The organism is Mycobacterium sp. IS-1496, from assembly GCF_001499995.1.
Classification (GTDB): domain Bacteria; phylum Actinomycetota; class Actinomycetes; order Mycobacteriales; family Mycobacteriaceae; genus Mycobacterium.
In genome coordinates, this window is record NZ_LQIU01000004.1 from 56,898 (window position 1) to 113,553 (window position 56,656).

59 protein-coding genes and 1 pseudogene (2 of these 60 only partly in view) are annotated in these 56,656 nt (G+C 69.0%); 35 read left to right on the forward strand and 25 right to left on the reverse strand.

Features of this window, described 5'->3' with window-relative positions:
* From AU195_RS03495 to AU195_RS03510, 4 genes are all read left to right on the forward strand, one after another.
* Window positions 1–271: the 3' end of an SDR family oxidoreductase gene (locus AU195_RS03495; protein WP_059157673.1), read on the forward strand. 491 nt of this gene lie to the left of the window's left edge; 271 of the gene's 762 nt are visible here — the last part of the coding sequence; its start codon lies off the left edge, out of view; its stop codon occupies window positions 269–271.
* 63 nt (window positions 272–334) lie between these two features.
* On the forward strand, window positions 335–1,195 hold the full coding sequence (locus AU195_RS03500; RefSeq protein WP_059157674.1) for an NAD(P)-dependent oxidoreductase: 861 nt from the start codon (window positions 335–337) through the stop codon (window positions 1,193–1,195).
* A gap of 3 nt (window positions 1,196–1,198) precedes the next feature.
* Window positions 1,199–1,642 carry a carboxymuconolactone decarboxylase family protein gene (locus AU195_RS03505; protein ID WP_059157675.1) on the forward strand — a complete coding sequence of 148 codons (444 nt, stop codon included), beginning with the start codon at window positions 1,199–1,201 and terminating at the stop codon, window positions 1,640–1,642.
* Window positions 1,632–2,858, forward strand: coding sequence for a hypothetical protein (locus tag AU195_RS03510; RefSeq protein ID WP_059157676.1), 1,227 nt, complete (start codon window positions 1,632–1,634; stop codon window positions 2,856–2,858). The genes AU195_RS03505 and AU195_RS03510 overlap by 11 nt, the downstream gene beginning before the upstream one ends.
* A gap of 24 nt (window positions 2,859–2,882) precedes the next feature.
* Here AU195_RS03510 and AU195_RS03515 read toward each other — a convergent pair whose 3' ends face one another.
* On the reverse strand, window positions 2,883–3,476 hold the full coding sequence (locus tag AU195_RS03515) for a TetR/AcrR family transcriptional regulator (RefSeq protein WP_059157677.1): 594 nt from the start codon (window positions 3,474–3,476) through the stop codon (window positions 2,883–2,885).
* Between the two features lie 25 nt (window positions 3,477–3,501).
* Window positions 3,502–4,746: a cytochrome P450 gene (locus AU195_RS03520; protein ID WP_059157678.1), complete on the reverse strand. Its 1,245-nt coding sequence runs from the start codon at window positions 4,744–4,746 to the stop codon at window positions 3,502–3,504.
* Window positions 4,747–4,841: 95 nt separating this feature from the next.
* On the opposite strand from AU195_RS03520, the gene purD reads away from it, so the two are divergent.
* Window positions 4,842–6,110 (forward strand): phosphoribosylamine--glycine ligase, encoded by a 1,269-nt coding sequence (gene purD / locus AU195_RS03525; RefSeq protein WP_059157679.1) that lies wholly within the window; start codon window positions 4,842–4,844, stop codon window positions 6,108–6,110.
* On the opposite strand, the gene AU195_RS03530 is transcribed toward purD, so the two are convergent.
* Window positions 6,107–6,931 carry an alpha/beta hydrolase gene (locus AU195_RS03530; protein ID WP_059157680.1) on the reverse strand — a complete coding sequence of 275 codons (825 nt, stop codon included), beginning with the start codon at window positions 6,929–6,931 and terminating at the stop codon, window positions 6,107–6,109. The two genes, purD and AU195_RS03530, sit on opposite strands and share 4 nt — an antisense overlap.
* A 100-nt stretch (window positions 6,932–7,031) precedes the next feature.
* Here AU195_RS03530 and AU195_RS03535 point away from each other — a divergent pair, with 100 nt between their 5' ends.
* Together AU195_RS03535 and AU195_RS03540 are read left to right on the forward strand one after the other, a co-directional pair.
* Complete coding sequence (locus AU195_RS03535) at window positions 7,032–7,646, forward strand: TetR/AcrR family transcriptional regulator (protein WP_059157681.1); 615 nt, start codon at window positions 7,032–7,034, stop codon at window positions 7,644–7,646.
* A 91-nt stretch (window positions 7,647–7,737) separates the two neighbouring features.
* A complete protein-coding gene (locus AU195_RS03540; RefSeq protein WP_059157682.1) occupies window positions 7,738–9,162 on the forward strand; it encodes an APC family permease in 1,425 nt (474 codons plus the stop codon).
* Here AU195_RS03540 and AU195_RS03545 read toward each other — a convergent pair.
* On the reverse strand, window positions 9,125–9,853 hold the full coding sequence (locus AU195_RS03545) for a DUF429 domain-containing protein (protein WP_059157683.1): 729 nt from the start codon (window positions 9,851–9,853) through the stop codon (window positions 9,125–9,127). The two genes, AU195_RS03540 and AU195_RS03545, sit on opposite strands and share 38 nt — an antisense overlap.
* Before the next feature lie 40 nt (window positions 9,854–9,893).
* Between AU195_RS03545 and purB the strand changes: the two genes are divergently transcribed.
* The gene (gene purB / locus AU195_RS03550) at window positions 9,894–11,312 is read left to right on the forward strand and encodes an adenylosuccinate lyase (protein ID WP_059157684.1); all 1,419 of its coding nucleotides are present in this window, start codon (window positions 9,894–9,896) and stop codon (window positions 11,310–11,312) included.
* The gene (locus tag AU195_RS03555) at window positions 11,309–12,526 is read left to right on the forward strand and encodes a cytochrome P450 (RefSeq protein ID WP_059157685.1); all 1,218 of its coding nucleotides are present in this window, start codon (window positions 11,309–11,311) and stop codon (window positions 12,524–12,526) included. The genes purB and AU195_RS03555 overlap by 4 nt, the downstream gene beginning before the upstream one ends.
* A gap of 31 nt (window positions 12,527–12,557) precedes the next feature.
* On the opposite strand, the pseudogene AU195_RS03560 reads toward AU195_RS03555, so the two are convergent.
* Both AU195_RS03560 and AU195_RS03565 read right to left on the reverse strand, forming a co-directional pair.
* Window positions 12,558–13,417, reverse strand: a pseudogene (locus AU195_RS03560) (DUF559 domain-containing protein).
* A gap of 100 nt (window positions 13,418–13,517) precedes the next feature.
* Complete coding sequence (locus AU195_RS03565; protein WP_059157686.1) at window positions 13,518–14,135, reverse strand: hypothetical protein; 618 nt, start codon at window positions 14,133–14,135, stop codon at window positions 13,518–13,520.
* Between the two features lie 31 nt (window positions 14,136–14,166).
* Here AU195_RS03565 and AU195_RS03570 point away from each other — a divergent pair, with 31 nt between their 5' ends.
* From AU195_RS03570 to AU195_RS03590, 5 genes are read left to right on the forward strand one after another with little or no spacing between them, the layout of a single operon-like run.
* The gene (locus AU195_RS03570) at window positions 14,167–15,060 is read left to right on the forward strand and encodes a phosphoribosylaminoimidazolesuccinocarboxamide synthase (RefSeq protein WP_059157687.1); all 894 of its coding nucleotides are present in this window, start codon (window positions 14,167–14,169) and stop codon (window positions 15,058–15,060) included.
* On the forward strand, window positions 15,057–17,168 hold the full coding sequence (locus tag AU195_RS03575; protein WP_059157688.1) for a S9 family peptidase: 2,112 nt from the start codon (window positions 15,057–15,059) through the stop codon (window positions 17,166–17,168). Before AU195_RS03570 ends, AU195_RS03575 begins: the two co-directional genes overlap by 4 nt.
* A gap of 30 nt (window positions 17,169–17,198) precedes the next feature.
* Window positions 17,199–17,783, forward strand: a complete 585-nt coding sequence (locus tag AU195_RS03580; protein WP_059157689.1) for a TetR/AcrR family transcriptional regulator — start codon at window positions 17,199–17,201, stop codon at window positions 17,781–17,783.
* Complete coding sequence (locus tag AU195_RS03585; RefSeq protein ID WP_059157690.1) at window positions 17,776–18,273, forward strand: glutathione peroxidase; 498 nt, start codon at window positions 17,776–17,778, stop codon at window positions 18,271–18,273. Before AU195_RS03580 ends, AU195_RS03585 begins: the two co-directional genes overlap by 8 nt.
* A 59-nt stretch (window positions 18,274–18,332) precedes the next feature.
* On the forward strand, window positions 18,333–19,037 hold the full coding sequence (locus tag AU195_RS03590; RefSeq protein ID WP_059157691.1) for a DUF2334 domain-containing protein: 705 nt from the start codon (window positions 18,333–18,335) through the stop codon (window positions 19,035–19,037).
* An 11-nt stretch (window positions 19,038–19,048) separates the two neighbouring features.
* On the opposite strand, the gene AU195_RS03595 is transcribed toward AU195_RS03590, so the two are convergent.
* Complete coding sequence (locus AU195_RS03595) at window positions 19,049–19,702, reverse strand: MBL fold metallo-hydrolase (protein ID WP_059157692.1); 654 nt, start codon at window positions 19,700–19,702, stop codon at window positions 19,049–19,051.
* 45 nt (window positions 19,703–19,747) lie between these two features.
* Here AU195_RS03595 and AU195_RS03600 point away from each other — a divergent pair, with 45 nt between their 5' ends.
* The 12 genes from AU195_RS03600 (at window position 19,748) to purF (ending at window position 34,316) form a co-directional block, all read left to right on the forward strand.
* Window positions 19,748–20,416, forward strand: coding sequence for a hypothetical protein (locus AU195_RS03600; RefSeq protein ID WP_059157693.1), 669 nt, complete (start codon window positions 19,748–19,750; stop codon window positions 20,414–20,416).
* A gap of 36 nt (window positions 20,417–20,452) precedes the next feature.
* Entirely contained in the window at window positions 20,453–20,692 is a 240-nt protein-coding gene (gene purS, locus AU195_RS03605) for a phosphoribosylformylglycinamidine synthase subunit PurS (RefSeq protein WP_059157694.1), read from the forward strand.
* Window positions 20,689–21,363 (forward strand): phosphoribosylformylglycinamidine synthase subunit PurQ, encoded by a 675-nt coding sequence (purQ, locus tag AU195_RS03610; RefSeq protein ID WP_059157695.1) that lies wholly within the window; start codon window positions 20,689–20,691, stop codon window positions 21,361–21,363. Before purS ends, purQ begins: the two co-directional genes overlap by 4 nt.
* 87 nt (window positions 21,364–21,450) lie before the next feature.
* Complete coding sequence (locus AU195_RS03615) at window positions 21,451–22,710, forward strand: M18 family aminopeptidase (RefSeq protein ID WP_059157696.1); 1,260 nt, start codon at window positions 21,451–21,453, stop codon at window positions 22,708–22,710.
* A gap of 15 nt (window positions 22,711–22,725) precedes the next feature.
* Complete coding sequence (locus AU195_RS03620; RefSeq protein WP_059157697.1) at window positions 22,726–23,073, forward strand: VOC family protein; 348 nt, start codon at window positions 22,726–22,728, stop codon at window positions 23,071–23,073.
* A gap of 554 nt (window positions 23,074–23,627) precedes the next feature.
* Complete coding sequence (locus AU195_RS03625; RefSeq protein ID WP_286149116.1) at window positions 23,628–26,054, forward strand: alpha/beta hydrolase family protein; 2,427 nt, start codon at window positions 23,628–23,630, stop codon at window positions 26,052–26,054.
* 118 nt (window positions 26,055–26,172) lie between these two features.
* Window positions 26,173–27,405 carry a cation:proton antiporter domain-containing protein gene (locus AU195_RS03630; protein WP_059157699.1) on the forward strand — a complete coding sequence of 411 codons (1,233 nt, stop codon included), beginning with the start codon at window positions 26,173–26,175 and terminating at the stop codon, window positions 27,403–27,405.
* Window positions 27,406–27,438: 33 nt separating this feature from the next.
* Window positions 27,439–29,724: a phosphoribosylformylglycinamidine synthase subunit PurL gene (gene purL, locus AU195_RS03635; protein ID WP_172800462.1), complete on the forward strand. Its 2,286-nt coding sequence runs from the start codon at window positions 27,439–27,441 to the stop codon at window positions 29,722–29,724.
* Window positions 29,721–31,478, forward strand: coding sequence for an alpha/beta hydrolase (locus AU195_RS03640; RefSeq protein ID WP_059157701.1), 1,758 nt, complete (start codon window positions 29,721–29,723; stop codon window positions 31,476–31,478). Before purL ends, AU195_RS03640 begins: the two co-directional genes overlap by 4 nt.
* Window positions 31,478–32,122, forward strand: coding sequence for an Rv0804 family intramembrane glutamic endopeptidase (locus AU195_RS03645; RefSeq protein ID WP_059157702.1), 645 nt, complete (start codon window positions 31,478–31,480; stop codon window positions 32,120–32,122). The genes AU195_RS03640 and AU195_RS03645 overlap by 1 nt, the downstream gene beginning before the upstream one ends.
* Before the next feature lie 162 nt (window positions 32,123–32,284).
* Window positions 32,285–32,677: a sterol carrier family protein gene (locus AU195_RS03650; protein ID WP_059157703.1), complete on the forward strand. Its 393-nt coding sequence runs from the start codon at window positions 32,285–32,287 to the stop codon at window positions 32,675–32,677.
* 103 nt (window positions 32,678–32,780) lie between these two features.
* On the forward strand, window positions 32,781–34,316 hold the full coding sequence (gene purF, locus AU195_RS03655) for an amidophosphoribosyltransferase (protein ID WP_059157704.1): 1,536 nt from the start codon (window positions 32,781–32,783) through the stop codon (window positions 34,314–34,316).
* Between the two features lie 23 nt (window positions 34,317–34,339).
* Here the strand turns inward: purF and AU195_RS03660 are convergent, their stop codons facing one another.
* A complete protein-coding gene (locus tag AU195_RS03660) occupies window positions 34,340–35,317 on the reverse strand; it encodes an NAD(P)H-binding protein (RefSeq protein WP_059157705.1) in 978 nt (325 codons plus the stop codon).
* A 71-nt stretch (window positions 35,318–35,388) separates the two neighbouring features.
* Window positions 35,389–35,823 (reverse strand): cupin domain-containing protein, encoded by a 435-nt coding sequence (locus AU195_RS03665; protein WP_059157706.1) that lies wholly within the window; start codon window positions 35,821–35,823, stop codon window positions 35,389–35,391.
* Between the two features lie 107 nt (window positions 35,824–35,930).
* Between AU195_RS03665 and purM the strand changes: the two genes are divergently transcribed.
* Window positions 35,931–37,004: a phosphoribosylformylglycinamidine cyclo-ligase gene (purM, locus tag AU195_RS03670; protein ID WP_059157707.1), complete on the forward strand. Its 1,074-nt coding sequence runs from the start codon at window positions 35,931–35,933 to the stop codon at window positions 37,002–37,004.
* Window positions 37,005–37,017: 13 nt separating this feature from the next.
* Here the strand turns inward: purM and AU195_RS03675 are convergent, their stop codons facing one another.
* Window positions 37,018–37,197, reverse strand: a complete 180-nt coding sequence (locus tag AU195_RS03675) for a DUF3073 domain-containing protein (RefSeq protein WP_011561914.1) — start codon at window positions 37,195–37,197, stop codon at window positions 37,018–37,020.
* 137 nt (window positions 37,198–37,334) lie between these two features.
* Window positions 37,335–38,405, reverse strand: coding sequence for a CAF17-like 4Fe-4S cluster assembly/insertion protein YgfZ (ygfZ, locus tag AU195_RS03680; protein WP_059157708.1), 1,071 nt, complete (start codon window positions 38,403–38,405; stop codon window positions 37,335–37,337).
* A 32-nt stretch (window positions 38,406–38,437) separates the two neighbouring features.
* On the opposite strand from ygfZ, the gene AU195_RS03685 reads away from it, so the two are divergent.
* A complete protein-coding gene (locus AU195_RS03685) occupies window positions 38,438–39,316 on the forward strand; it encodes an aminodeoxychorismate lyase (protein ID WP_059157709.1) in 879 nt (292 codons plus the stop codon).
* A gap of 260 nt (window positions 39,317–39,576) precedes the next feature.
* Here the strand turns inward: AU195_RS03685 and AU195_RS03690 are convergent, their stop codons facing one another.
* From AU195_RS03690 to lmeA, 9 genes are all read right to left on the reverse strand, one after another.
* Complete coding sequence (locus AU195_RS03690) at window positions 39,577–39,828, reverse strand: hypothetical protein (protein WP_059157710.1); 252 nt, start codon at window positions 39,826–39,828, stop codon at window positions 39,577–39,579.
* Entirely contained in the window at window positions 39,828–40,502 is a 675-nt protein-coding gene (locus AU195_RS03695; protein WP_059157711.1) for a heme-binding beta-barrel domain-containing protein, read from the reverse strand. Before AU195_RS03695 ends, AU195_RS03690 begins: the two co-directional genes overlap by 1 nt.
* Window positions 40,503–40,642: 140 nt before the next feature.
* Window positions 40,643–40,963 (reverse strand): DUF732 domain-containing protein, encoded by a 321-nt coding sequence (locus AU195_RS03700; protein ID WP_059157712.1) that lies wholly within the window; start codon window positions 40,961–40,963, stop codon window positions 40,643–40,645.
* Between the two features lie 161 nt (window positions 40,964–41,124).
* Window positions 41,125–41,427: a DUF1416 domain-containing protein gene (locus AU195_RS03705; RefSeq protein ID WP_059157713.1), complete on the reverse strand. Its 303-nt coding sequence runs from the start codon at window positions 41,425–41,427 to the stop codon at window positions 41,125–41,127.
* Window positions 41,428–41,431: 4 nt separating this feature from the next.
* Entirely contained in the window at window positions 41,432–42,265 is an 834-nt protein-coding gene (locus AU195_RS03710) for a sulfurtransferase (RefSeq protein WP_059157714.1), read from the reverse strand.
* Window positions 42,266–42,294: 29 nt separating this feature from the next.
* Window positions 42,295–42,765, reverse strand: coding sequence for a DUF4395 domain-containing protein (locus tag AU195_RS03715; protein WP_059157715.1), 471 nt, complete (start codon window positions 42,763–42,765; stop codon window positions 42,295–42,297).
* A gap of 91 nt (window positions 42,766–42,856) precedes the next feature.
* Window positions 42,857–42,946 carry an Ms5788A family Cys-rich leader peptide gene (locus tag AU195_RS26340; protein WP_353612150.1) on the reverse strand — a complete coding sequence of 30 codons (90 nt, stop codon included), beginning with the start codon at window positions 42,944–42,946 and terminating at the stop codon, window positions 42,857–42,859.
* 28 nt (window positions 42,947–42,974) lie between these two features.
* Window positions 42,975–43,397, reverse strand: coding sequence for a thioredoxin family protein (locus AU195_RS03720; protein WP_059157716.1), 423 nt, complete (start codon window positions 43,395–43,397; stop codon window positions 42,975–42,977).
* Window positions 43,394–44,191, reverse strand: coding sequence for a mannan chain length control protein LmeA (lmeA, locus tag AU195_RS03725; protein WP_059157737.1), 798 nt, complete (start codon window positions 44,189–44,191; stop codon window positions 43,394–43,396). Before lmeA ends, AU195_RS03720 begins: the two co-directional genes overlap by 4 nt.
* A 172-nt stretch (window positions 44,192–44,363) precedes the next feature.
* Here lmeA and AU195_RS03730 point away from each other — a divergent pair, with 172 nt between their 5' ends.
* From AU195_RS03730 to pstB, 6 genes are all read left to right on the forward strand, one after another.
* Complete coding sequence (locus tag AU195_RS03730) at window positions 44,364–45,137, forward strand: winged helix-turn-helix transcriptional regulator (protein ID WP_059157717.1); 774 nt, start codon at window positions 44,364–44,366, stop codon at window positions 45,135–45,137.
* A complete protein-coding gene (mshD, locus tag AU195_RS03735; protein WP_059157718.1) occupies window positions 45,134–46,042 on the forward strand; it encodes a mycothiol synthase in 909 nt (302 codons plus the stop codon). The genes AU195_RS03730 and mshD overlap by 4 nt, the downstream gene beginning before the upstream one ends.
* Before the next feature lie 121 nt (window positions 46,043–46,163).
* Complete coding sequence (pstS, locus tag AU195_RS03740; RefSeq protein ID WP_157531017.1) at window positions 46,164–47,273, forward strand: phosphate ABC transporter substrate-binding protein PstS; 1,110 nt, start codon at window positions 46,164–46,166, stop codon at window positions 47,271–47,273.
* A gap of 49 nt (window positions 47,274–47,322) precedes the next feature.
* Window positions 47,323–48,372, forward strand: coding sequence for a phosphate ABC transporter permease subunit PstC (gene pstC / locus AU195_RS03745; RefSeq protein WP_059157720.1), 1,050 nt, complete (start codon window positions 47,323–47,325; stop codon window positions 48,370–48,372).
* Window positions 48,369–49,301 carry a phosphate ABC transporter permease PstA gene (gene pstA, locus AU195_RS03750; protein WP_059157721.1) on the forward strand — a complete coding sequence of 311 codons (933 nt, stop codon included), beginning with the start codon at window positions 48,369–48,371 and terminating at the stop codon, window positions 49,299–49,301. The genes pstC and pstA overlap by 4 nt, the downstream gene beginning before the upstream one ends.
* Window positions 49,302–49,323: 22 nt before the next feature.
* Entirely contained in the window at window positions 49,324–50,100 is a 777-nt protein-coding gene (gene pstB, locus AU195_RS03755) for a phosphate ABC transporter ATP-binding protein PstB (RefSeq protein ID WP_059157722.1), read from the forward strand.
* Between the two features lie 54 nt (window positions 50,101–50,154).
* Here the strand turns inward: pstB and phoU are convergent, their stop codons facing one another.
* From phoU to AU195_RS03780, 5 genes are all read right to left on the reverse strand, one after another.
* A complete protein-coding gene (gene phoU, locus AU195_RS03760) occupies window positions 50,155–50,823 on the reverse strand; it encodes a phosphate signaling complex protein PhoU (protein ID WP_011561891.1) in 669 nt (222 codons plus the stop codon).
* 90 nt (window positions 50,824–50,913) lie between these two features.
* Window positions 50,914–53,052 (reverse strand): LCP family protein, encoded by a 2,139-nt coding sequence (locus AU195_RS03765; protein WP_059157723.1) that lies wholly within the window; start codon window positions 53,050–53,052, stop codon window positions 50,914–50,916.
* A gap of 184 nt (window positions 53,053–53,236) precedes the next feature.
* The gene (gene dusB, locus AU195_RS03770) at window positions 53,237–54,370 is read right to left on the reverse strand and encodes a tRNA dihydrouridine synthase DusB (protein ID WP_059157724.1); all 1,134 of its coding nucleotides are present in this window, start codon (window positions 54,368–54,370) and stop codon (window positions 53,237–53,239) included.
* Window positions 54,371–54,399: 29 nt separating this feature from the next.
* Window positions 54,400–55,395, reverse strand: a complete 996-nt coding sequence (locus AU195_RS03775; RefSeq protein WP_059157725.1) for an acyl-ACP desaturase — start codon at window positions 55,393–55,395, stop codon at window positions 54,400–54,402.
* 214 nt (window positions 55,396–55,609) lie between these two features.
* Entirely contained in the window at window positions 55,610–56,194 is a 585-nt protein-coding gene (locus tag AU195_RS03780; protein WP_059157726.1) for a TetR/AcrR family transcriptional regulator, read from the reverse strand.
* Between the two features lie 71 nt (window positions 56,195–56,265).
* Here AU195_RS03780 and AU195_RS03785 point away from each other — a divergent pair, with 71 nt between their 5' ends.
* Window positions 56,266–56,656 carry the beginning of an oxygenase MpaB family protein gene (locus tag AU195_RS03785; protein ID WP_157531016.1) on the forward strand. Its footprint extends 614 nt past the window's final position, so only the first 391 of its 1,005 coding nucleotides appear in the window; the start codon lies at window positions 56,266–56,268; its stop codon lies beyond the right edge, outside the window.

Genomic DNA, 56,656 nt, shown 5'->3' on the forward strand with positions numbered 1-56,656 from the left:
CGGCATCAACGGCCTCACGCAGCAGCTGGCGACCGAACTCGGCGGGCAGAACATCCGGGTCAACGCGATCGCACCCGGGCCCATCGACACCGAGGCCAACCGGACGACGACACCGCAGGAGATGGTCGCCGACATCGTCAAGGGCATCCCGCTGTCGAGGATGGGTCAGCCCGAGGACCTGGTCGGGATGTGCCTGTTCCTGCTGTCGGATCAGGCCAAGTGGGTGACGGGCCAGATCTTCAATGTCGACGGCGGCCAGATCATCCGGTGATGAGCGCTTGCGCGAAGAACAGAAGGCGGTGATGAGCGCTTGCGCGAAGAACAGAAGGCACAGATGAGTGAACTCAGGTACGGCTACATCGGGCTGGGCAACATGGGCGCACCGATGGCCACGCGGCTGGCGAACTGGCCGGGCGGACTGATCGTGTTCGACGTGCGCGCCGACGCCATGACGCCGCTGACCGAGGCAGGTGCGACGCCCGCCGACAGCGTCGCCGACGTCGCGACGGCCGACATCATCAGCGTCACCGTCCTCAACGACGAACAGGTGCGCACCGTCGTCGGCGAACTCGCGCCGCGCGTCAAGCCGGGCACGGTCATCGCGATCCACTCGACGATCAGCCCGGAGACGGCCGTCGAACTCGCCGGCGAGTTGCAGGCGAGCGACGTCCATGTCGTCGACGCCCCGGTCTCCGGTGGTGGCGCGGCGGCCCAAAAGGGTGAGCTGGCGGTCATGGTCGGCGCCGAACGCGAGGTCTACGAGCGGATCAAGCCGGCGTTCAAGCAGTTCGCGTCGATGGTCATCCACGCGGGCGGGCCCGGCGCGGGCACGCGGATGAAGCTGGCGCGCAACATGCTGACCTTCACCGGTTACGCCGCGGCGTGCGAGGCCATGCGGCTGGCCGAACGGGCCGGGATCGACCTGCAGCAACTCGGCCGCGTGGTGCGCCACACCGACGCGTTGACCAGTGGGCCCGGTGCAATCATGGTGCGCGACACCATGACCCCACTGGATCACGACAACTTCCTCTACGACTCGTTCCTGCACGCCCGCGGTCTCGGCGAGAAGGATCTGAGCCTGGCTCTCGCCCTGGGTGAGAAGGTGTCGGTGGACCTGCCCCTGGCGAAAGTGGCACTGCAGAATCTCGCGGACGGTCTCGGAGTGCCGCACGTGGAGTCGAGCGAAGAGGAGTAGCCGATGGACGAGTTGCGCCGCAAAGGCCTCGAGAAGATGAACGAGGTGTACGGGTGGGAGATGCCGAACATCGAGGGCGATCCGTACTTCGACCTCACCGTCGACCACCTCTTCGGCACCATCTGGACCAAGCCCGGTCTGTCGATGCGGGACAAGCGGTTGATGACGCTCTCGGTCGTCACCGCGCTCGGCCTGCAGGACCTCGCCGAAGTGCAGGTCAACGCGGCCCTGCTCAACGAGGAACTGAGCGAGGACGAACTCAAGGAAATGGCGATCTTCCTGACCCAGTACGTCGGGTTCCCGCTGGGTTCCGGACTCAACGGCACGATCTCCAAGGTCGCCGCGAAGCGGCGCAAGGCCGCCGAGAAGGGTCAGGGTGAGGACCGGAAGGCCAACGTCAACGCCGCGGTGAAGATGAACACGGGGAACACGCTCGATGATGAGTAGGTACGCGGCGCTCTCGCGCGAGGAACTCGCCACGCTGGTGCCCGAGTTGCTGTTGATCGGCCAGCTGATCGACCGGTCCGGAATGGCCTGGTGCATATCGAATTTCGGCCGCGAGGAGATGCTGCAGATCGCGATCGAGGAGTGGGCCGGCTCCAGTCCCCTCTACACCAAGCGGATGCAGAAGGCGCTCAAGTACGAGGGCGTCGACATCATCACGGTCTTCAAGGGGCTGCAGCTCGACATCGGCGCCCCGCCGCAGTTCATGGACTTCCGCTACACGGTGCACGACCGCTGGCACGGCGAGTTCCATCTCGACCACTGCGGGGCGCTGCTCGACGTCGAGCCGATGGGCGAGGACTACGTCCGCGGTATGTGCCACGATATCGAGGATCCGACGTTCGACGCCACCGCGCTGGCCACCAACCGCAGATGCCAGGTGCGTCCGATCCACCGTCCGCCGCGCACGCCGACCGACCGTCATCCGCACTGCCGGTGGACGGTGATCATCGACGAGTCCCATCCCGAGGTCGACTTCATCCCGCAGCTCGACATCGTGGGCGCCAGCCGCGCCTATCACACCGAGCTGGCGCCGATCGACCCGAACGATGAAGGCATGGCCGACTATTCGGGCCCACTGTTGTCCGACCTCGACTTCGCCGGGTTCTCCCATTCGGCGCTGGTGCGCATCGCCGACGAGGTGTGCCTGCAGATGCACCTGCTGGTGTTGTCGTTCAACCTGGCCGTCCGGGCGCGCGCACAACACGATGCGGCGTTGGAACGGACGATCCGCACCAAACAGCTCATCGGCATCGCCGGCGTGGCGGCCGAGCGTATTCACAAGGCGCTCAACCTGTCCAAGGACGTCAGGGGCGCGCTGCGGGTGCTCGAGCTGCACCCCCTGCTCAACCCGGCCGCCTACGTCTGGGGCGACGTCGACCCCGGGTTCCTGCATGTGCGCCCGTCGCCGGCCCATGAGGACGGCTCGTGGATCTCGCTGGTCTCCCCGGCGGCCGACCTGCCGCTGCAGGCCGTCGTGCAGGCGGTGGACCCCCACCTGCGTGCCGAGGTCTCCGGCACGGAGAGCGACTGGACGGTGCGCGTGATCGAGACCGACACCGCGGCCGAGGAACTGCCCGAGGTCGAGGTGTGCAAGTTCAGCCGCGGGGCGTCGTGGGTGTTCGAGGAGCGGAAGTCGTTGCCGCTGACCGTGCTCTGAGCACGCTCACTCGTTTCGGTGTCGTCAGCGGCGCACGGCGGCACCGACCCAGCGGCGCAGGAACCCGCGCAGCGCGTCGCCGGTGCGCGGCGGGCGGCCCGGGTCGACGACGAAGGACTGGATGATGCGCAGCAGGTACTCGGCGAGTTCGTCGAGGTCGTGATCGCTGAACCCGAGACCCGTCCAGTCGACGTCGAAGCGCCGCACCATCGCCTTGGCGAACTGCAACGCGACATCGGAGGTGACCGATTCCGAATGCGCGTCGGCGCGGCCGGGGGTGACCAGCAGGCCGATGTGCTTGTCCTCGGGCAGCCACTCCAACGCCGTGGCGATGGCCTCGGTCACCGCGTCGGCGGGTTCGGTGATGCCGCGCACGTGTTCGGCCAGCCGGTCTAGGAAGCCGGCCGCGGCATGGACCGCCGCCTCCACGAGCAACGCCTCGGTGCTGGGGAAGTACCGGTAGACCGTCTGGCGGGTGACGCCGAGGGTGCGGGCCACGTCGGCGATGCTCAGATCGGCTCCGCGTTCGTCGATCGCCCGGCCGGCGGCGGCCAGAATCCGTTCGACGGCTTCCTCGTCGCTGGCCGGCGCCGAACCCGACCAGCCGTGGGTGCGCATGCGCAGATGCTACTTGGGGCCCTTCTCAGCCCCGGTAGCTGACTGGCATCTCCTTGACCCCGTTGATCCAGCCGGACCGCAGCCGTTGCGGTTCACCCAGTTTCGCGATGTCCGGAATCTGGTCGGCCAGCTCGTTGAAGATCAGCTTGATCTCCAAGCGGGCCAGGTTGGCGCCGATGCAGTAGTGCGCCCCGTTCCCGCCGAACCCGAGATGCGGGTTGGGGTCGCGCCGGATGTCGAAGTCGAAGGGTGACTCGAAGACGTCTTCGTCGTAGTTCGCCGAGCTGTAGAACAAGCCGACGCGCTGACCCTCGCGGATGGTCACCCCGCCGAGCTCGACGTCGGCCAGCGCGGTGCGCTGGAAGCAGTGCACCGGGGTGGCCCAGCGGACGATCTCGTCGACCGCGGTCTCGGGCCGTTCCCGTTTGTAGAGCTCCCACTGGTCGGGGTGGTCGAAGAACGCGTTCATCCCGTGGGTCATCGCGTTGCGCGTGGTCTCGTTGCCCGCCACCGCGAGCAGGATGACGAAGAACGCGAATTCGATGTCGCCGAGGGACTCCCCGGCCGCACCGTTCACGTCGGCTTGCACCAACCGGGTGACGATGTCGTCGGCCGGGCAGCGCCTGCGCTCCTCGGCCATGTTGTAGGCGTAGCCCATCAGCTCGGCGTTGGCGACCGTCGGATCGGAGTCGAAGTCCGGGTCGTCGGTGTTCATGATGCAGTTGGTCCAGTGGAAGAGCTTCTCCCGGTCCGCTTCGGGAACGCCGATCAGGTCGGCGATCGCCTGCAGCGGCAGGCTCATCGCGATGTCGGTGACGAAGTCGCCGCTGCCCTTCTCCCGTGCGGCGGCGACGATCTCGCGTGCGGAGACCGCCAGCTTCTGCTCGAGCGCGGCGACCGACCGCGGGGTGAACAGTCGGGACACGATCTTGCGCAGCCGGGTGTGTTCTGGCGCGTCGTGATTGATCAGCAACGCCTTGGTGAGGTCGAGCTGCTCGGCGGTGACGCCTTCGGGCAGGCGCATCACGGCGCCCTTGGCGTTGGTCGACCACAGATCGCCGTTGCGCGAGATCGCCTTGATGTCCTCGTGACGGCTGATCACCCAGTAGCCGCCGTCGTCGAAGATCGACTCCTGCTGCTCGTTCCACCAGACCGGTGCGGTCTTGCGCAGCTGCGCGAACTCGGTGACCGGGATGCCCTTGAGCAGGACGTCGGGATCGGTGAAGTCGAATCCGGGGCCGAAGGGGCATCGGCTTTCCATGGTCGTCATGACGGCCGCCTCTCAGTGTGACGCTGAACACGCTCATCCTCGACCATACACTTTGTCGTGGACTGTATGCCCGGGCCGGGGTTTAGGGTGCACATGTGCGCGTCCTGGTAATCGGATCCGGTGCCCGTGAACATGCCCTGCTTCTGGCGTTGCGCCGCGACCCGGAGGTCGAGGCGCTGGCGGTGGCGCCGGGCAACCCGGGCACGGCCGCGCTCGCCGAGCAGCACGACGTCGACATCACCTCCGGCGAGGCCGTCGCCGACCTTGCCCGCCGGGTCGGCGCCGACCTGGTGGTCATCGGCCCCGAGGTGCCCCTGGTGCTGGGTGTCGCCGACGCCGTGCGCGCCGCCGGGATCGCGTGCTTCGGCCCCAGCCGCGACGCCGCCCGCATCGAGGGTTCGAAGGCGTTCGCCAAGGACGTGATGAACGCCGCCGGGGTGCGCACCGCCGCCAGCGAGATCGTCGACAACCCCGGGCACCTCGACGCCGCGCTCGACCGCTTCGGCCCACCCGCCGGCGAGGCCGCGTGGGTGGTCAAGGACGACGGGCTGGCCGCGGGCAAGGGTGTGGTGGTGACCGCCGACCGCGAGGCGGCCCGCGCCCACGCCGCGGGCCTGCTCGACTCCGGCCATCCGGTTCTGCTCGAGTCCTTCCTCGACGGTCCGGAGGTGTCGCTGTTCTGCGTCGTCGATGGCGAGACCGTGGTGCCGCTGCTGGCCGCCCAGGACTTCAAACGCGTCGGTGACGGCGACACCGGGCCCAACACCGGCGGCATGGGCGCCTACGCCCCGCTGCCGTGGTTGCCCGCCGAGGCCTACACCCGGATCGTCGACGACATCGTCAAACCCGTTGCCGCCGAACTGGTTCACCGCGGTAGCCCGTTCTCCGGCCTGCTGTACGCCGGCCTGGCGATCACGTCGCGCGGACCGGCCGTCGTCGAGTTCAACTGCCGCTTCGGCGACCCGGAGACGCAGTCGGTGCTGGCGCTGCTCGAATCGCCGCTGGGCCAGCTCCTGCACGCCGCCGCGACGGGGCGGCTCGCGGAGTTCCCGGACCTGCAATGGCGCGACGGCGCCGCTGTGACCGTGGTGGTCGCCGCCGAGAACTATCCCGGACGGCCCCGTGTCGGCGACGTGATCACCGGCGCCGACGCCGAGGGCGTCCTGCACGCCGGCACCGCCCGCCGCGACGACGGCGCCATCGTGTCGTCGGGCGGCCGGGTGCTCTCGGTGGTGGGCACCGGCGCCGACCTCGACGCCGCCAGGGCCGCCGCGTATGCGACCCTGTCCTCGATCCGCCTGCCCGGCAGCCACTTCCGCAGCGACATCGGGCAGGCGGCGGCCGAAGGCAAGATCACCGTCTAAGCGCTGACGAGCGGTGCCAACCAGGTGATCTCCGCGGGCAGCTGCGCACTCCAGAACCCCGCGTCGTGCCCACCAGGGGAGAACCCGCCGGCCGGTGGATCAGGCAGCTGCGCGATGAACTGCTGGGTCGCCGAATAGAACGGATCCGATGTGCCGCAGTCGATCCGGATCGGGATCGACGCCAATTCCGGACGCCCCCACACACTGTTGGCGGCGTAGTCGTCGGCGCCGTCGAAGGCACCGGGAGCACTCGCACCCGCCGACGTCCACAGCGCCGGGCTGACCGCGCAGATCGCCGCGGTGCGCTCGGGTCCCAGTCGCGCGCCCAGCAGCAGGGCTCCGTACCCGCCCATCGACCAGCCGAGAAACCCGACCCGCGAGGTGTCGAGGCCCTCGCCGTCGAGCATGGGGATCAGCTCGTCGAGCACCATGGCCCCGGAATCCTCCCCCGAAGCCCGTTTGTGCCAATAACTTCCGCCACCGTCGACGGCCACGACCGCGAACGGCGGGAGTCCGGCGGCGACCGCTTCCGCCAGACCCCGCTCGACCCCGCCGGCCATTACCTGGGCCGCATCGGCGCCCTTGCCGTGCAGAGCGATCACCGGATGCAGCGCCGTCGTCTGCCCGGGTGGCCGGGCGATCGCCCAGTTGGTCTCGACGCCACCGCGGGCGGCCGAGAGGAACGATCCGGCGCGGTAGGTGGGAGCCGCCGCGGCCGGGGTGGCCGCGGCCAGCGTGTGCACACCGGCCGCGCCCACGGCGGCACCCACGGCGAGGCGCAGTGCGGCGCGACGACTCAGGTACGCGGACATGGCGGCCATCTTGCCACCGGCCCAGCGCTGTCCCTCCCGCGGTCGCCCTGCCTGAAGAAAGCCTGGGGTTTGCGCGAAACGACGATGCCCAACCCGGGTGGCTGGCAGCATGCTAATCGTGACGGCAGCAGTCACTCCCAAGGGGGAACGCAGGCGGTACGCGCTGGTCAGCGCGGCCGCTGATCTGCTGTGTGAAGGGGGATTCGACGCCGTCCGGCACCGCGCGGTCGCGCGCCGAGCCGGGTTGCCGCTGGCGTCGACGACCTACTACTTCTCGTCGCTGGACGACCTGATCGTCAAGGCCGTCGAATACGAGGGAACCCGGGAGGCCGAGCGCCTGCAGGAACGGGTGGCGGCGTTGTCGCGGCGCCGTCGCGGCGCGGAATCGACCGCGGACGTGTTGGTGGATCTCCTGCTCGGCGACGACGCGCCCGGGGCCCGCGGCAGCGAGGAGTTGATCTCGCGCTACGAGCGCTACATCGCATGTGCCCGGCAGCCCGCACTGCGTGACGTCCAGCGGCGCATCCTGCGGCAGCGCACCGATGCGGTCGTCGCGGTGATGGAACGCTCCGGCCGAACAGTGCGAGCGGATTTCCTCACCGCACTCGTCTGCGCCGTCGACGGCGCCGTGGTCGCCGCCCTGGTCGGTGACGGGGACGGCCCGCGCGCCACCGCGCGGGCCACCCTGATCGACGTCATCGACGTCCTCGCACCGGTGGGCTGAGCGCGCGCCAGGCAACGATTGCGGCAATGATGCTGCGTCGAGGTCGTCGCTGCCCGATGATGATGACCGAGCAACAGTGACGGAGGAGCGCATGAGCCAGCCAGACACGGTCAGGGAGCAGCCCGAGCTACGCCGGGTGATGGGCCCAGGGCTGCTGCTGCTGTTCGTCGTCGGCGACATCCTCGGCACCGGCGTCTACGCGCTGACCGGTGACGTGGCCGCCGAAGTCGGTGGGGCAGCGTGGCTTCCGTTCCTGGTGGCCTTCCTCATCGCCACCATCACCGCGTTCAGCTACCTGGAGCTGGTCACCAAGTATCCGCAGGCGGCCGGGGCTGCGCTCTACGCGCACAAGGCTTTCGGGTTGCAGTTCATCACGTTCCTGGTGGCCTTCGTGGTGATGTGTTCGGGCATCACGTCGGCCTCGACCGCGTCGCGGTTCTTCGGTGCGAACCTCATCGAGGGCTTCGGCCTGGATTGGGGCACCGGCGGGGTGGCCGCCGTCGCGCTCGGGTTCATGGCCATCCTGGCGGCGGTGAACTTCCGGGGCGTCGGCGAGAGCATCAAACTCAACGTCGTCCTGACCATCATCGAGGCCACCGGCCTCATGCTGGTGCTCTTCGTGGGCCTGTGGGCGTTCACCCGCGGCGGCGACGTCGACTTCTCCCGCGTCGTGGCCTTCGACACCGACGACGACAAGAACGCCTTCATGGCGGTCACGGCCGCGACATCCCTCGCCTTCTTCGCGATGGTCGGTTTCGAGGACTCGGTGAACATGGCCGAGGAGACCAAGGATCCGGCCAAGACCTTCCCGAAGGTGCTGCTGTCCGGGCTGACCATCGCCGGCATCGTCTACATGCTCGTCGCCGTCGTTGCGGTGGCGCTGGTGCCCGTCGGCGAACTCGCCGAGAGCGACACCCCGTTGGTCGAGGTGGTCAAGGCCGGGGCGCCCAGCCTGCCGATCGACGACCTCTTCCCGTTCATCTCGATGTTCGCGGTCTCCAACACCGCGTTGATCAACATGCTGATGGCCAGCAGGCTGATCTACGGAATGGCCCGACAGCACGTGCTGCCGCCGGTCCTCGGCACGGTCCACCCCCGACGGCTGACGCCCTGGGTGGCCATCGTGTTCACCACGCTGATCGCGTTCGGCCTGATCTTCTACGTGAGCGTGTTCGCCAGCAGCAGCGCCATTTCGGTGCTCGGGGGCACGACGTCGTTGTTGCTGCTGGCGGTGTTCGCCGTCGTCAACATCGCGGTGCTGCGGTTGCGGCGCGACGTGCAGGCCGGTGGCGGGCACTTCACGACGCCGACGGTGTTGCCGGTGATCGGCTTCATCGCGTCCCTGTATCTGGTGCTGCCCTTCTCGGGCCGCCCCGCCCAGCAGTACTACGTGGCGTTGATCCTCGTCGCGATCGGGATCGTGCTCTTCTTCATCAACAGGCTGATCAACCGCCGACTCGGAATCGGCGACGCCGGAATCACCGATCCGATCCACCTGGCGGAGCGGCCCGACTGAGGGTCGGCGTCACGATGGAGCCGGTGGCGTCGTCGCCGTAGGTGGTGACATCGGTGGGCCTGCGGGTGGCGAACAGTGCGACATAGGCGCAGACCACCGCATCGACCGGGTCCTCGGCCCGCCGCAGCTGCGACTTGCGGGTGGCCGTCCCGACCGCGTCGCGCAAGCCCTTCCACTCGGCGTGGTGGCGGACGTCCAGCGGCGGGTCCGCCCCCACGAGGGATTCGACCAGCGACATCAGCCGGAGCAGTTCGCCACGCAGTTGCGCCACGTCGCGGCCGGGTTTCTGCTTGTACTTCAGCGTCTTCGGCAATCCGAACAGTGCCACCGTCGCGGCGTGCGGATACACCTCCACGGCGGGCCGGCCCAGCGCCCGCGCCAACCGGGCGCCGCGGCTGCCTGTGGCGAACCACGGATGGCTGGTGTTCGACGGGTGGCATCCCGCCTCGAAGGCGCGGAAGTCGCGGTTGAGCGCCGCCTCGCACGGCCGGTTCCCGCTCGCATTCGTCACGACCAGGGGAGCGTCGATCGCCAGTAGGCACTCGCCGGCGGTGTAGGGCGCGAGCCGGGCCACGATGTCGGTGTCGGTCGTCGCGGCGGAGAGGTGCACCAGCCGGCCGCCGGAGTCGGCGACCGCCAGGCCGGTGGGGCTGCGCTCACCCCACGCGAGGTCGATCCCGACGAAGTACACGTGGCCAGCCTGCCCGATCCGCGCCGTAAGCTGTGTGTCTGTGACGATCCCGAACGTGCTGGCCAACCGCTACGCCAGCGAGGACATGGTGGCGATCTGGTCGCCGGAAGCGAAGATCGTCGCCGAGCGCCGATTGTGGCTGGCGGTGCTGCGCGCCCAGACCGAGCTCGGCGTCGACGTGCCCGGCGGGGTGGTCGCCGATTACGAACGCGTCGTCGAGCAGGTGGACCTGAAGTCGATCGCGGCGCGCGAGCGGGTGACCCGCCACGACGTGAAGGCGCGCATCGAGGAGTTCAACGCGCTGGCCGGGCACGAACACGTGCACAAGGGCATGACCAGCCGCGACCTCACCGAGAACGTCGAACAGTTGCAGATCCGACGGTCCCTGCAACTCGTGCACGCCCACGGCGTGGCCGTCGTCGCGCGGCTCGCCGAGCGGGCCGTCAGCTACCGCGACCTGGTGATGGCCGGCCGCAGCCACAACGTCGCCGCGCAGGCGACCACGCTGGGCAAGCGGTTCGCCTCGGCCGCCGAGGAGACGTTGCTCGCGCTCCAGCGGCTCGAAGAGTTGATCGCGCGTTACCCGCTGCGCGGCATCAAGGGGCCGATGGGAACGGCGCAGGACATGCTCGACCTGTTCGGTGGAGACACCGACAAGTTGGCCGACCTGGAGCGGCGGGTCGCCGAATTCCTCGGTTTCCGAGACGTTTTCACCAGCGTCGGCCAGGTGTACCCGCGTTCGCTCGACCACGACGTCGTCTCCGCCCTGGTGCAGCTCGGCGCGGGTCCGTCCTCTCTGGCGCACACCATCCGGCTGATGGCCGGCCACGAACTGGTCACCGAGGGCTTCGCGCCCGGCCAGGTCGGCTCCTCGGCCATGCCGCACAAGATGAACACCCGCTCGTGTGAACGCGTGAACGGCCTGCAGGTGGTGCTGCGCGGATACGGGTCGATGGCCGCGGAACTGGCGGGCGCGCAGTGGAACGAAGGCGACGTGTTCTGCTCGGTGGTGCGGCGGGTGGCGCTGCCCGACGCGTTCTTCGCGATCGACGGGCAGACCGAGACGTTCCTGACCGTGCTCGACGAGTTCGGCGCCTACCCGGCCGTCATCCAGCGTGAACTCGACCGCTACCTGCCGTTCCTGGCCACCACCCGCATCCTGATCGCCGCCGTGCGGGCCGGGGTCGGCCGCGAGACCGCGCACGAGGTCATCAAGGAACACGCGGTGGCCGTCGCCCTGGCGATGCGGGAGAAGGGACAGGAACCCGACCTGCTCGACCGACTGGCCGCCGATCCGCGCCTGCCGCTCGACCGCGTTGCGCTCGAGGATGCGCTCGCCGACAAGCAGGCGTTCAGCGGGGCCGCCGGTGACCAGGTGGACCGCGTCGTCGAGGCGGTCGACGAACTGGTCGGCCGTTATCCGGAAGCCGCCAAGTACACCTCGGGCGCCATCCTGTGACTCCCGCGGCGGGGCTGTCACAGATCGACTTCACCGATCTGGACAACTTCGCGAACGGGTTCCCCCACCACCTGTTCGCGATCCACCGCCGCGACGCGCCGGTGTACTGGCACGAACCCACCGAGCACACGCCCGACGGCGAGGGCTTCTGGTCCGTCGCCACTTACGCCGAAACGCTTGCGGTACTGCGTGATCCGGACACCTACTCGTCGGTGACCGGCGGGCAACGACCCTTCGGTGGCACCCTGCTGCAGGATCTGCCGATCGCCGGTCAGGTGCTCAACATGATGGACGACCCGCGGCATGCGCAGATCCGCCGGTTGGTGAACTCGGGTCTGACCCCGCGCATGATCGCGCGCGTCGAGGACGACCTTCGGGGCCGCGCGCGGACACTGCTCGACGAGGTCGCCGACGGCGGAGCCTTCGACTTCCTGCCGCAGGTCGCCGCCGAACTTCCCATGCAGATGATCTGCATCCTGCTCGGTGTCCCGGAGGACGACCGGCACTGGCTGTTCGAGGCCGTCGAGCCGGGTTTCGACTTCCGCGGTTCGCGCAAGGCGTCGATCGACCGGTTGACGGTGGAAGACGCCGGCTCGCGGATGTACGCCTACGGCTCGGAACTGGTGGCGCGCAAGCGCGCCGAACCCGGCGACGACATGCTGTCGGTGGTGGCGGCCGAGTCGTGGCTGTCCGACGCCGAGTTGTACCTGTTCTTCTATCTGCTGTTCAGCGCCGGCGCGGAGACCACGCGCAATGCGATCGCCGGCGGCCTGCTCGCGCTGATCGAGAACCCGGCCGCCTTCGCCGCGCTGCGGGCGGACCCGTCGCTGCTGCCGACCGCGATCGAGGAGATGGTGCGCTGGACGTCGCCGTCGCCGTCGAAGCGGCGCACCGCCACCCGCGACACCGAACTCGTCGGGCATACCGTGCTGGCCGGGCAGAAGGTGCTGGTGTGGGAGGGTTCGGCGAACCGGGACGCCGCGGTGTTCGCGAACCCCGACGTGTTTGACATCGGGCGAAAACCCAATGCACACCTGGGTTTCGGTCAGGGTGTGCACTACTGCCTGGGCGCCAACCTCGCGCGGCTCGAACTGCGTGTGCTGTTCGAGGAGCTGCTGTCGCGGTTCACGTCGGCGCGGCTGGTCGAGCCGGTGGAATGGGCGCGCAGCAATCGGCACACCGGGATCCGGCACATGATGGTCCTCCTCCGGTGATTTCGGCGCGGTTACGTGCGCGAGGCGTCGGTCAGCGCGCCGAAGTCGCGTAGCGGATGGTCGCGATCACGCGGTCGGGGTACTCGTTGAGGTCCAGCCAGGTGAAGCGCAGGACGTTCCAGCCCAGCAGCGCTATGGCGTTCTGCCGGGTGCGGTCGATCTGGAACACCTCGCTGTCGGTGTGGAACGCCCACCCGTCGACCTCGATCGCGACCTTCGCTGCGACGAACGCGACGTCGACCTGGTAGCCGCCGACGGGATGGTTCGTCGTCCACCCGGTGAACCCCGCGTCGCGCAGCAGTGTGACCAGGAGGCGCTCGGCCTCCGACCGCGCACCGTCCTGCGCCGCCTGCAGGAGCCGGCGCGCGGCGGGCGAGCCGTGCCGTCCCTTGTTGCGCAGATGCGCCCGCCACAGCTGGGTGAGTTCGACATGGCGTTGCAGTGCACGATCCATCAGCTTGGCGCCACCGCCGCGCCGGGCTGCGGCCTCGACGACCGTGAGCGGCAGCGCAGTGACTCGGAGGCCGTTGTGCTCGACGATGTCGTGCGGGTCCAGGTCGCGTCGCCGCAGGCGGATGCCGTCTCGGGGCCGGCCGTGGCTGTTGCGCGGAACGGTCACCTCCGTGACGGGGGCGCGAAGGTCGAGATGCCCAGCCACCAAGCGGCGGTCAACCCGCTTGCTGCGGCGTCGGTTCCGTACGTCCATACCGCTGCGCGGATTCTCGCGGCGTCGGTGAACGGGCGGTCCTGTGCGAAGTACACGCCGCGAGCGCAGCGGAGCCACCTTCCTGACCGCACTCGTCGCGCTGCAGCCGCCTGGCTGACACCGGCGCGGCGCGCCTGGACAAGCGTGATGACGCCATCTTGACGGCGTAGGTAGTCATCGAGCACATCGAATGGACGGCGGCTGCGCGGCGACGGTTCCGAGCGGGGCGATTTCGGCGCGGTTACGTACGCTCAGCGTCGATCAGCGCGCCGAAATCGCCCAGGATCAGAGGTGGCGGGCGATGCCGGCGGCCCGCAGTTCCAGCGACGCCAGTCCCCGGATCGCGGCGACGTCCTGATTGCGCCACGCCCCGACCGGGTCGGCGTCGACGCTGACCAGCTTGGCCAGCGGGCGGTTGGCCAGCGCCCGCAGCGCCAGCAACTGCTGACCGGCGGGGGTGGCGGCCAAGGTGATCGCGGTCCACTTGCGGCGCATGAACCGCACCCGCAGGAACACCCACGGCATCGCGACCGCCAGGATCGGCGGCGACGCGACCGCCAGCGCCAGCACCCACGCCAGCCACGAGGCGGTGGTGTCGAGGTTGTGGCCGGCGTTGGCGATGTCGAGTGCGGCCTCGCCCGCCGCGTTGAGCGGACCGCGCAGCGCGTCGCCGAGCAGCGGAACATCGTTGGTCTGGTCTCCCGCCGACTCGAGGTTGTCGGCGATGCCGTTCGCCCCGTCCTCGACCTGGCGTCCCACCTGCGCGATGGTCGCCACCGCCGAGTGCACGGCCATCCCGACGAACAGCCAGATCAGCACCCACACCGCGATGACGATGTCGCTGATCAGCTGACCGAACAACCGGCCTGGGGTGGTGGCATAGGGCACAAACCGCGAAGTCATGTGTGTAGATGCTGCCCGATAGGCTGGCCCGATGCGCCCCGCTCTGTCCGACTACCAGCATCTGGCCAGCGGCAAGGTTCGCGAGCTGTACCGCATCGACGACGAGCACCTGCTGTTCGTCGCGACCGACCGCATCTCGGCCTACGACCACATCCTGTCCTCGCAGATCCCGGACAAGGGCCGCATCCTCACCGCGATGAGCGTGTTCTTCTTCGACCTCCTCGACACGCCCAACCACCTCGCGGGCCCACCCGACGACCCCCGCATCCCCGAGGAGGTGCTCGGCCGGGCGCTGGTGGTGCGCCGGTTGGAGATGCTGCCCGTCGAATGTGTGGCGCGCGGCTACCTCACCGGGTCCGGGCTGATCGACTACCGCAAGACCGGCACCCTGTGCGGGCTGACGCTGCCGCCCGGCCTCACCGAGGCCAGCAAGTTCGCCGAACCGCTGTACACCCCCGCGTCCAAGGCCGAACTCGGCGCACACGACGAGAACATCGACTACGCCGCGACCGTCGGCCTGGTCGGGGAGAAGCGGGCCGAACAGTTGCGGGATCGCACGCTGCAGATCTACACCCAGGGCGCCGAGCACGCGCTGACGAAGGGGATCATCATCGCCGACACCAAGTTCGAATTCGGAGTCGACCAGTCGGGTGAACTCGTCCTCGCCGACGAGGTGTTCACCCCCGACTCGTCGCGGTACTGGTACGCCGACGCCTACCGCGAGGGTGAGGGCCAGGCCAGCTACGACAAACAGTTCGTCCGCAACTGGCTCACGGGTCCGGAGTCCGGCTGGGACCGCGCCGCCGATCAGCCACCGCCCCCGCTTCCGGCGGAGATCGTCGACGCGACCCGGTCGCGCTACATCGAAGCGTACGAACGTATTTCGGGCCTGAGCTTCACCGCCTGGATCGGGGCGAGCGCATGACCGCCGCGCCGCAGCCCAAGCGTGTCGAACACCGCCGCGAACACCACGGAGACGTGTTCATCGACCACTACGAGTGGTTGCGCGACAAATCCGATCCCGAGGTGCTCGCGCACCTCGAGGCCGAGAACGTCCACACCGAAAAGCGGACGGCTCATCTGGCGGAGTTGCGGCAGAAGATCTTCGACGAGATCAAGGCCCGCACCAAGGAGACCGACCTGTCGGTGCCGACCCGGCGCGGGGACTGGTGGTACTACGGCCGCAGCTTCGAGGGCAAGCAGTACGGCGTCCACTGCCGTTGCCCCGCGGCAGATCCCGCGGACTGGACACCCCCGTTGCTCGACGAGAACACCACCATCCCGGGCGAGCAGGTCCTGCTCGACGAGAACGTCGAAGCGGAGGGGCACGAGTACTTCGCGCTCGGGGCGGCGACCGTGAGCATCGACGGCAACATCCTGGCCTACTCCATCGACACGGTCGGCGACGAGCGGTACACGCTGCGCTTCCGTGACCTCCGCACCGGTGAGCAGTACGACGACACGATCGTCGGTATCGGAGCGGGCGCCACATGGGCCGCCGACAACCGCACCGTGTACTACACCACCGTCGACGACGCGTGGCGGCCGGACACCGTCTGGCGGCACCGGTTGGGCGCGAACCTGCCTGCCGAGCGGGTGTATCACGAACCCGACGAGAAGTACTGGCTCGGCGTCGGCCGCACCCGCAGCGACAAATACCTGATCATCGCCGCGGGCAGCGCGGTCACCTCGGAGGTGCGGTACGCCGACGCGGCCGATCCGGACGCCGAGTTCGCCGTGGTGTGGCCGCGCCGCGACGGGGTCGAGTACTCCGTCGAACACGCGGTGCTCGGCGGTGAGGACCGGTTCCTCATCATGCACAACGACGGTGCGGAGAACTTCGCGCTCGTCGATGCGCCGGTGACCGATCCCACCGCGACCCGCACGCTCATCGAGCACCGCGAGGACGTACGGCTCGACGCGGTCGACGCGTTCGCCGGTCACCTCGTGCTGAGCTACCGCGAAGAGGCGCTGCCCAAGATCCAGCTGTGGCCGCTGGGCGCCGACGGCTCCTACGGGCGCGCCGAGGACATCACCTTCGACACCGAACTGACCTCGGCGGGTCTGGGCGGCAACCCGAACTGGGATGCGCCGAAACTGCGTATCGCAGCGACGTCCTTCGTCACCCCGGTGCGGATCTACGACCTGGACCTCGCGACGGGGGAGCGGACACTGCTGCGTGAGCAGCCGGTGCTCGGCGGGTATCGGCCCGAGGACTACGTCGAACGGAGGGAGTGGGCGATCGCGCCGGACGGCGCCCGGGTGCCGATCTCCATCGTTCACCGTGCGGGCCTTCAGTTTCCGGCGCCCACCCTGCTGTACGGCTACGGCGCCTACGAGTCGTGTGAGGACCCGCGGTTCTCGATCGCCCGGCTCTCGCTGCTGGACCGCGGCATGGTGTTCGCCGTCGCCCACGTCCGCGGCGGCGGGGAACTGGGCCGCCCGTGGTACGAGCACGGCAAGCTGCTGGAGAAGGGCAACACCTTCACCGACTTCATCGCCGTGGCAAGACATCTCATCGCCACCGACACCACGCGACCGCAGAATCTGGTGGCGCTCGGAGGCAGTGCGGGCGGGTTGTTGATCGGGGCGGTCGCCAATCTGGCGCCCGAACTGTTCGCCGGGTTCCTGGCGCAGGTGCCGTTCGTGGACCCGTTGACCACCATCCTCGACCCGTCGCTGCCGTTGACGGTCACCGAATGGGACGAGTGGGGCAACCCCCTCGAGGACGAGCTCGTCTACCACTACATGAAGTCCTATTCGCCGTACGAGAACGTCGTCGCCAAGGACTATCCACCGATCCTGGCGATGACCTCGCTCAACGACACTCGCGTCTACTACGTCGAGCCGGCGAAATGGGTTGCCGCTCTGCGGCATGCGAAGACCGACGCCAATCCGGTGCTGCTCAAGACCGAGATGAGCGCCGGCCACGGCGGGATCAGTGGCCGGTACGAGCGGTGGAAGGAAGCCGCGTTCCAGTACGCCTGGGTGCTCGCCACGGCGGATCCCGACACCTACGCCACGGACAACTAGACACTGTCAAGACGCGACTAGGATGGCGGGGTGGCCAAGTCGAGCTACCACCACGGCGACCTGAAGTCGGCGATCCTCGCGCAGGCCGCCGAACTCGTCGCCGAACGCGGTGCCGACGGCGTCTCGCTGCGGGAACTCGCCCGCGCCGCCGGGGTGTCGCATGCGGCGCCCGCCCACCACTTCGCCGACCGTCGCGGGCTGTTCACGGCGCTGGCCGCCCAGGGGTGGTGGATGCTCGCCGAGGCACTGGCCGGTGCCCGACCGGACTTCCTCAACGCGGCGAGCGCCTACGTCCGCTTCGCGCTCGACCACCCCGGCCACTATGAGGTGATGTTCGATAAGTCGCTGATCGACGAGGCGAATTCCGAACTGCGCGAGGCGAAAGCGGCGGCGGGCGCCGAGCTCGCCCGCGGCGTCGCCACGCTCACCGACGCCCGGTCGCAGTCCGATCCCGAGGGTGCGGCACTCGCGGCGTGGTCGCTGGTGCACGGTTTCATCATGTTGTGGCTCAACGACCTGATCGCCACCGAAGGCGATCCGCTCGCCCAGATCGAGCGTGCCGCCACGATGCTGTTCGCCGGTGAGCCGGGTGCGGTAGCGTCCGGGCATGACTGAGTCGTACCTGCTCGACATCGAACTCAACACACTCGACGGCACCTCGACGTCGCTGCGGGAGCTCGCCGACGGCGCCGTGCTCGTGGTGAACGTCGCGTCGAAGTGCGGGCTCACCCCGCAGTACAGCGCGCTGGAGAAGCTGGCCCAGGACTTCGGCGACCGCGGACTGACGGTGATCGGTGTGCCGTGCAACCAGTTCATGGGTCAGGAGCCCGGCACGGCCGAAGAGATCCAGACCTTCTGCTCGACCACGTACGGCGTGACGTTCCCGCTGCTGGCCAAGACCGACGTCAACGGCCCGGACCGCCACCCGCTCTTCGCCGAACTGACCCAGACCCCCGACAGCAGCGGCGAGGCCGGCGACGTGCAGTGGAACTTCGAGAAGTTCCTGCTCGCGCCGGGCGGCCGCGTCGTCAACCGGTTCCGGCCGCGCACCGAACCCGACGCCCCCGAGGTCGTCTCCGCCATCGAGGCCGTGCTGCCCAACTAGACAGCTGCCGTCGACGTCACGGCAACCGTCGAGACATCTCGGGTTGTCATGCTGCACGCGTGGCTGGACAACTGATCCTCTCGATCTCCCACGTCAGTGCTCGCACGCTCGCCGACGTCGCCGGGTTCCGCGCCGAACTCGACGCCCGCGGTGTGCCGGTGTCGTTCCTGGTGGCCCCGCGCCTCAAGGGCGGATACCGGCTCGACCGCGACGCATCGACGGTCGACTGGCTGCGTGACCGGCGGGCGGAGGGGGACGCGATCGTGCTGCACGGTTTCGACGAGGCGGCCACCAAGAAGCGACGCAGCGAGTTCGCCTCGCTCGCCGCGCACGAGGCCAATCTGCGGCTGATGGGCGCCGACCGGGTGCTCGAGCACCTTGGGCTGCGCACCAGGCTGTTCGCAGCGCCCGGCTGGATGGTGTCGCAGGGGACCGCGATCGCTCTGCCGCGCAACGGGTTCCGGGTGCTCGCCGGGCTCAGCGGCGTGACCGACCTGGTCCGCGGAACGACGGTGCGGGCGCGCGTGGTGGGTGTCGGCGCCGGGTTCCTGACCGAGCCGTGGTGGTGCCGCACCGTGGTGCTCACGGCCGAGCGGACCGCCCGGCGCGCCGGCACGGTGCGGCTCAACGTCTCGGCCAAGCATCTCGGCCGCATCGGGCCGCGGCGGGCCGTGCTCGACGCGATCGACCTCGCGCTGATGCATCGGTGCGTGCCGCAGGTGTACCGGTGGGAGCCGCGCGCCGCGCTGCGCGAGGCCGCCTAGAGCGCCGCGATTCAGAATTCGGTGCCGTTCTCCTCGTCGAGAACCCGGAAGTCGGTGTCGGTCATCTCGCTCAAGCGCCCGTAGAAGATCCCGCGTGCGCTCGGATCGATGATGCCCTGGTGAATCGGCACCGCATGGGTGGGTGCGACGGCCCTCAGATAGTCGACGGCCTCGGAGATCTTCATCCACGGCGCCGCCGCGGGTGCGGCCAGCACGTCGACCGGTTCGCCCGGCTCGAACAGCGCGTCGCCGGGGTGCATCAGCCGGGCCGGATGGTCCCCGTCGCCGACCAGATACGAGATGTTGTCGATCTCGGGCAAGTCCGGATGGATGATCGCGTGGTGGCCGCCGACCCCGCGCACGGACAGATGGCCGATCGTGAACTCGTCCCCGGCGTGCACCGCGCGCCACGAACCGCCGAGCTGCTGGGCGGTCTGCGGATCGCAGTACAGCGCTGCCTGCGGGTTCGCGTCGAGCAACGCCGGTAGGCGGTCGACGTCGGCGTGGTCGGGGTGCTGATGGGTGATCAGGATCGCCGACAGCCCCGTGATGCCCTCGAATCCGTGGGAGAACACGCCCGGATCGAACAAAACCGTGGTCTCGGACGCCGAACCGTCGGGAAAGCTGGCGAGTAGGCACGAATGCCCGAAATGGGTCAATTGCATGGCTATATTGTGGCGCTCAGGCGGGGGCCGGTGGTGGGGGTTCGGATGCGGTTGCTGGTTGCGGCGGTGCTGGCGAGTTGCGGACTGGCGTTGGTGACACCGGCCGTGGCCACCGCGAACCCGATGGACTGTCCGCCGAATTGCGACCGGATTCCCGATTCGGCGTGGATGGCACCGACCTCGATACCGCTGTACGACGTGTATCGGTGGCCGAACCTGTCGGCCCTGTCGGTCACCGCCGTCACACCCCGGTTCCGGTTCGAGGAGACGTGCGCGACCTCCACGACGGCCACCGAGGACCCCCGCGCCACGGCGGTCGCGGCCAAAGCGGCGGTCACCTCGCCGGACGGCCAGTGGTCCCTACAGGCTCAGGTCATGCACTGGCGCGGCGAGACGTGGCGGGGCGGCCAGCTCGCGGCCGCCGCGTTCGACGACGCGGTCGCGGCGCTGCGCGCCTGTCAGCGCACCGCGCCGTCGACCTCACCGTCGATGACGACCGCGGAGCTGAACCGGATGGCGGCGGTCGTCAGCGCATCCGACCGCTCGGTGCTGCACCAGTACCTCGTCGTCGACCCGCGCAACAGCACCGTCGCCGAACTCGCGCTGTGGTCCACGGCCCAGCCGTCGGTCACCTGGCGTCCGGTGCCGGACGCCTTCGTGCTCGACGCGCTCAGCGCGCCGCTGTGCACCGCGTACATCGGCTCATGCCGGTAGACGGCGAAGTGCAGCGACACCGGTAAAGTCGTCGTCGTGGCGAAGGTGGTGGTGCACGTGATGCCCAAGGCCGAGATCCTCGACCCCCAGGGTCAGGCGATCGTCGGGGCCTTGGGGCGTCTCGGTGTGACGGGTGTCTCAGATGTCCGGCAAGGCAAACGATTCGAGTTGGAGATCGACGGCGACGTCACGGATGAGACGGTGGCCGAGATCGCCGAATCGCTGCTGGCGAACACCGTCATCGAGGACTGGTCGGTGACGAGGGAGGACGCATGAGCGCACGCGTAGGGGTGATCACCTTCCCGGGGTCGCTCGACGACATCGACGCAGCCCGCGCCGTGCGGCTCGCCGGCGGTGAGCCGGTCAGCCTGTGGCACGCCGACGCCGACCTCAAGGGTGTCGACGCGGTCATCGTGCCCGGCGGCTTCTCCTACGGCGACTACCTGCGGGCGGGCGCGATCGCGAAGTTCGCACCGGTGATGGGTGAGGTCATCCGCGCCGCCGAGGGCGGCATGCCGGTGCTGGGCATCTGCAACGGCTTCCAGGTGCTGTGCGAAGCCGGGCTGCTGCCCGGGGCGTTGACCCGCAACATCGGTCTGCACTTCATCTGCCGTGACACGTGGCTGCAGGTCGCCTCGAACACCTCCGCGTGGACGACGCGGTACGAGGACGGCGCGGACCTGCTGATCCCGCTGAAGTCGGGGGAGGGCCGCTATGTCGCCAGCGAGAAGGTGCTCGACGAGCTCGAAGGTGAGGGCCGGGTGGTGTTCCGCTACCGGGAGAACCTCAACGGGTCGATGCGTGACATCGCCGGGATCAGTTCGGCGAACGGGCGTGTCGTCGGCCTCATGCCGCACCCCGAACACGCCACCGAGGCGCTCACCGGTCCGTCCGACGACGGGCTCGGGCTGTTCTACTCGGCGCTCGACGCGGTGCTGACGGTCTAGGTCGGTATTCGACGGCGGGGCAACGGTTTCGCCTGAGAAGACCGACCCTGGTGGCAGGACCGGCCCTGCGGCCGTCAAGATGAAGAGATGCCGGCCAGCCCCCAAGCCCTGTGCGACTTCATCGACGCCTCGCCCTCGCCGTTCCACGTGTGCGACACCGTCGCGAGCCGATTGCGTGACGCCGGGTTCACCGAACTGGCCGAGAGCGACGAGTGGCCGTCGGCGCCCGGTGACTACTTCACCGTGCGGGCCGGCTCTCTGGTCGCGTGGCGGGCCGGTGACGATTCCCGGGCGCCGTTCCGCATCGTCGGCGGCCACACCGACAGCCCAAATCTGCGCGTCAAACAACACCCGGACCGGTTCGTGTCCGGATGGCGCATCGTGGCTCTGCAGCCCTATGGCGGGGCGTGGCTGAACTCCTGGCTGGATCGCGACCTCGGCATCAGCGGCAGGTTGTCGATCCGGGTGGGTGACACGATCGAGCACCGGCTGATCCGTATCGACGAACCGTTCCTTCGGGTGCCGCAGTTGGCGATTCACCTCTCCGAGGACCGCAAGGGAGTCAGCCTCGATCCGCAGCGGCACGTGAACGCGGTCTGGGGGGTGGGCGGATCGCCCGGGTCCTTCCTGGGTTTCGTCGCCGACCGGGCGGGAGTCGCCGAGGACGCCGTGCTCGCCGCCGACCTGATGACCCACGACCTCGCACCGTCCACGCTCGTCGGCGCCGATCGCGACATGGTCAGCGCGCCGAGGCTGGACAATCAGGCGACGTGTTACGCGGGACTGGAGGCGCTGTTGGCTGCTCAGCCCCGTGATGTGGTGCCGGTGTTGGCGCTGTTCGACCACGAGGAGGTCGGCTCCACATCGGACCACGGAGCCCAATCCGAGCTACTGCCAACGGTTTTGGAAAGGATCACGTTGGCGGCCGGCGGGCGGCGTGAGGACCTGTTGCGCCGGATGTCCGGCTCGGTGGTCGCCTCGGGCGACATGGCCCACGCGACGCATCCCAACTATCCGGAGCGGCACGAGCCCGGGCATCTCATCGAGGTGAACGCCGGGCCGGTGCTCAAGGTCCAGCCCAACCTGCGCTACGCCACCGACGGGCGCACGGCGGCGACGTTCGCGTTGGCCTGTGCACAGGCGGGGGTGCCGATGCAGCGTTACGAGCACCGCGCCGACCTGCCGTGCGGATCGACGATCGGTCCGATGACGTCGGCGCGCACCGGGATTCCGACCGTGGACGTCGGTGCGGCGCAGTTGGCCATGCATTCGGCACGGGAGCTCATGGGTGCGGACGATGTGGCGGCGTACTCCGCGGCGCTGCAGGCGTTTCTGTCACCGGCCTGATCTATCGTCGGCGCCATGGCGATGACCGTGGAGATGATCACCTTCGACTGCACCGACCCCGATGCCCTGGCCGAATGGTGGGCCGCGGCGGTCGGCGGTGAGGTCAGTGCCTTCGAGCCCGGTGAGTTCGTGGTCGTCGTGCGCGAGAGTGGGCCGCGGCTGGCCTTCCAGAAGGTGCCGGACGTGACGCCGGGGAAGAACCGCGTGCACGTCGATTTCACCGCCGCGGACGTCGAGGCGGAGGTGGCGCGCCTCGTCGGCCTCGGTGCGACGGAGACGGGCAGGCACAGCTTCGGGGACGAATTCAGCTGGGTCGTGTTGGCGGATCCGGCCGGCAACGCGTTCTGCATCGGGAGCGCGTGACGCGTTTGTGAGCTGTGCGAATTAGCTGTCGATATCACTGTCTGGTCACGCATGCTCCATTCGGTTTCCGAGGCGGTGGCAGTTCTCAGGCGGTAATCCGCCGGCGCGTGCACAAGCGCGCCGCTCTGGCGAAAGCCCCATCAAGCGCTGGATATTGCCTACGGCGACAACTTCTGACGATCGAAGCGGCTTCCCTGCGGACCGCCGCCAAGCTCGACGGCGACCGAGGAGCCCGTGGTACGCAGGCTCGGCATGCCGTTGAACTGCGTATACATCGATGAGGTGTGCGTCATCGTCGGAGTCCCTCCCGTCTGGAACGGTGTGGACCCGTCACTTCGGGATTTCGACAAGATCACCGGTGATTTCGATGGAAAGTTGCTGGTACGCGCTGCGGCCACGAGGTGTCGTAGTTGACCGTGCAACCATCTCTCAGGAAAAACTCAGCCGCATCTCATGATCTTGATAATCGGTGTTATTTTCCTCACACAACATCGAAACGTTGCTGGGAGGGAAACGGTATGGCGAGGCTTCGGCGCAAAGCGGCCCGGAATTGCATGAGGAAGGCCGCCGTCGCGGGGGGTGCGGCGGTCACGGCAACCGCGTTGACGATGGGCTTGACGGCTCCGTCGGCTGCGGCAGCGGCCACCGCGTCTGAAGTACGCGCGTACGAGACCCAACGCGCCGCGTTCGAAGACGCGAACCTCGGCTTCCTGCTCGAGGCGCTCGGTCTCGACGTTCCCGGCCTCGACGAGCTGCTGCCGATTCCGACGACGATTCCGGGTCTGCCGGGCGTCGAACTGCCGATCAACGTCATCACCACCGGTCCGCCGTTCGGGGCCTTGGCACTCTTCGGGCTCAACCCGTTCTGGGTGCCGGCCTTCCCCAGCGCGATCGCCGACGAGATCAACGGCACGCCGTACGGCGGGATCGACACGGCGCTTAGAACTACGGTGTTCGGCCTCCCGGTTTCGGTGCCTTTGGAACTCGTGAACCTCCGCGTCCCGATCGTGATCGCATTCGGTCTCGGCTCGCTGGCGACCGGCATGGCCTATCCCGATGTGGTTGCCGATCTGCCCAATCAGCCCGGCGGCACGGCCGAGGGAGCTCCGGACGGAACGAGCCTGACCATCCTTCCGCTGATCCTGCTGCGCAACCCCGGACGTGCCGACGGTGGAATCGCCGCGCGCTTCGCGCCGGTGCTCGACCCGATCCTCGGGCTGTTCGGCCAGAACAGCGTCGTCACGCCAGAGGTGGACGTGGAGACCGACGGCGGTGCCGTGCTGGTGCCGATCAAAGTCGACGGCACCGTGGAATACGACCCGCTCTCCGACTTCGCGGCCTGGCCGAACCCCTTCACGCTGGCCAACAACGGCGCAGCATTCCTGTTCCCGACCTACATCCTGCGGGGCGCCGATCTGACCGGCGCGCTTCCGGACGTGCTCGAGCCACTACTCGGCAGTGTTGCCGGCAACTTGGCTTCCGGCATCATCGGCGATGGGTTGACAGTTTCCTCCCCCCTCGGATCGATACCTCTGACTCGAGCACAGGTGCTTGCGCTCGTCGGAGGGCTGCTGCCCGGCATCGACATTCCAGCTGAGGGATTTGAGGCCCTCAATCTGTTCTTCACCGTCGAGTCCGACGCGTTGCCGCTGCTGGAGCCCTTCCGGTATCCGACCGACATCGCCAACCTGTTCACCGGCGGGGCGTTCGGCTTCACCAACCCGTTCGCCGACGCGATCGAACCGGCGCTGAAGATCCTGGTGAACCTGGGCTACACCAACGTCACCCAGGACATGACCAACCCGCTCGATCCGTATCCCCGCGACTTCAGCGGCAACTTCGGCAGCGAGTACGCACCCTTCCTCACCCTCCCTGAAGGCGTTGAGTGGGAGCGGGTGCCGGAGGACCTCGTCACGGCGTTCGCCGCCGGTGTGCGGAACTCCTTCTTCACCGGCATCCCCGGCGTTCGAGGACCGCTGGCCGGCCCGAACCCGCTGGCGATCATTGCCGGTCTGCTCGGTCTGCCGACCGGTCCCGCCGAGCTGCCGGATCTGTTGAACGCCTTCCCCGACCTGGCCGGCATCATCGGCGGCAATCTCGGCCTGCCGGATCTGAATTCGACCAGCGCGCTGGCGGCTGCCGCGGCACCGTCGGTGGGCGGCTCCGACGATCCGCTGACGCGACTCGGCGAAACGCTGGCGCGGACGCTCAACATCGCCTTCGAGCGTGAGGCGCCGGTGGAGTACACCCCGCCGACCAGCCCCGTGGATTCCGCGTTCGACGTGTCTGAAGGCCTCAGCGCCAGCGGACTTCGGTTGCTCGCCGCGACGGTGCTGGGACCGACACGCTTGGCGGCCCTCGCCGAGGGTGGCCCGGAAGCGCTGGCGGATCTCATCGAGAACACCGTCGACGCCCCGCTGTGGATCGCCGACCCGGCGCTCTACGGGCTTCGCGATGCCCTGCCGGCGGACGCGGCGGGCAACGTCACCGCGTTCCGCGACAGCTTGTGGGCCCTGACCGAACGGATCAACGAGGCGCTGCTCGGCGCCCTCGACGATCTGCCCGGTGCGCCGGCCGACGTGACCGTCACGTCGGAGCAGGCCAGGACCGGTGTGGACAACGAGGACATCGAGGCCACGCTGAAGGTTGCAGGCGCCGCGCAGCCGGGCCAGACCGCCGGTGAGATCACGTCCGACGTTCCGCCGGCGGACACCTCCGGCGACGCTCCGAAGGACGTCCTCGACGGTGAGAACGCCACCGCCCCCAAGGGCGACGACCAGAAGGTCACCAACGGGGGGCAGATCAAGGGCGGCCAGTTCTCGAAGGCCATCGAGCGGTCCATCGATCGGGTGGGCGACCGCCTGAACGACGCCGCCGACGATCTGCGCGACGGCATCAAGAAGGCCCTCACACCGCCGTCGAAGACGACCACGGTCGACAACGACGACACGGACAACACCAGCACCGAGCCGGCCGCCTAGCCGCCTCCCGAGACCCAAGGCCTCCTGCCATCGACTCTGTGGGGGACAGAGTCGACCGGCAGGAGGCCTTGTCGCATCTCGGGTCGCGAACGCGACGCCGCCTGGAAAGATCGCCGTCGTGTTGCTGTCGCTGATCGCGGTGTCCGCCGTGCTGGCCGGGTGGGGGGTGCTGGCCCGGCGCATGGAGCGCTGGCGCGTCACCGCTCCCATGGTGATCGTCCTGGCCGGGGTGGTGATCGGTCTCGCCACCTCCGACCGGGTGGCGGACGGCCTCAACACCGAGATCGCCGAACACGTCGCCGAGATCATCTTGGCCATCCTGCTTTTCGTCGACGCCACCGACGTGCGCGGCGGACTCTTCGGCTACGAGCCCAAGGCCGCACTGCGCATCCTGTTCGTGGCTCTGCCCCTGGGCATCGCCACCGCCCTGGTCTTCGGACTCTGGTTGCTGCCCGGTTCGTCGTGGGCGGTGCTCCTGGTGATCGCCTGCATCGTCGTACCGATCGACTTTGCGCCGGTGTCGTCGATCCTGCGTGACCGGCGGGTGCCCGAGCGGGTGCGCGATCTGCTCAACGTCGAGGCCGGGTACAACGACGGCATCGTCTCGCCGCTGTTCATCTTCGCTCTGGTGCTCGCCGACCAGGACACCCGCGCCGACACCCCGCTGCAGGCGATCGAGGCGGCGGTGCCGCAGGCCGCCAAGGCCATCCTGGTGGGCCTCCTCGTCGGCACCCTCCTCGCGCTCGCGGCGAACGCCGCCCAGCAGCGGGGCTGGACCACCCACCAATCCAACCGCCTGGTCCTCGTCGCCGCGCCGCTGCTGGCCTTCGGCCTGAGCCTGGCCATCGACGGCAACGGCTTCGTGTCGGCGTTCGTCTGCGGCATCGCCTTCAAATACCTGCGGCACTCCGACGACCTCCACAGCGACCTCGAACTCGTCGACGACGTCGGCTTCCTGCTCACGGTCGGCATGTGGTTCGCCTTCGGGGTGGCCGCCGTGGCCATCTTCGAGGCAGGCGTCACCCTCGGCGCCGTCGTGTTCAGCCTGCTGGCGCTGACCGTCGTCCGCATCGTCCCGGTCCTGATCGGCATGCTCGGCACCCGCTTCGAACCGCCCGAACGCCTGCTCGTCGGCGGCCTCGGGCCACGGGGAACCACGACGATCGTCTTCGGCCTGCTCGCGTTCAACGTGCTCGACGGATCCGACGAACACACCGTTGGCCTGGTCGTCGTGCTGTGCGTTCTGGGCAGCGTCATCCTGCACGGCGCGGCCGCACCCGCCGTCGCTCACGCCTACGCCACGCGGTACCCGGCGTCCCGCGACGCGGAGCACACCGGCCCGGGGAAATAGACTGTCTGCGTGACGCAGGAGCTTGCCCCCACGCTGGACACCGTCGAGCGTGCCGCAGCCACCCCCGACCAGCCGCAACCGTTCCGCGAATTGGGCCTCAAGGACGACGAGTACCAGCGCATCCGCGAGATCCTCGGCCGCAGGCCCACCGATGCCGAACTGGCGATGTACTCGGTGATGTGGAGCGAGCACTGCTCGTACAAATCCTCGAAGGTGCATCTGCGCTACTTCGGGGAGACCACCACCGAGGCGATGCGCTCGACGATGCTCGCCGGTATCGGTGAGAACGCCGGGGTGGTCGACATCGGCGACGGCTGGGCGGTCACGTTCAAGGTCGAGTCCCACAACCACCCCTCCTACGTCGAGCCGTACCAGGGCGCGGCCACCGGAGTCGGCGGCATCGTCCGCGACATCATGGCGATGGGCGCGCGCCCGGTGGCGGTGATGGATCAGCTCCGCTTCGGCGCCGCTGACGCCCCCGACACCAAGCGGGTGCTCGACGGCGTCGTGCGCGGCGTCGGGGGGTACGGGAACTCGCTCGGCCTGCCCAACATCGGCGGTGAGACCGTCTTCGACCCCTCCTACGCGGGCAACCCGCTCGTCAACGCGCTGTGCGTCGGCGCGATGCGCAAGGAAGACCTGCACCTGGCGTTCGCCTCGGGGTCGGGCAACAAGATCATCCTGTTCGGCGCCCGCACCGGGCTCGACGGCATCGGCGGCGTATCGGTGCTGGCCAGTGAGACCTTCGGTGGCGACGAGGGATCGGGCCCCGGCCGCAAGAAGCTGCCCTCGGTGCAGGTCGGTGACCCCTTCATGGAGAAGGTGCTCATCGAGTGCTGCCTCGAGCTCTACGCCGCAGGATTGGTGGTCGGCATCCAGGACCTCGGTGGGGCCGGATTGTCCTGCGCCACATCCGAACTCGCCTCCGCTGGCGACGGCGGGATGCATGTGGACCTCGACCAGGTCCCGCTGCGCGCGGCCAACATGACACCCGCCGAGATCCTGTCGAGCGAGTCGCAGGAACGCATGTGCGCGGTGGTCACCCCCGACAACGTCGACGCGTTCCTCGAGGTCTGCCGCAAGTGGGACGTGCTGGCCACCGTGATCGGCGAGGTCACCGACGGGGACCGGCTCGTGATCACCTGGCACGGCGAGACCGTCGTCGACGTACCGCCGCGCACCGTCGCCCATGAGGGGCCGGTGTACGAACGGCCCGTCACCCGGCCCGACACGCAGGACGCGCTCAACGCCGACACCTCCGCCGACCTGCCTCGGCCCACCACCGGCGACGAACTGCGCGCCACCCTGCTGGCCATGGTCGGCAGCCCCCACCTGTGCAGCCGCGGCTACATCACCGAGCAGTACGACCGCTACGTGCGGGGCAACACCGTGCTCGCCGAACACGCCGACGGCGGCGTGCTGCGGATCGACGAGGCCACCGGCCGCGGCATCGCGGTCTCGACCGACGCATCCGGCCGCTACACCGCGCTCGACCCGTACACCGGCGCGCAACTCGCGCTGGCCGAGGCCTACCGCAACGTCGCGGTCACCGGCGCCACCCCCGTCGCGGTGACCAACTGCCTGAATTTCGGGTCCCCCGAGGATCCGGGCGTCATGTGGCAGTTCAGCCAGGCGGTGCGCGGCCTGGCCGACGGCTGTGTGGCCCTGGGCATTCCGGTCACCGGCGGCAACGTCAGCTTCTACAACCAGACGGGCACCACCGCGATCCTGCCGACGCCGGTCGTGGGGGTGCTCGGGGTGCTCGACGACGTCCGGCGGCGAATCCCGACCGGCCTCGGCACCGAACCGGGCGAGACGCTGATCCTGCTGGGCGACACCCGCGACGAATTCGACGGCTCGATCTGGGCGCAGGTCACCGCCGGACATCTCGGCGGTCTTCCCCCCAAGGTCGATCTCCAGCGGGAGAAGCTGCTCGCCGACGTGCTCACCGCCGCATCCCGTGACGGATTGATCTCCGCCGCACATGATCTCAGCGAGGGCGGGCTGATCCAGGCGGTCGTCGAGGCCGCCCTGGCCGGCGAGACGGGCTGCCGTGTCCTGATCCCCGAGAACTTCGAAGACGGCACAGGCCCGTTCACGTTCCTCTTCAGCGAGTCCGCGGGGCGGGTGCTCGTCGCGGTGCCCCGCACCGAGGAGAGCCGCTTCACCTCGATGTGCGAAGCCCGCGGCCTGCCCGCCACCCGTGTCGGTGTGGTGGACCCGGGCAGCGACGCGATCGAGGTGCAGGGCCAGTTCACGGTGCCGCTGGCGGAGTTGCGCACCACCTCCGAGGGCGTGCTGCCCGGACTGTTCGGGTGAGAGCGCAGACCGACAACACCGCCGGTGACACCGTCACCGACACCCCCGAACGCCCGTGGCGTCATCCCCTGCTCGTCTGGGCCTGGGGCCTGATCCGGCTCGATTTCACCGGCGTCGCCGTCGGCGCCCTGTTCTTCTGCCTGTCCCTGACCCCTTCGCTGCTCCCGCGCGGCTGGCTGTTCCAAGGCCTGATCGGCGGGTTGAACGCCGCCATCGGATACGGCATCGGTGTCTTCATCTCGAAGATGTTGTCGCGTTTCGTCTTACGGGGTCGATCCGGGTGGCCGCCGTCCCGGCGGACGCTGTACGCGCTCAAGGCCGGGATCGTCGGGCTGGCGGTCGCCGCCTGCCTCCTGATGCTCGTGCCCGCCGCCGCCTGGCAGCGGCAGGTCTCGGCCGAGATGGGCCTGACGGGCCCGGACACGTCCGGCTACCTCCGTGTGCTGGTGGTCTCGGCGCTCGCGGGCGGAGTGTGCGTCGCGCTCAGCCGCGTCGTCCTCGACATCATCAAGACGTTGGCCCGCTGGCTCATCCGCCGGTGGCGGCTGAGCGACGAGATGGCGCTGCTGATCGGCACCGCGGTCATCGTCGTCCTGCTGATCACCTTGATCAACGGCGTACTGCTGCGGGGGTTCCTCGCCGGCGCCAGCCGCGTCTTCCAGCCGCAGAACACCACGACGCGCGAGGGCGTCGGACAGCCCGACCAGCCCGAACGATCCGGCAGCCCATCATCGTTCGCGTCGTGGGACAGCCTCGGGTACCAGGGTCGCAACTTCGTCGCCAGCGGACCGGACGCGCAGGAACTCCAGCGGGTCAACGGCAGGCCCGCCCAAGAGCCGATCCGCGTCTACGCCGGTCTGCAGACCGCCGACACCGACGAACAGCGAATCGCCGTGGTGCTCAGTGAACTCGAGCGGACCGGGGCCTTCGACCGCGAACTGCTGGTGATCGTGCCCACCACGGGCACCGGGTGGGTCAACCCCGTGGCCGCGCGCGCGATCGAGCTGATGTACAACGGTGACACCGCCATGGTGGCGATGCAGTATTCGTACCTGCCCAGCTGGATTTCGTTCCTCGGCGATCAGCAGCGGTCGATGGAGTCGGGGCGCATGCTGATCGACGCGGTGCAGCAGCGGTGGTCAGAACGGCCGCCGCAGCAGCGCCCGAAACTCGTTCTCTACGGCGAGAGTCTGGGCTCCATGGCCGGACAGGCCGCGTTCGCGTGGCTGCCCGACATCGCCGACATGGGCTTCTCGTCCGTGCTGTGGGTCGGGCCGCCCAACGCCAGCCCGCTGTGGAAGGCGATCACCGAGCGCCGCGACCCCGGCACGCCGGAGGTCGAACCGCGCTACGACGGGGGCCGCACCGTGCGGTTCTCCCAGGCGGCCGATCCGGCCGAGATCGCCGGCGACACACAGGCCCCGTGGCAGGGCACCCGGGTGTTGTTCCTGCAGCACGCGTCCGACCCGATCGTCTGGTACTCACCGGATCTGCTCACCGCCCGCCCCGACTGGCTGCGCGAGCCGCCGGGTCACGACCGCACTTCCTCGATGCGCTGGTATCCGATCATCACGTTCTGGCAGGTGAGCGCGGACATGACGAACGCGTCGAGCATGCCGGGCGGACACGGACACAACTACGGCGACTCCGTGCTCGACGGCTGGGCGGCGGTCGCACCGCCACCCGGGTGGAGCCCGGGGGACACCGAGCGCATCCGGAGCGTGCTGCAGAAGACCGGCGGTCCCGAATACTGATGCGCCGCAACGAGACAACGGCGCTGACGCTGGCCGCCGTGCTGGTCACGCTGAGCGGTCTGGTCAGTCCGCGCCTGCCCGAACGGTGGGCCGCTGTCGTGCACGGCGTATTCAGTGCGGCGCTGGCCGTCGCCGCCGACGCGCCGCTGGGCTTGCGCCCTCCGGCACTACGCAGTGGCCTGCGCACCGGCGGGGTGGCCGCAGCCCTGGTGAGCACGGGCGTCGCCGCGGCCAGCGCGGTGCCCGGGGTCCGCACGGCGATGACGACGCGGGATCTGCCTGCGGCGCCGTCGCGTTGGCTGATGCTGCGCATCCCACTGGGCACGGTGTGGGCCGAGGAGGTGGCCTACCGCGGGGTGCTGGGGCACCTCGGCGCCGCGGCGTTCGGACCGACACGGGGGCGGCTGCTGCAGTCGGTCGCTTTCGGTCTCTCGCACATCGCGGACGCGCGCGCCGCCGGGGAACCACTGGCAGGCACTGTGCTCACCACCGGGGTCGCGGGCTGGGTGTTCGCGTGGCTGGGGGAGCGGTCCGGCAGTCTGGCCGCCCCGATGCTCGCGCATCTTGCGCTCAACGAGTCCGGTGCGCTCGCGGCACTGGCCGCCCAGCGACGTCTGCGCCGCGTCGGCGCGGTCAAGGAATGATGGTGCGGCCACAACAGCGTCAGCATGACCCGCTCGTCGACATCTCCGCGGAACTGCATCGAGATGGCTGCGGCCACAACGCAAACCGCGACGATCGCGACCGCGCTCGCCACCCGGTACGGCGGGTGACGGCGGCGACTGGCCACTTTGCGACACTGAGGTATGGCAGCCCGCCGCACGGCAGACCCGGCGCAGACCCGCGCGGCGGTGTCGGCCGTCGTCGACTGGCTGCGTGACGACACCGCGCCGGCCCCCGACCGCACCCGGATCGCCGAGGCGGTCCGGTTGACCGCCCGCACCGTGGCCGGGCTCGCCCCCGGGGCCAGTGTGGAGGTCCGGGTGCCACCGTTCGTCGCCGTGCAGTGCATCGCGGGACCCACCCACACCCGGGGCAATCCACCCAACGTCGTGGAGACAGATCCGCGCACCTGGCTGCTGGTCGCCACCGGGTTGTTGGGTTTCGACGAGGCGGCGGCGAGCGGTGCTCTGCAGCTGTCCGGGTCCCGTGCCGCTGAACTGGCCACCTGGCTCCCCGTCGTGACCCCGGGAATGTAACCGCGAAATAGGTGTTTCAAGACACGTCGCCGATTCCCATAACCGGGTATACGGCCCGTAGACTCAGACACGTCACCCACAGCCCCTTGGGAGCAGCCATATCGTGAGCGGCCACGACGACATCGAGCCCGAGAACGATCCCCGTGAAGAATGCGGCGTCTTCGGCGTCTGGGCCCCCGGTGAGGATGTGGCCAAGCTCACCTATTACGGCCTCTATGCGCTACAACACCGTGGCCAGGAAGCCGCGGGCATCGCGGTCGCGGACGGGTCGCAGGTTCTGGTGTTCAAGGATCTCGGCCTCGTCAGCCAGGTGTTCGACGAGCCGACGCTGGCCGCGATGCACGGACACGTCGCGATCGGGCACTGCCGCTACTCGACCACCGGGTCGACCACGTGGGAGAACGCCCAACCGGTTTTCCGCAACACCCTGGCAGGCACCGGGGTGGCCGTCGGCCACAACGGCAACCTGGTCAACACCACCGAACTCGCCGCCCGGGCACGCGAAGCCGGGCTGATCAACGGCCGCACCCCCGGCGCGGCGACCACCGACTCGGACATCCTCGGCGCGCTACTGGCCCACGGCGCCGCCGACGCCACCGTCGAACAGGCGGCCCTCGAACTGCTGCCGACCGTGCGTGGCGCGTTCTGCCTGACCTTCATGGACGAGAACACCCTCTACGCCGCGCGCGACCCGTACGGCGTCCGCCCGCTGTCGCTGGGGCGGCTGGACCGCGGCTGGGTGGTGGCATCGGAGACCGCCGCCCTCGACATCGTCGGCGCGTCGTTCGTCCGCGACATCGAACCCGGCGAGCTGCTGGCCATCGACGCCGACGGCGTGCGCTCCACCCGCTTCGCCAACCCCACCCCGAAGGGGTGCGTCTTCGAATACGTCTACCTGGCCCGGCCCGACAGCACCCTGGCCGGCCGGTCCGTGCACGCCACCCGCGTGGACATCGGCCGCCGGCTGGCCAGCGAGATGCCGGTCGAGGCGGATCTGGTGATCGGCGTCCCCGAATCCGGCACACCCGCCGCCGTGGGTTACGCGCAGGGCTCGGGCATCCCGTACGGCCAGGGCCTGATGAAGAACGCCTACGTGGGTCGCACCTTCATCCAGCCGTCGCAGACGATCCGCCAGCTCGGCATCCGGCTCAAGCTCAACCCGCTCAAAGAGGTCATCCGCGGTAAGCGGCTGATCGTCGTCGACGACTCGATCGTGCGCGGCAACACCCAGCGGGCGCTGATCCGGATGCTGCGCGAGGCCGGCGCCGTCGAGGTCCACGTCCGGATCGCCTCCCCGCCGGTGCGGTGGCCGTGCTTCTACGGCATCGACTTCGCCACGCCCGCGGAGCTGATCGCCAACGGCGCCGAGGACGAGGACCAGATGCTCGACGCCGTCCGCCGCGCGATCGGCGCCGACACCCTGGGCTACATCTCGCAGCAGGGCATGATCGCGGCGACCGAACAGCCCGCGTCGCGGCTGTGCTCGGCGTGCTTCGACGGCGAGTACCCGATCGAGCTGCCTGGCGAGTCCGCACTGGGCAAGAACGTCATCGAGCACATGCTCGCCACGGCCGCCCGCAGCGGGATCCCGCTGGAGAAGGTCGACAACGACAACGCCTCGGCGCTCAGGCGTCCTTGACGGCGCCCCGGCCCTGACGGCTCCTACTGGGCTACCGCGGGGCTGAACCGCAACAGCTGACGCCTGCCGCCGCTCGCCGCGGTGCCGTTCTGCCGAAGTGCCGCGGCGACCGCGTCGCGGTAACCGGTCAGCCCGCCCGGCGGTGGCGGAATCACCGCGTCGATGTCGTGTTCGTGCACGACCGCATCGCACTCCAGCGATTCGACCAGCGGCCGGGCCAGGCCCGACGAGATCGGTGTGACCAGGCCGACCCAGCGACTGGCCAGTGTCGGCGTCAACCACGGCAGCACCACGAACCGGCGGGGGCGCAGCCCGGCGAGGTCGGCGTAGACCTGCATGGCATCGCCGTACTCGAGGACGTCGGGGCCGCCGATGTCCCATGTCCGCGATGTCGGCACCACCGCGGTGGCGGCCTCGACCAGGTAGTACAGGGCGTCGTCGATGAAGATCGGCTGAATGGTGTTGTGCACCCACTTCGGCGCGGTCATGACCGGCAGCCGGTCGGTCAGGTGGCGGATCATCTCGAACGACGCCGACCCCGATCCGACGACGATGCCGGCCTGCAGCACCACCGTCTCGATTCCGGAGTCGATGAGGATCTCGCCCACCTCGGTGCGCGAGGCCAGATGCCGCGACAGCTCGACACCCTCGGGGTGCAGGCCGCTGAGGTACACCACCCGCCGGACCCCGGCCTGCTCGGCCGCGGCCACCACGTTGCGGGCCGACTCGGCCTCTTCGGCGACGAAGTTCTTCGACGTGCCCATCGAGTGCACGAGGTAATAGACGACGTCCACTCCATCGAAGGCCTCGACCAGCGAGTCGCGGTCTGTCAGATCGCCCTGCGCCACCTCGACCTGCGCGCGCCACGGCGCGTCATCGAGCTTGCCGGGGGTGCGAGCCATCGCGCGGACCTGCAGGCCCCGGTCGAGAAGTGCGGGGACGAGTCGACCGCCGATGTAGCCCGTCGCGCCCGTCACCAAGCACCGGATGTTGTCAGCCACGCCAGATCTCCGTTCGGTTGCCGTCTCGTGTGATTCGGAGCCGGTACGCGCACGGATGACCGCAGAACGGCTCAGGCAAACCCACAGCCGGGATCGGGTGCGTCGTCGGCGAGCGGCGCACCGGAGGGGTTGAGGTAGAGGACCTGCAGGACCAGCGGCGTCGGACCGACGTTGCGGCCGATGTGCACGTAGCCCGGGCCACCCTTCTCGCTGATGTCCTGACCGGCGACGTAGAAACCGTCGACCGAACAGTCCGCCCGGTGGTGCAGCAAGACGCCCTCCTTGACGGTGGCGAACAACTGACCCGGATGGGAATGCCAGCCGGTGCTCCCACCGGGGGCGATGGTGATCTCCCGAAAGATGTAGTCGGTCCCGGCGTCCGTCATCTCCCACAGGATCGTGCCCTGGGTGTCACGAGCGGGTGTGGCCGCCGCGGGCGCCGCCGGGGCGGTCGCTGCCGCGAAAGTGATTGCCGCGGCGGTCAGGGCAACGCGCGTGGAGTTCATGGGCGCCAACGGTGTCACACCGGTGACCCGGCCGCGGGGAAACGCGCAGGCAGGGATCGCCGATGGCGTTTACCGTCTGCACACCGCGACCGGTAGCCTTTCCCTCGATGACCGAGCGCGCCGAACAACACGGCATTTCCTATGCGTCGGCCGGTGTAGACATCGAAGCCGGTGATCGCGCCGTCGAACTCTTCAAACCCCTGGCCGCGAAAGCCACCCGCCCGGAGGTGCGTGGGGGGCTCGGCGGGTTCGCGGGCCTGTTCGCACTGCGCGGCGGCTACCGCGAACCCGTGCTGGCCTCGTCGACCGACGGTGTCGGCACCAAGCTGGCCGTCGCCCAGGCGATGGACAAGCACGACACGGTCGGGCTCGACCTGGTCGCGATGGTCGTCGACGACCTCGTGGTGTGCGGCGCCGAGCCGCTGTTCCTGCAGGACTACATCGCCGTCGGGCGCACGGTTCCCGAGCGGGTCAGCCAGCTGGTCGCCGGGATCGCCGAGGGTTGCGTACTCGCCGGCTGCGCGCTGCTGGGTGGCGAGACGGCCGAACACCCCGGCCTGATGGCCCCGGACCACTACGACATCTCGGCGACCGGCGTCGGGATCGTCGAGGCCGACGACGTGCTGGGCCCCGACCGGGTCCGCCCCGGTGACGTGCTCATCGCGATGGGATCGTCGGGCCTGCACTCCAACGGCTACTCGCTGGCCCGCAAGGTGCTGCTCGAGATCGACCGGATGAACCTGGCCGGCCACGTCGAGGAGTTCGGTCGCACCCTGGGCGAGGAACTGCTCGAGCCGACCCGGATCTACGCCAAGGACTGCCTGGCGCTGGCCGCCGAGACCCAGGTGCGCACGTTCTGCCACATCACCGGCGGCGGGCTCGCCGGGAACCTCGAGCGCGTGGTGCCCAACGGTCTGATGGCGGAACTCGACCGCGGCACATGGACGCCCGCGCCGGTGTTCCAGATGATCGCCCAGCGCGGCCGCATCGAGCGCACCGAGATGGAGAAGACGTTCAACATGGGTATCGGCATGGTGGCCGTCGTCGCGCCGGAGGACACCGATCGCGCCCTGGCCATCCTGACGGCCCGCCACATCGACAGCTGGACGCTCGGGACCGTCAAAAAGGGTGGCAAGGATGAGCCGCGGGCACTGCTGGTGGGTCAGCACCCGCGGTTCTGATGCGACGGAAGGACTAGCGGCGCCAGTCGTCCTCGGGCGCCCACGGGTCGTCGGCTACGCCGTCGCTGGGGTCCAAGTCGTCGGACCCGCCGGCCAGCTCGCGCTGTAGCCGTTCGAAGTCAGTTTGGGGCGAGCTGTACTTCAGGTCACGAGCAACCTTCGTCTGCTTCGCCTTCGCCCGGCCGCGGCCCATAGGGGACCCCCTCGCGCAATAACGGAGCGGCCCTGAGAACTGGCGGCTCCGATTCTCCGATGTCGTTATTGTCCTGCCAACACTTTAGCGTGCCCGCCCGCCATGTGCTGGCATGCCCTCGCCAGCGGTGACCAGACTCACCGGCCGCCGCCGCGGAGCCGCTCCACGGCAAGCCGGCCCGCGCCCACGTGGTCGGTGTCCGGCAGGGAGTCGGCGTCGATGACCGCGCTCGCCTCGACCTCTCCGCCGGTGGTCAGTGGGGTGTCGGCGGGCAGGCCGCGCTTGACGAGCGCGAGCGCCACCGGACCGTCGTCGATGTGCTCGACGACGGTGCCGACCCGCCCGACGGTGCGGCCGCCGGCGAGCACCGGGTCACCGGTGGACGGACGGTCGGTGGTCCCGTCGAGGTGCAGCCGGACCAGCATGCGGGGCGGTTTTCCCAGGTTGTGGACGCGGGCGACCGTCTCCTGGCCGCGGTAGCAGCCCTTGTCGAGATGCACCGCGCTGCCGATCCAGCCGACCTCGTGCGGGATGGTCCGTTCATCGGTGTCGACCCCCAGCCGGGGTCGCAGGGCGGCCACCCGGTGCGCCTCGTAGGCCCACACCCCGGCCGGGCGGACGCCTGCGGCGGTGAGTCGGCTCTGCCAGTCGGCGGCCTCCGCGCGGGGCACCACGAGGTCGAGTTCAAGTCCGTCGGCGGGCAGCCGTCGCACGAAACCACCGCCGGGCAGGGCTGTCGCGGTCGATTCCGCCGGTAGCGAACCCAGCCCCAGCGCGTCGAGAACGGGCGTGTCGGCCAACGCGGGACCCAGAAGTGACAACACCGCGAGGTCGGCGGGCTCGATCGTCACGTCGGCCCAGAACACCATCCTGCGGAGGTAGGCCGACAGCGGATCGCCGCGCCAGGGCTCGGTGTCCAGATACAGCACGCCGCCGAGTTCGGTCTGCCACCAGTGGTCCTCCACCCGGCCCTGGCCGTCGAGGCTCAGGTTCTGGATGACCGTGCCGTCGGGTTGTTCGCTGACGTGCTGGCTGGAGATGGTGTGCAGCCAGGACCGGCGTTCACCGCCGGTCAGGGCGAGGGTGGCGCGGTGTGAGCGGTCGACGACCACGGCGCCGTCGGCGGCGGCGCGCTGTTCGCCCAGCGGGTCGCCGTGGTGCCACACCGCCCCGGCGTCCGGCCCTTCGGGCACGGGTACTGCTGACATAGGTCAACTCTACGGGTCTACGCTGGTGGGCCATGGCGAGCGGACCCGCTGTGGTCGTCACCCTCGACGGTGCCGTCCACGACGCGCAGACACCCCTGTTGCATGCCGACGACCTGGCCGCCGTCCGGGGCGACGGCATCTTCGAGACCCTGCTGGTCCGCGACGGCCGTCCCTGCCTGCTGGAGGCGCACCTCGGACGGCTCGCCCAGTCGGCGCGGCTGATGGAACTGCCCGCCCCCGATCTGCCGCGCTGGCGTTCGACGGTGACCACCGCGGTACACCGCTGGGCGGCGGACGGCGGCGACGAAGGGGTGCTGCGGTTGGTGTACAGCCGTGGCCGCGAAAGCGGCGGCGCACCAACCGCTTTCGTCACGATCGGTGCTCTGCCGGCCCGGGTGGCGGCCGCCCGCCGGGACGGGGTGGCGGCGCTGACGCTGGCGCGCGGCCTACCGACCGGCGCCGCCGACCTGCCGTGGCTGCTCGCGGGGGCCAAGACGCTGTCCTATGCGGTGAACATGGCCGCGCTGCGGCACGCCGAGAAGCAGGGCGCCGGCGACGTCGTCTTCGTCAGCTCCGACGGCCACATCCTCGAGGGGCCGCGGTCGACAGTGGTGATCGCCACCGAGATGGAGGACGGCGGACTGGGGCTGCTCACCCCGCCGCCGTGGTATCCGATCCTGCGCGGCACCACCCAGCAGGCGTTGTTCGAGGTGGCGCGCAACAAGGGCTACGACTGTGACTACCGGGCGCTGGTTCCTGCCGATCTGACTGCGGCACAGGGTGTTTGGCTGGTCTCCAGCATCACGCTGGCGGCCCGGGTGCATACCCTCGACGGGGTGCCGCTGCGGCCGACGCCGCTGGCGGGCGAGATGGCCGCGCTGGTCGACGCGGCCATCGTCAGCGATCGCTGACGGCGTACCGAAAATTCCTTGTCGGTGCGAGCATCCGCGGGTACGGTCGCTCGTACACAGGGAAGGAGGTGGTCCGACAAATTGAGTGACTTATGGACATGTGAGGTGGCTGCCCGCTAGCAGCACCGGGGAAGTCGAGCACCGACCTGCGTGCGCTGGCGAATTCCCCGCAGTCACCCGGCCCCCGAGCCCCTCGGTCCGTCCAACCAGGAACCAACGGCTCGGGGGTCGCCCATTTCCCGGGTCTTTCGGCTCCCGCGTCAGCCCGGACCCGGCGCCAGCGACGCGCAGGACTTCAATGCCTCGTCCCATGCCGCCCGGTCCACGCCGGCGGGCGGACCGGTGTTCGGGCCCGGTGCGGCGGGCACACCGTGCTCGTTGAGGCACTCCGCGTAGGAGCCGTGGCCGCTCGGGCTCGAGGAGGGTCCGGATTCCGACGGCGATTGCTCGGCCGCACACGCCGCCAACAGCCCCGCGGCGGCCAGAACCGCCGTGATCGTCCGCACGCGCACTATCCGGCGTACCTCGACAGCCGCGCCGACAGGTGCGGCACCAGCCCGCCGTCGGCGTCCACACGCTCCTCGACGTAGGCCAGATCGCCGCCCTCGACGATGCCGTAGAGCCGCTTCGCGCCGCCGACCAACATCCCCGACTTGCTGCGGGCCAGCGCGTCGGTGACCAACTCCCACGACGACTGGTTGCGCGGCCGGCCGTAGAACAATTCGATGTAGCCGGCCGAATGGGCCAGCAGCAGTTCGATCGCCTGCGATTCGGAGGGGTCACCGGGATCGGACACGAAACGCCAGAACCCCGTCTCCCGCAACCACACCCGCTCGTACTCACCGGACTCGGTCAGCCGCCACGAGCGGGCTTCCCAGTTCAGGTAGTCGCCACCGTCGTGGGAGACGACGATCTGCTGACCGAACCGGTAGTCGCCGTGGGGGCCCCGGCCTTCTCCTTCACCGCGCCACACGCCGACCAACGGCAGCAGTGCGAGCAGCGCGTCGTTGAAATCGACCCCCCTGCGCAGGTTCGCGGTGTCCGCGGGCAAGGGGAGATCGTCGAAAGCGGGGATGTTGCGCGACGCAGTGACTTTGGCCCGTTCGGCGGCGTCCGCTACGGCGCGGTCGCCGGACGTCGAGAAGATGGAACCGGCGGCGTCTTCGGGTTCGTGCGGTGCGGTCACGACTCGTCGGTGATGAGGCGGTAGAGCGCGTACAGCGCGAACCACGTGATCACCAAGGTGCACACCACCAACAGGATTTCGTAGAACAGGACCACGAAACCAGTCTAACCGCAGGCGGAACGCGGTTCGCGTCCGGCCGGTCAGCCGATCTTGTACTCGAACTGGGGACAGAACGCGCCGGTCGCCGCCCCGATGAACACACCGGCCTGATAGTCGGTCCAATCGGTGACGCTGAGCAGATCGGACACCTCGTCGGCGAAGGTGGCGCCGTTGCTCCAGTCCGAGCAGACGGCATGGCCGGTGTCGAGGACGGCCGGGGTGTCGACCGCCTCCCACACGATGCCCTCGTTGCGGATGATGGTGAGGAAGTCCTCCTCGGGCCCGGCGGCGGCAACGGGTGCGGTCGCCAGCGCAACGGCGCCGATTGCTGATGCGGCCGCGCACACGAGCGTCACGTTCATGGTCAGTCCTGTTCAACGGGGTGGACACCTGCGACGACGCAGGAATTGACCACATCGTGACCGACCATCGTGGGATGTGCAGCGAATTCACAGAAATTTGCGAATCCGTCAACGCGCACGCCGGGGCGCGGACGCCCCGGCGTGGCGAACGATCAGTCCGGTCAGGCGACCTTGACGTCGACCTCGTGGATCCCGGCGCCCGACGGGGCGACGGTGGCGTCGCCGTTGCCGACCTTCGACAGCGCGCGCAGCGTCCAGGTGCCCGGCGCGGCGAAGAACCGGAAGTCCCCGGTGGCCGACGCGACGACCTCGGCGGTGAACTCGTCGGAGGCGTCGAGCAGGCGCACGAAGGCGCCGCCGACCGCCTGGCCGGAGCCGTCCACCACACGACCGGTGATCACGGTTTCCTTCTCCAGATCGACGCTGGCGGGCAGTGCCAGGCCTTGCTTAGGAGGAGCGCACATATGTCTAACTTCCCAACTCGATCGGGGCCCCCACCAGGGAGCCGTATTCCGTCCAACTGCCGTCGTAGTTCTTGACGTTCTTGTGTCCCAACAGTTCCTGCAGGACGAACCACGTGTGTGAGGAACGCTCACCGATGCGGCAGTAGGCGATGGTTTCCTTCTCACCGTCCAGGCCGGCGTCGGCGTAGATCTTGGCGAGATTTTCATCCGACTTGAAGGTGCCGTCCTCGTTGGCGGCCTTGCTCCACGGCACGTTGATGGCCGTGGGGATGTGGCCGGCGCGCTGGCTCTGCTCCTGCGGCAGATGCGCCGGGGCGAGGATCTTGCCGGAGAACTCGTCGGGGGAACGCACGTCGACCAGGTTCTTGGCGCCGATCGCGGCGATCACCTCGTCGCGGAAAGCCCGGATGGTGTTGTCGGGCTGCTTGGCGGTGTAGCTGGTCGCGGGGCGGTCTGCCGGATCGCTGGACAGCGGACGCCCGTCGAGCTCCCACTTCTTGCGGCCGCCGTCGAGCAGCTTGACGTTCTCGTGGCCGTACAGCTTGAAGTACCAGTAGGCGTAGGCGGCGAACCAGTTGTTGTTGCCGCCGTACAGGATGACGGTGTCGTCGTTGCCGATGCCCTTGTCCGACAACAGCTTCGAGAACTGCTGCTGGTCGACGAAGTCACGCTTGACCTGGTCCTGCAGTTCGGTCTTCCAGTCGAGCCGGACGGCGCCGGGGATGTGTCCGGTGTCGTAGGCCGAGGTGTCCTCGTCGACCTCGACGAACACGGTGTTCGGCGCGTCGAGATTGCTCTCGGCCCAGTCGGTGGTGACCAGGACGTCGGAGCGAGCCATCGATGATCCTTTCGTTGCTTATTGCGAAGTCATGCGGGGGTGGGGACCCGGCGGAGCCGGGCGGCGAGCGGGTAGAGCCGGCAGCCAAGGCAGATGCCGAAGGCCGCGTTGAGAAACGCCGCGAACAGGGCGAACGCGGTGAAGACCAGACCGACCGCGGACCAGTCCGCGGCGAATCCGATGGTGCCGACGGCGGCGAAGACCAAGCCGACGAGCTGGGCGAACTTCAAGGGGGCCGCCGGTTCGCGGTCGGTGACCGGGCCGAGGCGGGGCGCGATCAGCCGGCGGAACGCGATGCCGTACGGGTGCTGACGGGGACCGCGCAGGGCGCCGATCGCGAAGACGACGCTCTGCGCGCCGAGCAGCACCGCCGCCGCGAGCGGACTCACCGCGGACAGCACCAGCGTCGCGACCAGCACGCCGGTGGTCACCCAGGCGGTGAACCGGGGACCGCGGACGTCGACCCGGGGGTCCGACGCGGTGTCGGTCGGCGTGGACATGTGGTCATACTCCTGTTGCGTTGGATGTCTGGTTGTGGACAGGCCAGAGCCGCTAGCTCGAGCGAACGCGACCATGGCCGCGCGAGGACGCTCAGCTACAACAACAACAGCAACAACCCGCGGTGCGGCACAGATCGACTGCGCGGCGCTTGGTGAGCATCAGCTCGAGGCGGGCGAACACCCGGCCAGCTTACCCAATGACAGGGTGATCAGGCCAACAGTGGCTCCAGCACGGACCGCAGGTCAGCGACCTTCGGCACGCCCGAGGTGCGGTAGCGCGGACGGCCGTGGGCGTCGAAGATGATCGTGGTCGGCAGCGACAACACCGAAAGCCGCCTGGCCGCTTCCGGATTGGCGTCCATGTCGATCTCGACGTGCGCGACCTCGGGCAGCTCGCGGCACACCTGGTCGACCACGCGGCGCACGGCGTCGCAGGGCCCGCACCACACGGCGCTGAAGTGCAGGACGGTCGGACCCGAGTCGGAGAGGCCGAGCCCGGAGGTGTCGATGTTCGCCGCGGCGGCCTCGCCCTTGAGCAGGCCGGCGCGCAGGGTGATCAGGCGGCCCACCACGAGCGCGATGCCGAACACCGCGATGAGCACCGCGATCACCACGATCCATGACGAGCTCACGGTTGTCTGAACCCGTCGAGTGTGATGGTCATGTCGTCGGCGATGCCCTCGATGATGACATCCGAACCGCGCGCACCCTGGGCGGTCGGCGCGATCGCGAACGGAAGTCTCTGGCCCGGCATGGTGGCGCTGAACGCGTCCAGCACCGCGGCGGTCTTGTCCTCGGGCACCGCCTGCTCGGCCGTGCCCGCGCCGGTGAGCACCTCGGTGGCCGTCATCACCAGCGTCGTCTGGTCGGGTCCGCTGACGGACAGGTCGACGGCGACGGACACCCGTTCGTCGAAGCCCGCCGCCTCCGGGGTGCCGGTGAACACCACCCCCTTGTTGCTGGAGATGCCGGACTCGGTGGTGCCGCCCGTCGCGTCGTTGGTCTCCCCGGTCGGGGCCTCGACCAGCAGGTCCGGGATCCCGATGAAGCGGCCGACGTGCGTGGAGTTGATGATGATGCGGCTCTCCACCTTGCCGACGGCCATCGGTGCGTCCGGCCGGACCAGCCAGGACGTCTCGCCGAGGTCGACGTCGTGCAGGGTCGCTTCCAGCGACGCCTTACCCACCACGGGGTGATCCACACCACTGGCGCGGAGCTCCACCTCGCCGTAGCGGTGATCCATCGCCTGGGTGGCGAACGGGAAGCCGATGATCCCCACCCACGGGTCGGCATCGAGGTTCGCGACCTCACGCAACACCCGTGACCAGCGGTATTCGGCGTAGATGGCGGTGCCGAAATCGACGCCGACCGCTCCGACGACCACTGCGGTCACCGTCGCGACGAGCCCGATCAGCACCTTGCGCATCGCCACATTCTGGCTTACCCGGCTTGCGCGACCCGACTTGACGCGGCTGATTTGCCGGTGGCGCGCTATCGTTACTTGACCCAACGGCCGGTAACGGCCGTGTGTCAGGCACAAATCTGGGAGATCACCGCACATCGACGTCGGCCGACGCCCCCGGACTGCTGGAGGGCCTGTGGATCTACTGCTGCTGACCGTCGACCCGCACCCCGAGTCGGTTCTGCCGTCATTGTCGCTACTCGCGCACAACGTGCGGGCCGCCCCGACCGAGGTCTCGTCGCTGCTGGAAGCCGGTACCGCCGACGTCGCGATCGGCGACGCCCGCACCGACCTGGCCGCCGCGCGCGGCCTGTGCCGGTTGCTGGGCACGACCGGGACGTCGGTGCCCGTGGTGGCGGTCGTCAACGAAGGCGGACTCGTGGCCGTGAATCACGAGTGGGGCCTCGACGAGATCCTGCTGCCCGGGACGGGGCCCGCCGAGATCGATGCGCGCCTGCGGTTGCTGGTCGGGCGCCGCGGTGGGGTGGCGAACCAGGAGAACGCAGGCAAGATCAGCCTCGGCGAACTGGTGATCGACGAGGGCACCTACACGGCCCGGCTCCGTGGCCGCCCCCTCGACCTGACCTACAAGGAATTCGAGCTGCTGAAGTACCTCGCCCAGCACGCCGGCCGGGTGTTCACCCGTGCCCAGCTGCTGCAGGAGGTGTGGGGTTACGACTTCTTCGGCGGCACCCGCACGGTCGACGTGCACGTCCGTCGCCTGCGCGCCAAACTCGGGCCCGAATACGAATCGCTGATCGGCACCGTGCGCAACGTGGGCTACAAGGCGGTGCGGCCCGCCCGCGGCCGCCCGCCCGCACCGGAGACCGAACTGTCCGACGACGAGGACGACTACGAGACGCCGGACAGCGTGCCGCCCTCGCTGGCGGACCCGTTGCGCGCACCGTGACGTCGATCGACTGGCGGAGCGCGCTGACCGACGGCGAGCAGGGTGGGATCCGCGACGTCATCGCGGCAGCGACCCGCCTCGACGGGGTCGCCCCGGTGGGCGATCAGGTGCTGCGGGAACTGTCTGTCGACCGGACCCGGCACCTGCTGGCCGTCGACCCGGAGACCGGAGGGGTCGTCGGGTACCTCAACCTCGCGCCCCCCTCCGACACCGCACCGCCGATGGCCGAACTGGTGGTCCACCCGGACTTCCGGCGGCGCGGCACGGGGGCGGCCATGGCCCGCGCCGGGCTCGCCGAAGGCGGTGCGTCGGCGCGGATCTGGGCGCACGGCAACCTCGAGGCCGCGCAGGCGACCGCCCGCGCGCTCGGCCTGCAGGTGGTGCGCGAGCTGCTGCAGATGCGTCGCCCGCTCACCGACCTGCCGCCGGTGACGGTGGCCGACGGTGTTCGGCTGGCCACGTATTCCGGACCCGGAGATGATCGGGAGTTGTTGCGCGTCAACAACTCCGCGTTCGCCTGGCACCCCGAACAGGGCGGCTGGACCGGCGCCGACATCGCCGAACGGCGGGCCGAGCCGTGGTTCGAGCCCGAGGGCCTATTCATGGCGTTCGACGACGCGTCGGGTGACCTGCTCGGCTTCCACTGGACGAAGATCCACGGACCCGACCTCGGTGAGGTCTACGTGGTCGGCGTCGACCCGGCCGCCCAGGGCCGCGGTCTGGGCGCCACTCTCACGCTCACCGGACTGCATCATCTCGCCCGGCGACTGTCGGGTTCCTCACAGCCGACCGTGATGCTCTACGTCGAGGGCGACAACACCGCGGCGGTGAAAACGTACCGGCGCCTGGGTTTCGACGTGTTCTCCGTCGACGCCGCGTACGCCGCCTCCGCCGGCAACCTGTGAGATCACTGAACCTGTTCACCGCCCGTTAACCCGCGATAGGCGATCCGTCCACCAGCGCCGCATACGTTGCGCGTTGAGTTCGAAGCCGTCTACGAAAGTGGGATAAGTGAAGCTCAAGAGCATGGGCATGGTGGTGTCCGCCACAGCGATCGCCGCGCTGACGCTGACCGCGTGCGGCAGCGACAACAACGCGGGCACCGCCGAAACCACCGGGGCCTCCGGCACCGGTTCGGCCAGCGCCGACTGCGGTGGCAAGAACTCGGTGACCGCCGAGGGTTCCACCGCCCAGCAGAACGCGATTGCCGTGTTCAACCAGGTGTGGGGCCAGAAGTGCGCGGGCAAGAACCTCTCCTACAACCCGACCGGTTCCGGCGCCGGCCGCGAGCAGTTCGTCGCGGGCAACGTCGACTTCGCCGGGTCCGACTCGGTGATCAAGGAGGAGCAGGCGCAGCAGGCCGCGGAGCGTTGCGGCGGCAACCCGGCGTGGAACCTCCCGCTGGTGTTCGGCCCGATCGCGCTCGCCTACAACATCGAGGGCGTCGACGGCCTCGTACTCAACGGCGACACCCTGGCCAAGATCTTCCAGGGCCAGATCAAGACCTGGAACGATCCGGCCATCGCCGGGCTGAACCAGGGCAAGACCCTGCCCGACACCGCGATCACCCCGATCTTCCGCTCGGATTCGTCGGGCACCACCGACAACTTCCAGAAGTACCTGGCCGCGGCCGCCCCGCAGACGTGGACGAAGGGCGACGGCAGCGAATTCCAGGGTGGCGCGGGCGAGGGCGCCCAGAAGTCGGCGGGCGTCGCGCAGGCCGTGCAGGCGACCCCGGGTTCCATCGGCTACGTCGAGAAGGGCTTCGCCGATCAGGCCGGAATCCCCTACGCCCAGATCGACAACGGTGGCGGTCCGGTGGAGTTGACCGACGAGACGGCGGGCAAGGCCATCGACGCCGCGCAGTTCGCCGGTGAGGGCAACGACCTGGCACTCGACCTCGACTCGCTGTACGGGACCAAGGAAGCCGGGGCGTACCCGCTGGTGCTGGCCACCTACGAGATCGTCTGCTCCAACGGCTACGACGCCGAGACGGCCGCCGCGGTGAAGTCCTTCCTCACCGTGGCCGCCAACGACGCGCAGGGCGGCCTGTCCGCCGCCGGCTACGTCCCGCTACCCGACCGCTTCAAGGAGCGGCTGCTGGGATCCATCGAGGCCATCGGCTCGACTGCCTGACCCTGGTGGCGCCGCGACACGAACACGGTGAGGATGGAATGCGAATCCGATGACCGACAGGCTGGATGTGACATATCCGAATCCCACGGAACGGGGATCGGGCGAGGCCGTGGCCGCGCCCTTCCCCGAACCGGAACCCATCTCCACCGACCCGTCGCGCCACGCCAAGGTGAGGTTCGGCGACCGGGTCTTCCGCGGACTCGCGGAAGGCTCCGGCGTCCTGATCGTCGCCATCATCGTGGCGATCGGGCTCTTCCTGCTGTGGCGCGCGGTTCCCGCGCTGTCACGCAACGAGGCGAACTTCTTCCTCTACGGCGGTAACTGGGTCACCACCGACACGTCGGCGATGCAGTTCGGCATCCTCGACCTGCTTCAGGTGACCGTGTTCGTGTCGGTGTTCGCACTGGTGCTGGCGATGCCCGTGGCGCTGGGCATCGCCATCTACCTGACCAACTACGCCCCGAAACGGGTGGTCGGCCCGCTGGGGTACATGGTCGACCTGCTGGCCGCGGTGCCGTCGATCATCTACGGCGTGTGGGGCCTGTACGTGCTGGCCCCGGCGATCAAACCGTTCGCGGTATGGCTCAACGACAGCCTCGGGTGGCTGTTCCTGTTCCAGACCGGCAACGCGTCGGTGGCCGGCGGTGGCACGATCTTCACCGCAGGCATCGTGCTGGCGGTGATGATTCTGCCGATCATCACCGCGGTCACCCGCGAGGTGTTCGTCCAGACGCCGCGCGGCCAGATCGAGGCGGCGCTCGCACTGGGCGCCACCCGTTGGGAAGTGGTCCGCACGACGGTGCTGCCGTTCGGCATGTCCGGCTACATCAGCGGCGCGATGCTCGGTCTGGGCCGCGCGCTCGGTGAGACCATCGCGCTGCTGATCATCCTGCGCGGCACCCAGCAGGCGTTCGGCTGGTCGCTGTTCGACGCCGGCTACACGTTCGCGAGCAAGATCGCCGCCGCGGCAAGCGAATTCAACGACCAGTACAAGGCGGGCGCCTACATCGCCGCCGGGCTGGTGCTGTTCATCCTGACGTTCGTGGTGAACTCGCTGGCCCGCGCCGCGGTCTCCGGAAAGGATCGGTCCGCTTCATGACCACGCCCGCTACCCCCGCGGCCACCCTGGACCGGCCCGTCAAGGTCCCCACCTTCCAAGGGGTCAGCACGCGTCGCAAGATCACCAACAGCGTCGCCACCGTCCTGGTGACCGCCTCCGTGGTGGTCGCGATCGTGCCGCTGCTGTGGGTGTTGTTCACGGTCGTGGCGAAGGGCATCGGTGCGGTGACCTCGTCGACGTGGTGGACGAACTCGCAGGCCGGGATGACGGCGTTCCAGGCGGGCGGTGGCGCCTACCACGCGATCGTCGGCACCGTCCTGCAGGCGCTGGTGTGCGCGGTGATCTCCATCCCTGTAGGGGTGTTCGTCGGCATCTATCTGGTCGAGTACGGCGGCGGCACCCGCCTGGGCAAGGTCACCACCTTCATGGTCGACATCCTCACCGGGGTGCCCTCGATCGTGGCGGCGCTCTTCATCTACGCGCTGTGGGTGGCGACGCTGGGCTTCGAACGGTCGGGTTTCGCGGTGTCACTCGCGCTGGTGCTGCTCATGATCCCGGTGATCGTGCGCTCGACCGAGGAGATGCTGCGGGTCGTGCCGATGGATCTGCGCGAAGCGAGTTACGCACTGGGCGTGCCGAAGTGGAAGACCATCTCGGCGATCGTGATCCCGACCGCGCTGTCGGGCATCGTGACCGGCATCATGCTGGCGTTGGCCCGCGTGATGGGTGAGACGGCGCCGCTGCTCATCCTGGTCGGCTACGCCCAGGCCATGAACTTCGACATGTTCGGCGGCTTCATGGGATCGCTGCCCGGCATGATGTACGACCAGACCTCGGCCGGCGCCGGTGCGAATCCGGTTCCCACCGACCGCCTCTGGGGTGCGGCGTTCACCCTCGTCGTCCTCATCGCGCTGCTCAACGTCGGCGCGCGTTATCTCGCCAAATTCTTCGCCCCTAAAAAGGTCTGAGCAGGTTTAGGAGAAAACCACCATGGCCAAGCGTCTGGACCTCAAGGACGTCAACATCTTCTACGGCGCGTTCCACGCGGTCGCCGACGTCTCGATGTCGGTGCCGCCGCGCAGCGTCACCGCGTTCATCGGCCCGTCGGGCTGCGGCAAGTCCACCGTGCTGCGCACGCTCAACCGTATGCACGAGGTCATTCCCGGTGCGTACGTGAAGGGTTCGGTGCTGCTCGACGGCGAGGACATCTACGGCGCCGGCGTCGACCCGGTGGGCGTGCGCAAGACCATCGGCATGGTGTTCCAGCGTCCGAATCCGTTCCCCACCATGTCTATTCGCGACAACGTGGTGGCCGGGCTCAAACTGCAGGGGGTGCGCAACCGCAAGACGCTCGACGAGGTCGCCGAGCGCTCCCTGCGGGGCGCCAACCTGTGGAACGAGGTCAAGGACCGCCTCGACAAACCGGGCGGCGGGTTGTCGGGCGGTCAGCAGCAGCGGCTGTGCATCGCCCGTGCCATCGCGGTGCAGCCCGACGTGTTGCTGATGGACGAGCCGTGTTCGGCCCTCGACCCGATCTCGACGCTGGCGATCGAGGACCTGATCGCGGAGCTCAAGCAGGATTTCACCATCGTCATCGTCACCCACAACATGCAGCAGGCGGCGCGGGTGAGCGATCAGACGGCGTTCTTCAACCTCGAGGCCACCGGTAGGCCCGGCCGGCTCATCGAGATCGACGACACCGAGAAGATCTTCTCCAACCCGCGGCAGAAGGCAACCGAGGATTACATCTCCGGCCGCTTCGGCTGAGCCGTCTCACACGAAAGGCCCCGCCGCGGCGGGGCCTTTCGACGTATGTGCGACTCAGCGCGGCGTCGGGATGACCTCTTCGGTCGGGTACGCGCCGGTGACCTGGAAGATGACGCGGCGCGCCACCTCGACGGCGTGATCGGCGAAGCGCTCGTAGAACCGGCTCAGCAGCGTCACGTCGACGGCCGCGGTCACACCGTGCTTCCACTCCCGGTCCATCAAAACGGTGAACAGGTGACGGTGCAGATCGTCCATCGCATCGTCTTCCTCCTGGATGCGGGCCGCCTTCTCGGGATCCCGCGTCTCCAGCACCTCCTGCGCGGCGTTGCCGAGTTCGACCGCGACGCGGCCCATCTCGGCGAAGTAGCCGTTGACCTCCTCGGGGAGCACGTGCTGCGGATGACGGCGCCGCGCGATCTTGGCGACGTGGAGCGCCAACGCGCCCATCCGGTCCACGTCGGCGACGATCTGGATGGAACTGACCACGGCGCGCAGATCCCCCGCGACGGGAGCCTGCAGCGCCAGCAGCACGAACGCGGCCTCCTCGGCGCGGGCGCTCATGGTGGCGATCTGATCGTGGTCGGAGATGACTTGTTCGGCCAGAACCAGGTCGGCCTGCAGCAGTGCCTGTGTCGCGCGCTCCATCGCTCCGCCGGCCAGGCCGCACATCTCACCCAGCTGATCGGTGAGGGCCCCTAGTTGCTCGTGGTACGCGGTTCGCATGTGTCCAGACTAGAGGTCACAGGAGGCATCGTCACGGAGCCGCGGGTGAACTGACGGTGAATGCCACCTGCCCGAACGCTTCCGGGCGGGCTATTCGCAGCTGGTGTCGGCGGCGTTGGTGACGTTGAGATCCTCGGGCAGGGGAGCCGGCGTGCTGCCGGTGTCGTGTAACACGTTCACCTGGACGGGCGAGCCGCTGGGGGTCGGGGCGCCGACGGTGTCGAAGTCGCTGCCCAACACCACCTGGACGATGTCGCCCATGCCGCCGACCCGTTCGATGGTGGGGTTGGCGAACGACGACGCGACCGTGGCCGCCGCCTGCTCGTTGCCGGGGGAGAAGAACACCGTCGTCGCGGTCATCGCGCTGGGGTAGTCATCGGGCGTGGTGACGTTGAAGCCGTACTCCTGCAGCGCTCCGGCGGTGGTCGCGCCCAGGCCGGTCTGCCCGGTCGAGTTCGACACCTGCACAGTGACGTCCTGCGGTTCGGTGGTGACGGCGTTGACCAGTTCGGCGTTCGGCTGGTCGTCGGATCCGGCCGCCTCGGCCTCCGGATCCGCCGTCGTCGACTCCGGGGTGCCCGGCACCGGGGTGTTGTCCGCGTTCTTCTCCCCGGGCAGGGGGGCGTCGTTGATGATCGCGGTGAACAGCGCGTTCATATCGTCGGTGCGGGGTGTCTCGTTGCCGTACTCGTCGGCGTAGCCGGTGGTCGGCACGGTGACGAAGCTGATCCGTCCCGCGGTCACCCCCTGGATCGACTGGCCCAGCGTCACCAGGTCGCGGGTGTCGATGTTGTCGACGTAGCTGTCGTCGATGAACATGTTGACCACGTTGTTGAGCTTGGACAGCGAGAAGAACACTTCCTTGGAGATGAGCGAACGCAGCAGCGACGACAGGAACCGCTGCTGGCGCTTGATGCGGCCGTAGTCGCCGTTGATCTCGGTGGTGACCTGTCGGGCGCGCACGTAGTTGAGCGCGGTGTGCCCGTCGACCATCTGGCGGCCGGCGACCGGCAGCACCGTGCCGAGTTCGTAGTCCTCCAACGGTTCGGTGCTGCAGACCTCGACACCGCCCAGCGCGTCGACCATCTTGGAGAACCCCGCGAAGTCGACGGCCATGAAGCGGTTCACCGACAGACCGGAGAGCTTCTGCACGACCTTGACCAGACACTTCGGCCCGCCGACCGCGTACGCCGAGTTGAGCTTGTACTCGGTGTAGACCGTTTCCTGCCCGTACATCGGCGACTCCGGGTCCTCGATCGGACCGTACGCGCCCGTCTCCGGATTCCAGGGCTCGCACTCCATCGGATCGATGGACAGGTCGCGGGGAAAGGACACCGCCACGACGCGTTTCCGGTTGGCCGGGATGTTGACCAGCATGACGGTGTCCGACCTGGCGCCTGCGGCGTCGTCGGTGGTGCCCGCGCCCATGCCGCTGTTGTCGCCGATGCGGCTGTCCACACCCACGATCAGGAAGTTCTCGTCACCGAACTGGGCGTTCGGATCGACGATGTCGCGGCTGTCCTGATCCAGCGCCGACACCCGGTTCATCAGGTTGTTCTTCGACGACTGCCACTGCCAGGCGCCGCCGGTGAGCACCAGCGCGAGCACCGCGAGCAGTGCGGCCGCGGCACGTCCGGCCAGGATGATCCGGCGGCGCCGGTGCGGTTCGTCCTGAGCGACCGCCGTTCCGCCGCCGCCGATGCGGTACGGCGGCACCCGGTCACCCGGATCCGCGGCCAGGACGGGCAGGTGGTCGGCATACGCGCCGGTCGCCGCGGGGATGATCTCGGTGTCCTGGCGGTCCGGGTCGGCCGGCTCGCGGACGGGTTCGCGGATCGCCTCGATGATCTCGGTTTCTGCGGCGGGCGGCTCCGGCTCCGGTTCGGGTTCGGGCTCCGGTTCGGGCTCGGCGCGCCTGCGCTTGGGCGTGATCTCCGCCGGCGCCGTGCCGTCGCCGTTGAGCTTGGCGATCAGGTCGGCGACGGTCACCACACCCTCGGTGTGGCTGCCACCTGGCTCTCCGGACTCGTCGGTCTTTTCGGGCACGTCGACGTCGGCATCCGGTTCCGGTTGCGCGCGTCTGAGGGGTTCACTGCGTTCCCACGGCGCGGCACCCGCCGATCGCCGGTTGGATCGGGTAAGCCATTGGTTGTCCCAGTCGGACCGTGGCTCGCGGGGACGCCGAGGGTCGGGAGTGGCATCAGCACCGTGGCTGTCGCCGTCACTCATCTCCAACCGGCCTCCGACTTCGCGTGGTGCGCGCCGAGAACGCGCGCGGGCTCACTGTCTTGTAGCAGCGCATCGAGAACTCCGCCACCGGAGCCGGGCTGCAGCGAGAACCACATCGTAACGAGCAATCCTGTGAGGCATCCAGCCGGAGAACGTCTCGAGAACGTCTCGGTATCGCTACTGGTCAGCCGCCGGAGTGCATGACGTCCGCACCAGCGGGCACCGTGCAGTCGTCCGGATCGGCCAGCCAGCCCTCCGGCAGGGACACCGACGCGGCCGAGCCCTGACGACCGCGCGGGCCCGTCGCGGCGGGCGGGAAAGGGACGTCGGGATCGAGCCGGTCGAGCAGCTCGGAGAGCTCGGCGCGCGTCTTGACCAGCGCGAGTGCCCGTCGCAGATCCGATCCGGCGGGGAATCCGTGCAGGTACCACGCGACGTGCTTGCGGATGTCGCGCATGGCCTTGTCCTCGCCGAAGTGGTCGGTGAGCAGGTCGCCGTGCCTGCGGATGATGTCGGCGACCTCGCCGAGGGTGGGCGGGACGGGCAGCGGGCGGCCGGTGAACCTGGCCGACAGTTCGGCGAACAGCCACGGACGGCCCAGGCAGCCGCGCCCGATCACGACGCCGTCGCAGCCCGTGGCGGCCATCATCGCCAGCGCGTCGTCGGCGTCGAAGATGTCGCCGTTGCCGAGCACCGGGACGGTGCTGACGTGAGCCTTGAGCGCGGCGATCTGATCCCAGTCGGCGGTGCCCGAGTAGCGCTGTGCCGCGGTGCGGGCATGCAGGGCGACGGCGGCCGCCCCCTCTTCGGCGGCGATGCGCCCGGCATCGAGGTGGGTGTGGTGGGCGTCGTCGATGCCGATCCGGAACTTCACCGTGACGGGGATGTCCGTGCCCTCGGTGGCGCGCACCGCGGCGGCGACGATCTGACCGAAGAGTCGGCGCTTGTAGGGCAGCGCAGCACCGCCCCCGCGCTTGGTGACCTTGGGCACCGGGCAGCCGAAGTTCATGTCGATGTGGTCGGCCATGCCTTCGTCGGCGATCATCTTCGCCGCCGCGTAGGTGGTGTCCGGGTCGACGGTGTAGAGCTGCAGAGACCGTGGCGACTCGTCGGGCGCGAACGTGGTCATGTGCAGGGTCACCGGATGGCGTTCGACGAGTGCCCGAGCGGTGACCATCTCGCACACGTACAGGCCGCTGACGGTGCCGGCCCTGGCCACCTCGAGCTCACGGCACAGCGTGCGGAACGCGACGTTCGTGACGCCGGCCATCGGTGCCAGCACGACCGGGCTGCGCAACGCGATCGGCCCGATCCGCAGGTCGGATCGGGCCGTGTCGCGCTCAGGGGTTACGACGCTGATGACGCGAGCACCTTCCCGGCCTTCTTCTCGGCCATCTTGGCTTCGCGCTCGAGACGCTTCTGCTTGGCGGCCTCGAACTTCTCACAGGCTTCCTCGAGCTCGGTCACCAGGACGCCGAGATCGTCGCGCATGCGGGCGGCCTCGCCGGTGAAGTCCTCACGCTCGAAGATGCGCCACTTCTTCAGCACCGGCCGGACCACGTCGTCGAGGTGGATCCGCGGATCGTAGACGCCGCCGACGGCGATGATCACGGCCTTGCGGCGGAACTCCGGCACGGTGTACCCGGGCATCTTGAAGTTGCGCAGCACCCGGTGCAGGGAGTGCATGGCCTGGTCGGGGGCGATGTCGAAGCCGGCCTCGGAGACGTCGCGGTAGAAGATCATGTGCAGGTTCTCGTCGGCCGAGACGCGCTGCAGCAGCTGATCGGCGACCGGCTCGTTGCACGCCTTGCCGGTGTTGCGGTGCGAGACGCGCGTCGCGAGCTCCTGGAAGGTCACGTAGATGACCGAGTCGAACAGGCTCTCGGCGAACAGATCGCCCTGCTGGTTCTGGCCGGGGGAGAAGCCGCGGGTCATCTGCTCGACACGCAGTTCCTCGAGCTGCACGGGATCGACCGCGCGGGTGACGACGAGGTAGTCGCGCAGCGCGATGCCGTGCCGGTTCTCCTCGGCCGTCCAGCGGTTGACCCACTGGCCCCACGCCCCGTCCATGCTCATGTTCATCGCGATCTCGCGGTGATACGAGGGCAGGTTGTCCTCGGTGAGCAGGTTCTGCACCATCGCGGTCTGGGCGACCTCCGAGAGCTTCGACTGCTCGGGATCCCAGTCCTGACCGCCGAGGGCGTAGTAGTTCTTGCCGTCCGACCACGGAATGAAGTCGTGCGGGTTCCAGTCCTTGCGCATGGTCAGGTGCCGGTTGAGGAGCTTCTCGACGACCGGCTCCAGCTCGTGCAGCAGGTGCAGGTCGGTCAGGTTCTCGTGCATCGGTGCTCGTCCTCCTCGCGGTGCAGAGCTCGTGGGAGTTATCTGTACCTGTTGGTTGCACTCAATATATGTGTGTACCCGAGTGACATCAAGTTCGGTCGGACGAGTGTCACGTGGGTCACGGGCGTCCGTTCGCCCAGCGGGGACCGCTTATTCGCGGGCGGTGCGGCGTCCGTGCGGAGTACCCCCGATCGGGCGCCGCCACGCTGCGGGGTCAGTGGCTGGTGACCCGGCTGAGCAGCATGTCGACGCAGTAATCGATGAACTGTTCGCGGGTGGCGCCCAGCCGGCCGTCGAGATAGGCGGTGAACAACGCGGTCAGCGCCCCGATCAGTCCGGTGGCGGCCATCGCCTGGACGGTGGGGTCGGTGATGCGGGTGAGCTTGCGCTGCACCAGTTCGATGAAGTTGGGCATCCATTCCGCACCGGACCGGGTGAGCACGGGTTCGGACGCGGGTGCGAGCAGCAGCACCCGTCCGCGGGTCGGATCGTCGACCATCAGCGCGACGAAGCGCTCGACCGCGTCGCGCGGCGTCTCTGCGTTGAGCAGGGTCGACATCGCCCGGGTGCAGACGTCGTCGTAGGCGGCGCGGACGAATTCGTCGCGGTCGACGAAACTCTCGTAGAAGTAGCGTTCGGTCAGACCGGCTTCGCGGCACACCGCGCGCACCGTCAGCGCGGGCCCGCCCGCGCCGCCGAGCAGTGTGACGCCTGCGGCGATCAGTTCGTCGCGGCGCAACGCCTGGCGGTCCTGCAGGGGGACCCCGGACCAGCGCCCGCGTCGTTGACCGGAAGACACATGGCTCCTAAGCTCTGGTGACAACGTACGTAGTCAATTTGTGTCACTGACGCCGACAGGAAAGTGCACCAGTGAGTCAAGATACTTCCGAGGTACCCGTGGCGGCCAGCGATTCCGCCCCTGTGGCCAGTGGATGTCCGGTGACGTCGGGCGGCTATGACGGGCCGCCGCCGCTGGGGCCGGACTCGCTGACGTGGAAGCTGTTCGGCGACTGGCGTGGCCTGCTCCAAGGGCCGTGGGCGGGTTCGATGCAGAACATGCACCCCCAGCTCGGCGCGGCCGTGCAGGAGCACTCGATCTTCTTCCTCGAACGGATGCCGCGGCTGCTGCGCTCGCTGTACCCGATCGGCGGGGTGGTGTTCGACGGTGACCGCGCCCCGCAGACGGGGGCGGAGGTGCGTGACTACCACATCGGCATCAAGGGCGTCGACGATCAGGGGCGCCGTTACAGCGCCCTCAATC

Coding starts and splice junctions, on each gene's coding strand:
- AU195_RS03715 (WP_059157715.1), bottom strand. CDS start 42,765: ATGTCCACGCCGACCGACACCGCGTCGGACCCCCGGGTCGACGTCCGC.
- AU195_RS03705 (WP_059157713.1), bottom strand. CDS start 41,427: ATGTGCGCTCCTCCTAAGCAAGGCCTGGCACTGCCCGCCAGCGTCGAT.
- AU195_RS03530 (WP_059157680.1), bottom strand. CDS start 6,931: ATGGCCGCCATGTCCGCGTACCTGAGTCGTCGCGCCGCACTGCGCCTC.
- ygfZ (WP_059157708.1), bottom strand. CDS start 38,405: ATGTCAGCAGTACCCGTGCCCGAAGGGCCGGACGCCGGGGCGGTGTGG.
- AU195_RS03515 (WP_059157677.1), bottom strand. CDS start 3,476: ATGCGCACCCACGGCTGGTCGGGTTCGGCGCCGGCCAGCGACGAGGAA.
- AU195_RS03615 (WP_059157696.1), top strand. CDS start 21,451: ATGCCGGCCAGCCCCCAAGCCCTGTGCGACTTCATCGACGCCTCGCCC.
- AU195_RS03565 (WP_059157686.1), bottom strand. CDS start 14,135: ATGACTTCGCGGTTTGTGCCCTATGCCACCACCCCAGGCCGGTTGTTC.
- AU195_RS03645 (WP_059157702.1), top strand. CDS start 31,478: ATGCGCCGCAACGAGACAACGGCGCTGACGCTGGCCGCCGTGCTGGTC.
- AU195_RS03665 (WP_059157706.1), bottom strand. CDS start 35,823: ATGAACTCCACGCGCGTTGCCCTGACCGCCGCGGCAATCACTTTCGCG.
- pstB (WP_059157722.1), top strand. CDS start 49,324: ATGGCCAAGCGTCTGGACCTCAAGGACGTCAACATCTTCTACGGCGCG.
- AU195_RS03520 (WP_059157678.1), bottom strand. CDS start 4,746: ATGACGACCATGGAAAGCCGATGCCCCTTCGGCCCCGGATTCGACTTC.
- phoU (WP_011561891.1), bottom strand. CDS start 50,823: ATGCGAACCGCGTACCACGAGCAACTAGGGGCCCTCACCGATCAGCTG.
- AU195_RS03575 (WP_059157688.1), top strand. CDS start 15,057: ATGACCGCCGCGCCGCAGCCCAAGCGTGTCGAACACCGCCGCGAACAC.
- pstC (WP_059157720.1), top strand. CDS start 47,323: ATGACCGACAGGCTGGATGTGACATATCCGAATCCCACGGAACGGGGA.
- AU195_RS03510 (WP_059157676.1), top strand. CDS start 1,632: ATGATGAGTAGGTACGCGGCGCTCTCGCGCGAGGAACTCGCCACGCTG.
- AU195_RS03650 (WP_059157703.1), top strand. CDS start 32,285: ATGGCAGCCCGCCGCACGGCAGACCCGGCGCAGACCCGCGCGGCGGTG.
- pstS (WP_157531017.1), top strand. CDS start 46,164: ATGGGCATGGTGGTGTCCGCCACAGCGATCGCCGCGCTGACGCTGACC.
- AU195_RS03710 (WP_059157714.1), bottom strand. CDS start 42,265: ATGGCTCGCTCCGACGTCCTGGTCACCACCGACTGGGCCGAGAGCAAT.
- AU195_RS03600 (WP_059157693.1), top strand. CDS start 19,748: ATGCGGTTGCTGGTTGCGGCGGTGCTGGCGAGTTGCGGACTGGCGTTG.
- AU195_RS03500 (WP_059157674.1), top strand. CDS start 335: ATGAGTGAACTCAGGTACGGCTACATCGGGCTGGGCAACATGGGCGCA.
- AU195_RS03685 (WP_059157709.1), top strand. CDS start 38,438: ATGGCGAGCGGACCCGCTGTGGTCGTCACCCTCGACGGTGCCGTCCAC.
- AU195_RS03570 (WP_059157687.1), top strand. CDS start 14,167: ATGCGCCCCGCTCTGTCCGACTACCAGCATCTGGCCAGCGGCAAGGTT.
- AU195_RS03540 (WP_059157682.1), top strand. CDS start 7,738: ATGAGCCAGCCAGACACGGTCAGGGAGCAGCCCGAGCTACGCCGGGTG.
- AU195_RS03620 (WP_059157697.1), top strand. CDS start 22,726: ATGGCGATGACCGTGGAGATGATCACCTTCGACTGCACCGACCCCGAT.
- AU195_RS03775 (WP_059157725.1), bottom strand. CDS start 55,395: ATGCACGAGAACCTGACCGACCTGCACCTGCTGCACGAGCTGGAGCCG.
- AU195_RS03505 (WP_059157675.1), top strand. CDS start 1,199: ATGGACGAGTTGCGCCGCAAAGGCCTCGAGAAGATGAACGAGGTGTAC.
- AU195_RS03585 (WP_059157690.1), top strand. CDS start 17,776: ATGACTGAGTCGTACCTGCTCGACATCGAACTCAACACACTCGACGGC.
- AU195_RS03700 (WP_059157712.1), bottom strand. CDS start 40,963: ATGAACGTGACGCTCGTGTGCGCGGCCGCATCAGCAATCGGCGCCGTT.
- pstA (WP_059157721.1), top strand. CDS start 48,369: ATGACCACGCCCGCTACCCCCGCGGCCACCCTGGACCGGCCCGTCAAG.
- lmeA (WP_059157737.1), bottom strand. CDS start 44,191: ATGCGCAAGGTGCTGATCGGGCTCGTCGCGACGGTGACCGCAGTGGTC.
- AU195_RS03595 (WP_059157692.1), bottom strand. CDS start 19,702: ATGCAATTGACCCATTTCGGGCATTCGTGCCTACTCGCCAGCTTTCCC.
- AU195_RS03625 (WP_286149116.1), top strand. CDS start 23,628: ATGAGGAAGGCCGCCGTCGCGGGGGGTGCGGCGGTCACGGCAACCGCG.
- AU195_RS03675 (WP_011561914.1), bottom strand. CDS start 37,197: ATGGGCCGCGGCCGGGCGAAGGCGAAGCAGACGAAGGTTGCTCGTGAC.
- AU195_RS03535 (WP_059157681.1), top strand. CDS start 7,032: ATGCTAATCGTGACGGCAGCAGTCACTCCCAAGGGGGAACGCAGGCGG.
- purQ (WP_059157695.1), top strand. CDS start 20,689: ATGAGCGCACGCGTAGGGGTGATCACCTTCCCGGGGTCGCTCGACGAC.
- purM (WP_059157707.1), top strand. CDS start 35,931: ATGACCGAGCGCGCCGAACAACACGGCATTTCCTATGCGTCGGCCGGT.
- AU195_RS03765 (WP_059157723.1), bottom strand. CDS start 53,052: ATGAGTGACGGCGACAGCCACGGTGCTGATGCCACTCCCGACCCTCGG.